Annotated in this window: 55 protein-coding genes and 1 tRNA gene; 17 read left to right on the top strand and 39 right to left on the bottom strand. The window is 50.3% G+C overall.

The window, feature by feature from the left end; translation table 11 throughout:
* Position 1 precedes the first annotated feature (1 nt).
* The 17 genes from HCU74_RS00280 to HCU74_RS00200 all read right to left on the bottom strand — a co-directional run bounded on the left by HCU74_RS00280 (position 2) and on the right by HCU74_RS00200 (position 18070).
* Complete coding sequence (locus HCU74_RS00280) at positions 2–1123, bottom strand: acyl-CoA dehydrogenase family protein (protein ID WP_168448403.1); 1122 nt, start codon at positions 1121–1123, stop codon at positions 2–4.
* Positions 1120–2310 carry an acyl-CoA dehydrogenase family protein gene (locus tag HCU74_RS00275; RefSeq protein ID WP_168448402.1) on the bottom strand — a complete coding sequence of 397 codons (1191 nt, stop codon included), beginning with the start codon at positions 2308–2310 and terminating at the stop codon, positions 1120–1122. Before HCU74_RS00275 ends, HCU74_RS00280 begins: the two co-directional genes overlap by 4 nt.
* A gap of 134 nt (positions 2311–2444) precedes the next feature.
* Positions 2445–3527: a phosphotransferase family protein gene (locus tag HCU74_RS00270; protein WP_168448401.1), complete on the bottom strand. Its 1083-nt coding sequence runs from the start codon at positions 3525–3527 to the stop codon at positions 2445–2447.
* 23 nt (positions 3528–3550) lie between these two features.
* Positions 3551–4294 (bottom strand): SDR family NAD(P)-dependent oxidoreductase, encoded by a 744-nt coding sequence (locus HCU74_RS00265; protein ID WP_168448400.1) that lies wholly within the window; start codon positions 4292–4294, stop codon positions 3551–3553.
* A 13-nt stretch (positions 4295–4307) separates the two neighbouring features.
* Positions 4308–5363: an alcohol dehydrogenase catalytic domain-containing protein gene (locus HCU74_RS00260; RefSeq protein ID WP_168448399.1), complete on the bottom strand. Its 1056-nt coding sequence runs from the start codon at positions 5361–5363 to the stop codon at positions 4308–4310.
* A 16-nt stretch (positions 5364–5379) separates the two neighbouring features.
* Positions 5380–6591: an acyl-CoA dehydrogenase family protein gene (locus tag HCU74_RS00255; protein WP_168448398.1), complete on the bottom strand. Its 1212-nt coding sequence runs from the start codon at positions 6589–6591 to the stop codon at positions 5380–5382.
* Positions 6592–6678: 87 nt separating this feature from the next.
* The gene (locus HCU74_RS00250) at positions 6679–7515 is read right to left on the bottom strand and encodes an enoyl-CoA hydratase/isomerase family protein (RefSeq protein WP_168448397.1); all 837 of its coding nucleotides are present in this window, start codon (positions 7513–7515) and stop codon (positions 6679–6681) included.
* Positions 7516–7530: 15 nt separating this feature from the next.
* Positions 7531–7995: a DUF3237 domain-containing protein gene (locus HCU74_RS00245; RefSeq protein WP_168448396.1), complete on the bottom strand. Its 465-nt coding sequence runs from the start codon at positions 7993–7995 to the stop codon at positions 7531–7533.
* A 5-nt stretch (positions 7996–8000) separates the two neighbouring features.
* Positions 8001–9020, bottom strand: coding sequence for an NADP-dependent oxidoreductase (locus tag HCU74_RS00240; RefSeq protein ID WP_168448395.1), 1020 nt, complete (start codon positions 9018–9020; stop codon positions 8001–8003).
* Positions 9021–9051: 31 nt separating this feature from the next.
* Positions 9052–9444, bottom strand: a complete 393-nt coding sequence (locus HCU74_RS00235; protein ID WP_168448394.1) for an EthD domain-containing protein — start codon at positions 9442–9444, stop codon at positions 9052–9054.
* Between the two features lie 7 nt (positions 9445–9451).
* Entirely contained in the window at positions 9452–10222 is a 771-nt protein-coding gene (locus HCU74_RS00230) for an enoyl-CoA hydratase (protein WP_168448393.1), read from the bottom strand.
* 120 nt (positions 10223–10342) lie between these two features.
* On the bottom strand, positions 10343–12604 hold the full coding sequence (locus HCU74_RS00225; RefSeq protein ID WP_168448392.1) for a TonB-dependent receptor: 2262 nt from the start codon (positions 12602–12604) through the stop codon (positions 10343–10345).
* Positions 12605–12652: 48 nt separating this feature from the next.
* Positions 12653–13699 carry a DUF7064 domain-containing protein gene (locus tag HCU74_RS00220; RefSeq protein ID WP_168448391.1) on the bottom strand — a complete coding sequence of 349 codons (1047 nt, stop codon included), beginning with the start codon at positions 13697–13699 and terminating at the stop codon, positions 12653–12655.
* 111 nt (positions 13700–13810) lie between these two features.
* On the bottom strand, positions 13811–14938 hold the full coding sequence (locus HCU74_RS00215; protein WP_168448390.1) for a phosphotransferase: 1128 nt from the start codon (positions 14936–14938) through the stop codon (positions 13811–13813).
* A gap of 127 nt (positions 14939–15065) precedes the next feature.
* Positions 15066–15872: an SDR family NAD(P)-dependent oxidoreductase gene (locus HCU74_RS00210; protein ID WP_168448389.1), complete on the bottom strand. Its 807-nt coding sequence runs from the start codon at positions 15870–15872 to the stop codon at positions 15066–15068.
* A 90-nt stretch (positions 15873–15962) separates the two neighbouring features.
* Positions 15963–16166 carry a DUF1289 domain-containing protein gene (locus HCU74_RS20375; RefSeq protein WP_168448388.1) on the bottom strand — a complete coding sequence of 68 codons (204 nt, stop codon included), beginning with the start codon at positions 16164–16166 and terminating at the stop codon, positions 15963–15965.
* 158 nt (positions 16167–16324) lie between these two features.
* Complete coding sequence (locus tag HCU74_RS00200; protein ID WP_168448387.1) at positions 16325–18070, bottom strand: N-acyl-D-amino-acid deacylase family protein; 1746 nt, start codon at positions 18068–18070, stop codon at positions 16325–16327.
* A 1038-nt stretch (positions 18071–19108) separates the two neighbouring features.
* Here HCU74_RS00200 and HCU74_RS00195 point away from each other — a divergent pair.
* The gene (locus HCU74_RS00195) at positions 19109–20071 is read left to right on the top strand and encodes an Lrp/AsnC family transcriptional regulator (RefSeq protein WP_168448386.1); all 963 of its coding nucleotides are present in this window, start codon (positions 19109–19111) and stop codon (positions 20069–20071) included.
* 52 nt (positions 20072–20123) lie between these two features.
* Here the strand turns inward: HCU74_RS00195 and HCU74_RS00190 are convergent, their stop codons facing one another.
* The 7 genes from HCU74_RS00190 to HCU74_RS00160 form a co-directional block, all read right to left on the bottom strand.
* The gene (locus HCU74_RS00190) at positions 20124–23195 is read right to left on the bottom strand and encodes an efflux RND transporter permease subunit (protein ID WP_168448385.1); all 3072 of its coding nucleotides are present in this window, start codon (positions 23193–23195) and stop codon (positions 20124–20126) included.
* Complete coding sequence (locus HCU74_RS00185) at positions 23192–24268, bottom strand: efflux RND transporter periplasmic adaptor subunit (RefSeq protein ID WP_168448384.1); 1077 nt, start codon at positions 24266–24268, stop codon at positions 23192–23194. Before HCU74_RS00185 ends, HCU74_RS00190 begins: the two co-directional genes overlap by 4 nt.
* Positions 24269–24404: 136 nt before the next feature.
* Positions 24405–26672 carry a TonB-dependent receptor gene (locus HCU74_RS00180; protein WP_168448383.1) on the bottom strand — a complete coding sequence of 756 codons (2268 nt, stop codon included), beginning with the start codon at positions 26670–26672 and terminating at the stop codon, positions 24405–24407.
* 32 nt (positions 26673–26704) lie between these two features.
* Entirely contained in the window at positions 26705–27454 is a 750-nt protein-coding gene (locus HCU74_RS00175) for a hypothetical protein (protein WP_168448382.1), read from the bottom strand.
* Positions 27455–27533: 79 nt separating this feature from the next.
* The gene (locus HCU74_RS00170) at positions 27534–28295 is read right to left on the bottom strand and encodes a hypothetical protein (RefSeq protein ID WP_168448381.1); all 762 of its coding nucleotides are present in this window, start codon (positions 28293–28295) and stop codon (positions 27534–27536) included.
* A 30-nt stretch (positions 28296–28325) separates the two neighbouring features.
* Positions 28326–28709, bottom strand: a complete 384-nt coding sequence (locus HCU74_RS00165; RefSeq protein ID WP_168448380.1) for a hypothetical protein — start codon at positions 28707–28709, stop codon at positions 28326–28328.
* 45 nt (positions 28710–28754) lie between these two features.
* Positions 28755–30224 (bottom strand): carotenoid oxygenase family protein, encoded by a 1470-nt coding sequence (locus HCU74_RS00160; protein ID WP_168448379.1) that lies wholly within the window; start codon positions 30222–30224, stop codon positions 28755–28757.
* A gap of 297 nt (positions 30225–30521) precedes the next feature.
* On the opposite strand from HCU74_RS00160, the gene HCU74_RS00155 reads away from it, so the two are divergent.
* Complete coding sequence (locus HCU74_RS00155; RefSeq protein WP_168448378.1) at positions 30522–31463, top strand: Lrp/AsnC family transcriptional regulator; 942 nt, start codon at positions 30522–30524, stop codon at positions 31461–31463.
* Between the two features lie 151 nt (positions 31464–31614).
* Here the strand turns inward: HCU74_RS00155 and HCU74_RS00150 are convergent, their stop codons facing one another.
* From HCU74_RS00150 to HCU74_RS00140, 3 genes are all read right to left on the bottom strand, one after another.
* Positions 31615–31812 carry a hypothetical protein gene (locus HCU74_RS00150; protein WP_168448377.1) on the bottom strand — a complete coding sequence of 66 codons (198 nt, stop codon included), beginning with the start codon at positions 31810–31812 and terminating at the stop codon, positions 31615–31617.
* Positions 31813–32360: 548 nt separating this feature from the next.
* Positions 32361–32720 carry an Arm DNA-binding domain-containing protein gene (locus HCU74_RS00145; protein WP_168448376.1) on the bottom strand — a complete coding sequence of 120 codons (360 nt, stop codon included), beginning with the start codon at positions 32718–32720 and terminating at the stop codon, positions 32361–32363.
* Between the two features lie 11 nt (positions 32721–32731).
* Positions 32732–32947 (bottom strand): hypothetical protein, encoded by a 216-nt coding sequence (locus tag HCU74_RS00140; protein ID WP_168448375.1) that lies wholly within the window; start codon positions 32945–32947, stop codon positions 32732–32734.
* Here HCU74_RS00140 and HCU74_RS20370 point away from each other — a divergent pair.
* A complete protein-coding gene (locus tag HCU74_RS20370; RefSeq protein ID WP_428480329.1) occupies positions 32946–33299 on the top strand; it encodes a helix-turn-helix domain-containing protein in 354 nt (117 codons plus the stop codon). The two genes, HCU74_RS00140 and HCU74_RS20370, sit on opposite strands and share 2 nt — an antisense overlap.
* A gap of 249 nt (positions 33300–33548) precedes the next feature.
* On the opposite strand, the gene HCU74_RS00130 is transcribed toward HCU74_RS20370, so the two are convergent.
* A tRNA-Pro gene (locus tag HCU74_RS00130) sits at positions 33549–33625 on the bottom strand.
* 284 nt (positions 33626–33909) lie between these two features.
* Between HCU74_RS00130 and HCU74_RS00125 the strand changes: the two genes are divergently transcribed.
* From HCU74_RS00125 to HCU74_RS00095, 7 genes are all read left to right on the top strand, one after another.
* Positions 33910–34428 (top strand): YHS domain-containing (seleno)protein, encoded by a 519-nt coding sequence (locus tag HCU74_RS00125; protein WP_168448373.1) that lies wholly within the window; start codon positions 33910–33912, stop codon positions 34426–34428.
* Positions 34429–34433: 5 nt separating this feature from the next.
* Positions 34434–35543, top strand: a complete 1110-nt coding sequence (locus HCU74_RS20225; RefSeq protein ID WP_168448372.1) for a diguanylate cyclase domain-containing protein — start codon at positions 34434–34436, stop codon at positions 35541–35543.
* A 229-nt stretch (positions 35544–35772) separates the two neighbouring features.
* A complete protein-coding gene (locus HCU74_RS00115; protein WP_168448371.1) occupies positions 35773–36849 on the top strand; it encodes a PAS domain-containing sensor histidine kinase in 1077 nt (358 codons plus the stop codon).
* Between the two features lie 77 nt (positions 36850–36926).
* On the top strand, positions 36927–38516 hold the full coding sequence (locus tag HCU74_RS20220) for a histidine kinase dimerization/phospho-acceptor domain-containing protein (RefSeq protein ID WP_168448370.1): 1590 nt from the start codon (positions 36927–36929) through the stop codon (positions 38514–38516).
* A complete protein-coding gene (locus tag HCU74_RS00105) occupies positions 38462–38896 on the top strand; it encodes a sensor histidine kinase (RefSeq protein ID WP_246864401.1) in 435 nt (144 codons plus the stop codon). Before HCU74_RS20220 ends, HCU74_RS00105 begins: the two co-directional genes overlap by 55 nt.
* Entirely contained in the window at positions 38883–39305 is a 423-nt protein-coding gene (locus HCU74_RS00100; protein ID WP_168448368.1) for a response regulator, read from the top strand. Before HCU74_RS00105 ends, HCU74_RS00100 begins: the two co-directional genes overlap by 14 nt.
* Positions 39306–39362: 57 nt before the next feature.
* Complete coding sequence (locus HCU74_RS00095; RefSeq protein WP_168448367.1) at positions 39363–40319, top strand: diguanylate cyclase; 957 nt, start codon at positions 39363–39365, stop codon at positions 40317–40319.
* Between the two features lie 32 nt (positions 40320–40351).
* Here HCU74_RS00095 and HCU74_RS00090 read toward each other — a convergent pair whose 3' ends face one another.
* Both HCU74_RS00090 and HCU74_RS00085 read right to left on the bottom strand, forming a co-directional pair.
* On the bottom strand, positions 40352–40963 hold the full coding sequence (locus HCU74_RS00090) for an alpha-ketoglutarate-dependent dioxygenase AlkB family protein (protein WP_168448366.1): 612 nt from the start codon (positions 40961–40963) through the stop codon (positions 40352–40354).
* 24 nt (positions 40964–40987) lie between these two features.
* Positions 40988–41728 carry a 2-oxo acid dehydrogenase subunit E2 gene (locus HCU74_RS00085; RefSeq protein WP_168448365.1) on the bottom strand — a complete coding sequence of 247 codons (741 nt, stop codon included), beginning with the start codon at positions 41726–41728 and terminating at the stop codon, positions 40988–40990.
* A gap of 241 nt (positions 41729–41969) precedes the next feature.
* Here HCU74_RS00085 and HCU74_RS00080 point away from each other — a divergent pair, with 241 nt between their 5' ends.
* From HCU74_RS00080 to HCU74_RS00070, 3 genes are all read left to right on the top strand, one after another.
* Entirely contained in the window at positions 41970–42401 is a 432-nt protein-coding gene (locus HCU74_RS00080) for a hypothetical protein (RefSeq protein WP_168448364.1), read from the top strand.
* A gap of 182 nt (positions 42402–42583) precedes the next feature.
* Positions 42584–43771, top strand: coding sequence for an acetyl-CoA C-acyltransferase (locus HCU74_RS00075; RefSeq protein ID WP_168448363.1), 1188 nt, complete (start codon positions 42584–42586; stop codon positions 43769–43771).
* Between the two features lie 23 nt (positions 43772–43794).
* Entirely contained in the window at positions 43795–44772 is a 978-nt protein-coding gene (locus HCU74_RS00070) for a nitronate monooxygenase (protein ID WP_168448362.1), read from the top strand.
* Positions 44773–44858: 86 nt separating this feature from the next.
* On the opposite strand, the gene HCU74_RS00065 is transcribed toward HCU74_RS00070, so the two are convergent.
* From HCU74_RS00065 to HCU74_RS00030, 8 genes are all read right to left on the bottom strand, one after another.
* Complete coding sequence (locus tag HCU74_RS00065; RefSeq protein ID WP_168448361.1) at positions 44859–45080, bottom strand: hypothetical protein; 222 nt, start codon at positions 45078–45080, stop codon at positions 44859–44861.
* Positions 45081–45192: 112 nt separating this feature from the next.
* The gene (locus HCU74_RS00060; RefSeq protein ID WP_168449119.1) at positions 45193–46050 is read right to left on the bottom strand and encodes a PA4780 family RIO1-like protein kinase; all 858 of its coding nucleotides are present in this window, start codon (positions 46048–46050) and stop codon (positions 45193–45195) included.
* A gap of 99 nt (positions 46051–46149) precedes the next feature.
* Positions 46150–46995, bottom strand: coding sequence for a glutathione-dependent disulfide-bond oxidoreductase (gene yghU, locus HCU74_RS00055; protein ID WP_168448360.1), 846 nt, complete (start codon positions 46993–46995; stop codon positions 46150–46152).
* 139 nt (positions 46996–47134) lie between these two features.
* Complete coding sequence (gene dbpA / locus HCU74_RS00050) at positions 47135–48520, bottom strand: ATP-dependent RNA helicase DbpA (protein WP_168448359.1); 1386 nt, start codon at positions 48518–48520, stop codon at positions 47135–47137.
* Between the two features lie 157 nt (positions 48521–48677).
* Positions 48678–48884 carry a cold-shock protein gene (locus HCU74_RS00045; protein ID WP_168448358.1) on the bottom strand — a complete coding sequence of 69 codons (207 nt, stop codon included), beginning with the start codon at positions 48882–48884 and terminating at the stop codon, positions 48678–48680.
* A 238-nt stretch (positions 48885–49122) separates the two neighbouring features.
* Positions 49123–49410, bottom strand: coding sequence for a hypothetical protein (locus HCU74_RS00040; protein ID WP_168448357.1), 288 nt, complete (start codon positions 49408–49410; stop codon positions 49123–49125).
* The gene (locus HCU74_RS00035; protein ID WP_168448356.1) at positions 49410–50978 is read right to left on the bottom strand and encodes a PepSY-associated TM helix domain-containing protein; all 1569 of its coding nucleotides are present in this window, start codon (positions 50976–50978) and stop codon (positions 49410–49412) included. The genes HCU74_RS00040 and HCU74_RS00035 overlap by 1 nt, the downstream gene beginning before the upstream one ends.
* A gap of 68 nt (positions 50979–51046) precedes the next feature.
* Positions 51047–51346: a hypothetical protein gene (locus HCU74_RS00030; protein WP_210425050.1), complete on the bottom strand. Its 300-nt coding sequence runs from the start codon at positions 51344–51346 to the stop codon at positions 51047–51049.
* Between the two features lie 292 nt (positions 51347–51638).
* Here HCU74_RS00030 and doeB2 point away from each other — a divergent pair, with 292 nt between their 5' ends.
* The 4 genes from doeB2 (at position 51639) to HCU74_RS00010 (ending at position 56771) form a co-directional block, all read left to right on the top strand.
* Positions 51639–52808, top strand: a complete 1170-nt coding sequence (gene doeB2, locus HCU74_RS00025; RefSeq protein ID WP_168448355.1) for a N(2)-acetyl-L-2,4-diaminobutanoate deacetylase DoeB2 — start codon at positions 51639–51641, stop codon at positions 52806–52808.
* A 69-nt stretch (positions 52809–52877) separates the two neighbouring features.
* A complete protein-coding gene (locus HCU74_RS00020; protein WP_168448354.1) occupies positions 52878–54149 on the top strand; it encodes an aspartate aminotransferase family protein in 1272 nt (423 codons plus the stop codon).
* Positions 54146–55402: an ectoine hydrolase gene (doeA, locus tag HCU74_RS00015; protein ID WP_168448353.1), complete on the top strand. Its 1257-nt coding sequence runs from the start codon at positions 54146–54148 to the stop codon at positions 55400–55402. The genes HCU74_RS00020 and doeA overlap by 4 nt, the downstream gene beginning before the upstream one ends.
* Positions 55403–55409: 7 nt before the next feature.
* Positions 55410–56771 (top strand): NAD-dependent succinate-semialdehyde dehydrogenase, encoded by a 1362-nt coding sequence (locus tag HCU74_RS00010; RefSeq protein WP_168448352.1) that lies wholly within the window; start codon positions 55410–55412, stop codon positions 56769–56771.
* A gap of 36 nt (positions 56772–56807) precedes the next feature.
* Here HCU74_RS00010 and HCU74_RS00005 read toward each other — a convergent pair whose 3' ends face one another.
* Positions 56808–57092: a peptidylprolyl isomerase gene (locus HCU74_RS00005; protein ID WP_168448351.1), complete on the bottom strand. Its 285-nt coding sequence runs from the start codon at positions 57090–57092 to the stop codon at positions 56808–56810.
* Between the last annotated feature and the right edge of the window lie 579 nt (positions 57093–57671).

The following is a 57671-nucleotide window of genomic DNA, read 5'->3' as shown; positions in this document are numbered from 1 at the left end:
CCTACGACAGTTTAATAACGCGCTTTAAATGATAATCTGCATTCCCAAATAGGGTATCTATAGCCAGTAAACGTTTATAGAGCCGCCCCACCAAGAGATCTTCTGTAAAACCCATGGCGCCGTGCAATTGCACAGACTGTTCGCCAAGAAACCGCCCGGCTTCCCCCACCTTCACCTTTAGCATCGCCGTAATTAGTTTTGCATCGGGTGCAGATTCGACCTGCTTTATCGCCGCTGCATACAATAGCGAACGCACTTCTTCGCAGGCCATATACATATCAACAAAGCGATGTTGAACAGCTTGAAACTGAGTTATTTTTTTTCCGAATTGCTGCCGTAATTGGCAGTATTCAATACTGCTATACAGCAAGGTCTCCATTGCACCTAAAGCCTGCGCTGAAAGGGCAATAATGACCTTCTCAATAGCAGCTTCCATTATTGGCAAGGCGGTATTGGAAACTAAGCAGGCTTCTTTCCTGAGCACAACATTGCTTAGGCTAAGCGTTGCCATCGGCAAGCCGTCAAAACTGTAATAGGGGTCAAGCGCTAATCCTGGTGTTTTACGATCAAGTAAAAATAAAGAAATTCCACTCGCATCATTAAACTGCCCTTGTGTGCGGGCAGAAATAAGTAGCTGATCAGCCTGAGCGCCATTGAGTACAAATGATTTTGTGCCATTGAGTGTATAGCCCTGCTCACAGACTTGCGCCACGCATGATTGCCGCGCTAATTCAAATCGACTGTCAGCCTCATACAAGGCAGTGGCAATAGAAGTATTACCGCTGACAATATTTGCAAGTAAACTAGAGACGACGCCTCCCTGCGCAGCCTTCGCATCTACCTCACTTGCAAGCAATAACTCCCCCGCCAACAGCACCGACAAATAAGGCTCAAGCAGAAGGCCACGACCCAGTTCTTCGCATAGCACCATGACATCGATAGCTGAGCCACCAACGCCGCCGCATTTTTCTGGTAGCGACAGTCCCAACCACCCCAATTTGGCAAAATCTTGAATAAGCGAGACTTCGGCATCGGTGCTTTTAGGACTTGCGCCACACTCTTTAACATAACGATTTGCCGAGTCACGCAACATGATTTGTTCTGAGCTTAAATCAAAATTCATGAGCGCAGCCCCAATACTTGTTTAGCGATTACATTTTTTTGAATCTCAGTAGTACCGCCGTAGATCGTTTGGGCACGATCAAACAAATATTTTTCGGTACACATTGCGCCACTAAGACCTTGGCGTTCACTTAGTGGCAATGAAACTGCTTTTTCAGTCAGTCCATCAGCCCCGGCTAATTCAAGCATTAAGGTACTCACTGCCTGGGCGCATTCCGTCGCCAATATTTTTAGAATAGAAGATTCATTTCCTGGTGCAGCGCCCACTTGGGTGGCAGACAAAATACGTAATGTCGTGTACTCGAGGGTTTTTACTGCTATTTCAGTGCGCGCTAGTTTACTGGCAAATAAAGGGTCTTTAAGTAGGGAGCTACCGCCAACGCCTGCGGTTCTAGCGGCATTTTTTATAAGCGCAAGCTCTGCTTTTCGCGCCCCGACATGCGCATAAGAAGTGCGCTCATGGCCGAGCAAATATTGAGCGTAATGCCAGCCCTTGCCTTCGTCGCCGATCCGGTTTTCTATCGGCACTCTGACATTATTAAACTCGACACGATTCAGGTGATGTTCGCCATCTATTGAGCGAATTGGTATTACCTCAACACCGGGGCTGCGGATATCAACACAAATAAAGCTAATACCGTCGTGACGAGTAGATGCTGGGTCGGTACGTACTAAACAGAATATCCAATCAGCAAAATGGGCATAACTAGTCCAAATTTTGCTGCCATTAATGCAGTACTCATCCCCCTGGCGATCTGCCCGGCATGTTAATGAAGCCAGATCCGAGCCTGCCCCCGGTTCAGAATAACCCTGCGCCCAAAAAGTAGTGCTGTTTAAAATGCCGGGGAGCCAACGCTCGCGCTGCGCTTCACTCCCAAAGGTGTATAACACCGGGCCAAAATACAACAAGCCCATGGGAATAACATTTAGTGCCCCAGCTATCTCTAACTCTTCATCAAATATATAACGTTGCACTACCGACCAGCCGGGACCGCCGTGCTCCTTAGGCCAGTTAACCGCCAGCCAGCCCTTTTTAGCCAGTGCCTGCTCAGAACGCTGATAATCGGCTTTAACCATTGATTTTCCAGCGCTAACTTTAGCAATAATGTCTTTAGGATAATCATTTTTAAAATAGTCACGAACTTGCAGCCGAAACAATTCATCCTCTGCTGAGAAATTAAGATCCACAGACCACTCCTTTAATACTAAACACTAAAAATTCGACTTAACGTCACGCTATAAACGACCGCGGTTTCGTTGACATCATAGCCTCCTCATTCTCGGTTTAAAAAATAATTTTTATCAAAAAACTAGAATTTTAACTAGCGTGAAAATAGAATCGTATGGTTGTCCACACTAGGGGCTACGAGTTCATTTAGAATAAGACTTACTCGCTCTTTCACCTCCAGTAGATTATTTTTATTCACATGCACCGTTTCCATGGCGTCAGCCTCGTAAATCGCTATTAGCTGGGCGATGATGATTGCAAAGCGAAACAGGGCCAAAGTCCAATAAAAGACCAAGGCCTCGGTGTCTCGTGGGTAATCTGATAAGGCGAGATAATAATCAATTGCCTCACTTCGGCTCATCCATCCATCGGCCTCATAGGGCATTCTGGCTAAATGCTTGAATAATTCGCTATCGTCCGTACTACCCCAGTACAAAATGGTCACCATCAAGTCAAACAGTGGGTCACCGAGGGTACACATATCCCAATCCAGTACCGCATTTAGCGTCAGTCTCTCGGGATCGATCAACATATTGTCTAGCTTGAAATCATTATGTACTAAGCTATTTGGGCGGAACGTAGGCAAACTTGCTCTCAGCATATTGACGACCCGTTCGGCACGTTCTAAATCGTCCGGCGGCAATACCCGTTTAGCGCGCTTCCCCCAGCCCTCGACTTGGCGTTCAAGAAACCCGTCCTTTTTTCCAAGTGCCGATAAGCCCGCCACATCAACATCGACACGATGTAATTCTGCCAAGGCGCTGAGTGATAGCTCGCCTAGCTTACGACCTATATTTGGCTGCTCAGCCAAACTCTCTGGCAATACCGTGGTAATCGGCGTCCCTTCTCTGAATTCACTGATACAGAAAGGAACACCCGTAATGCTGCTGTCTTCGCACAGGTGAATGGCATTTGGTGCATAGGAATACTGGCTAGCCAAACCTGACAAGACCTTGTATTCCCGAGCCACATCATTCGCGCCTGGCGACGAGCCTTTAGGCGGACAACGCATCACCGCCTTTTGGCCGTTAATATGAATGAGATAATTCATATTTGCCGCGCCCGAAGAGAACTGCCGAATACCAGCATCAAGATCCAGTGCCAAATCGTGGCCAGCCAAATACTGCTTAACACGCTCCCAGCTTTGCGGAGCTTGCTGTTCCTCATTGAAAAACATACTAAACACCTTATTCGTTTTCATCATAGGCCCGAGAGCAGTGTTAAGCCGCCATCAACTAACACCGACGTACCCGTTACATAGGCTGCCAAGGGTGAAGCCAAAAATAGCACCGGCCCAGCGATGTCTTCTGGCGTCCCATAACGCCCGACGGGTACTTTTGCGGCAAACACGGCCTCTGCGTCGGTATTCATTTGCTTAGCAGTAAGCTTGGTTGGTACTGCGCCAGGGCCAACGCCATTAACCCGAATGCCTAACTTCCCCCACTTCCAGGCAAGTACTTTATTCAAATGCTTTAAGCCCGCTTTGCTCGCGGAATAAGCGGGGTTATTACGCGCCACCTGATATGCCACAACCGAATCCAGATTTACAATACAGCCCTGGCTTGCCGCCAATAGATCCTTAAAACTATTGCAGACATCCATGACGCCATTCAGGTTAACGGTCATAACGTGATCAAAGCCGTCGCGATCAAATTCCTTGCTGCTGTACAGTACCGTTCCTACGGCATTAACCAATACATCTAGCTGACTAAACTCCCTAACGAGCGCTGCAACACTGGCATGATCGACCACATTTAATTGTAAAAATCGCAAGTCTGAAAAATCTTGTTCGTAGTCATTTGCTGAGCGAGTGCCAGTAATACTGACCTCGGCGCCAGCCGCCCTAAAGACCTTGGCGATGCCGTAGCCAATACCATCAGAGCCACCGGTAACCAAAACCGTTTTCCCGGTAAAATCCAGCGCGTTCGCAAACTTGGTCGTCATAGTAGATTCTCGCTCAAGGGATCATCATCATTTTTAAGGTATCGTCGCCACGGGCATCAAACTTGGCGTAGGCTTGGGCACCATCCGCCAATGAATAACGGTGTGAAAACATATTTCCAGCCTTAATTCGCCCTTGCTGTAAAAGGGGGATGAGTTCTGACCACGTATTAACGACGCTGGCAACGCCGGTAAACAAACTAATGTTTTTCATTTGCACATAAGCCATTGGTAAGACTGCACCCTGCTGGGCAATACCCAATACCGAAACGCGCCCGCCAACACGAACCAACTTAAATGCCTGAGAAATGGTCGCCTCAAGCCCAACGGCCTCAATAACACAATCTGCGCCTAAGCCCTGAGTTTGCTGCTTAATTATGGGCATTGCTTCATCTGGCGATAGGCTAATGGCGCCCAGCGCTTGCGCAAGATCACGACGGTGGGCAACAGGGTCTATACCGTAAACACGCTCAGCACCAAGGGCGTAGCAACACTCCACCGCCAATAGGCCAACGGGGCCTAAACCAATGACCACCGCGATTTCGCCGGGTGCTAATTGCGCGCCTTTAACACCAAAATAGGCGGTGCTAAGCGCATCGGTAAGTAGCAATGCTTGATCATTACTGACCCCGTCGGGAATTGTTCTAGCGATAAGATCCGCGTGGGGCACCCTGAAATAGTCTGCCTGCCCGCCATTTAAACCGAGATGGGTTCCGAATGCCCCGGCCATGCGCGGTTGATGGCAATGCGCTATTTGCCCGCGCAAGCACGGCGGGCAATGACCACAGCCGACCCCAGGTGACACCATTACCCGGTCGCCAACCCGGTGCTGTTTTACAGCAGCACCTACTTCAAGCACTTCGCCTATGGTTTCATGGCCAACGCAAAACGCTGGCATCGCCTTGCTATAATCATGAGGGCCAATACGGTCGCCATGGTAAATATGCAAATCCGAACCGCATATCGAGCACGCTTTTACCGCAATCAGAATATCACTAGCTGCTTCAAGGGTGGGATCGGGGAAACTGTCGTAAACAATGTTTCTCGATCCCTTAAAAACCAACGCTTTCATTATAATTGCCGCTTATTTATTGGTATTGCTTGATCAAACGGCGCCCTAACTGATCCATATGGACCTCGTCAGGGCCATCTGCAATGCGGATATATCTTGCCAAGGTCCAGTAATAGGCAATAGGGGTATCATCACTAACGCCCATTCCCCCGTGAATTTGAATCGCCCTATCCGCCACTTGCTGACACATGCTTGGGCCAACAATGGTAATTGCCGTGATTAAATCCATAGCGGCGCGATTTCCCTCCCGATCCATTTTATCCGCCGCTTGCATAGTGAGGAGGCGTGCCTGTTGAATTTCACAAAAAGATCGTGCGATATCTTGTCGAACAGAGCTTTGCTCACTCAATTTTTTACCGAAGGCAACGCGGCTATCTGCACGCTCTATCATCAATTCCAAGCAGCGCTGAGCGGCGCCGACCATACGCATACTATGGTGGATTCGGCCTGGCCCAAGCCGACCCTGCGCGATTTCAAAACCCCGGCCCTCGCCGAGCAACAAATTATCTCTCGGCACCCGAACATTGCTCAGCGACACTTCGGCCTCACCACCTGGCGAGTTCATACTATGAAATACGGTGAGACAGCGTTCTATTTTCACCCCGGGGGTATTACGAGGAATTAATATCATTGATTGCTGCTGGTGTTTTGGCGCATCAGGATTGGTTTTGCCCATCACAATCAATATTTCACAGCGCGGATCCATAATGCCGGAGATCCACCATTTCCGACCATTAATCACATAATCGTCACCATCTGCGACAATCGACGTTTCAATATTCGTCGCGTCAGAAGAGGCTACCTGAGGCTCGGTCATGAGGAAGGCCGAGCGGATCTTGCCTTCTAGCAGCGGTATCAACCATTGCTCCTGCTGCGCTGGCGTGCCAAACATCTTTAAAACTTCCATATTGCCGGTATCGGGCGCCATGCAATTAAAAATTTCACTGGCAGGTGTACATGCGCCGGTCAGCTCAGCAACTGGTGCATACTCTAAATTGGAGAATCCTTGTGCGTAGTCCCCATACGCATGCGGCAAGAATAAATTCCACAAACCTTCAGCGCGTGCCTTATCTTTAAGGCCCTCCATTTCTGGCCACACTTTCCATAAATTCTCAGGTTTGTGATTCCACTGCCACCAATCGTTCTCTAGGGGCCGTATTTCAGTCTCTATGAAGCGTTTTGCGCGATCGTAGAGATCTTGCATTTTGGGTGTAAATTCAAAGTTCATTGCTATAGTCCCTATATACTTTTTATCTGCTTTTTATCACTACAAACGCGCAATCAATATGAAAAATCTAAGTCGTCGCCGCAGTGATTATTCGCCACTTTTTTGCAACAGTATCGCGTCGAAATTAACCAGTTCAATATCCCGCTGCTGAAGTCCCGCGGCGAGTGCCAGCAGTATTCGCTGCCTCGCTTCGTTGCTACTTGCTGCAGCGGTATAATGCTTCTGTTCTTCAATTAAACGTTTTTCAATTGTCCATTCTGGTTTTATATTAATCGAACGCTTAACGGCAGCAATCGCCTCACTGGGGAAAGACGCAATACGCCGCGCTAATGCGTCAACGGTTTCACTAATGGAATCTGCGGGTAGGGCCTGATTAATATAGCCATAGCGCTCGGCTTTTTCTGCACTATAAGTTTCACAGCCTAATAGAATTTCCAAAGCCCGACCTCGGCCAACCAATTCCGGCAATCGTGTACAGCCGCCACCGCCAGGAATAATACCTAAGGCCACCTCTGGTTGACCCAAACGCGTTTTGCCAATGGCCGCGAAACGCATATCAAGTGCCAATGCAAACTCACTTCCGCCGCCATAAGCCTGGCCTTCTATTTGCGCAATAGACACCTTTGGCATGGTTCGGAACATCTCGAAAGTCTTATTAATTAAATTTAAGCGCTCTGGATCGAGGGGATTATCTTGGGTATGAAGCAATAAATTGAGGTCTGCGTGGGCAATGAAAAAATCTGGATCTGCGCTACGAAAAATAATAACGCGCAGCGCCTCATCCACCGAAAGCAATTTCGCTAGTGCGTATAACGCCTTAATCATCCTTAAATCCATCAGATTAATTGGCGGATAATCAATGGTGACCGTTGCGATATGATCGTTTACCGTTACCTTAAAGCATTCTATCTCGTCATATGTCATTGCGTGGCATCTCGCTCAGGCTAAGGAATGAACGCATTCAAATACGCGATATTCAACAGCAGATGCACCGGCAACCCGGCCTTCTGCCACGGTGACAATATTGTTTAACCACTGATACTTTTCATGACCACATTCAAAGCGCGGTTGCGTCATAAAATAACAATCACCAAAATCGCTATAGCCCTTTCGGTATACTTCTGCTTTAAAGGCCGGAGGCATATCTGCGACCCCGGTATAGTGCATATAAATAGGGATGCCCTCGCTTGATTCGATGACCAAACGAACATTTATACGAAAGTAACCATTGACGTCGGTTAACTGGAATTCACCGCCAGCAGGAAGTAATTTCCCCGACAAGGCATCTCCCCATACCTCACCGCCTTTAATCCGCAAAATATCGCGCACACCAAATGCAGCGCTGCCAATATGAATAGGTTTATCGAGATCGGCTCGATAAGAAAACAGCGGTTTTAATTCCATTGCGGTTAGTCCTGCCAGCTCGGGTCAACTTTCACAATTAACTTGCCTGTATTGCTGCCATTAAACAGTCTAGCTAGCGCCTTTGGCGCAGACTGCAAACCATCAACAACGTCAACTCGATATTGCAATTGGCCTGAGCGCAAGCCCTTTTCAAGGTAGTCAAATGCCTCTTTTTCCCGCTGAAAGTAATCAATAACAATAAAGCCCTTTAATGTTGCCCGCTTCATTAATATATTTGCGAAATTTTTAGGCCCGGTAATAGCCCCTTCATTATTGTATTGCGAAATCATTCCGCACAGCGGGATACGCGCACCAATATTGATTTGTTCCAATACCGTTTCCAAAATTTCACCGGCGACGTTATCAAAGTAAATATCGATACCCTTTGGGCAGGTCGCAAGCAGGCTTTCACGGATATTCGCGGTTTTGTAGTTAATCGCGGCATCAAAACCCAGGGTCTCGGTGAGCCAGCGGCATTTCTCGTCGCTACCGGCCAAACCGACAACCCGGCAGCCTGCCTGTTTACCCATTTGCCCAACAAGTGACCCAACTGCGCCCGCTGCCGCTGAAACCACTAAGGTTTCACCTGCGCGAGGCTTACCAATATCCATAAGACCAAAATAAGCTGTCATCCCAATCGGGCCAAATATCCCATGATAGGCGGTAATGGGAAGATCTTCTGTTACTCGTATTTTTGAAATACCGCTACCATCATCAATAGCGTAGCGCTGCCAGTTCAACATACCCTGTACGAAATCACCTTGCTTGTAACGGGGATTGAGCGATTGCTCCACAACACCAACGCCACCACCGCGCATAACATCGCCGATGACGACGGCGGGAAAATAACTATCCTCTTCATTTACCCATAAGCGATTTGTCGGATCTAAAGACAGGTACAAATGTTTGATCAACACCTCACCAGCTTGTAATGGGGGTATAGCCTGCTCAGACCACTCAAAGTCGTCCTCACTTAAATCAGTGACTGGACGTTTGGCTAAACGCCACTGCTGGTTCATTTCCATAAGAAAACCTTTCTTTTAATTTTTAAACGCATTAATCAAGACGGTATATTTCATGCTCTTCTGTAATAAACAAACTTGAGGAAGAGAAATCGATGAAATTGCGTTCGTCATCGATTAGGCGCTGTTGAATATGGTCAATTTTATCTTGGTCTATTGGTGAAGCATTCTTCGCTGCCTGCTTATCAACGCGAAACCAAAATTCTGTAATACCGTCATAGGATTTACTTTCGATTCCGCGTTGCTTACGCATCGCGTCCGCAGCCCTAGAATTGATGGCATGACTTTGCACATAACGAAATGCACCAAGGAACTCAGCATACTGTTTTACCAATTGAGCATGCTTATCTAGCCAATAGGCGTGAAATTGGTCTCGGGTGAGGCTGGGGTTTCGGTGTATGCAATACACTAATTTAATCAGTTTCATAGGGCGCTCAAGTCTGCGTACGCCCTCTATTGATTACACTCTCTCTGCGTTCACTAATATCACTACTGCCCTGTGTGGCTGAGTGCAGATCCATTGCCAGCTTTTCATACGTCAGCGCATTTTGTAGCGACATGCCGGCGCCTTCGTTAATCACACGCTTGTAGCGAACCAAGGTAGTGCGATGACAACTACTAATATCTTTGGCAATCGACTCACAGGTAGGCAGTAAATCCGCGGCGTCCACAACGCGGTTGACTAAACCCCAGGACTCCGCCTGCTGAGCAGGCAAAAAATTCCCGGTAAACGACAACTCGCGCGCACGATTAATACCGATCATCCGGGACAAACGCTGGGACAAGCCCCAACCTGGGACGAGGCCTACGCGGGCATGGGTGTCGACAAAGCGCGCGGTATTAGTCGCAACTAACATGTCGCACCATAAAGCCAATTCAAAGCCTCCGGTTGCGGCGACGCCGTTAATGGCGCCAATAACCGGGCGGTCAAATTCTAATATCGCCGATTCGATATCGTGATCACCCTCCAGCTTAAATCCCTCTAAGCTTTTCTCGCTCAATTCCTTTAGGTCCAAACCGGCGCAAAATGCCTTACCTGCACCAGTAAGAATTACAGCAGCGATATCTTGGTCTTGCTGTAGCGACCGAAACGCAGCAGTTAATGCCTTCATCATCGCTTGCGATAAGGCATTCATAGAATCTGGGCGGTTTAATGTAACGGTGGCAACCGAAGATCGTTTCTCCACAATAACTAAGTCAGTCATGAATACTCCCTTTTTTCAAGGTAATAAGGTCTAGAAAACACTATAGCTAATGCGCTTAGCTATAGTGTGTTCATACCAAGCGCACTAATGGCGTCGATGTTAAGTCAATGAAACGCCGTACTAGAAATCATACGAAATTTCAAATCCATAGGTTCTTGGCGAAGCGAGTGACACCATACGATAGGTTTGCGCATCAATGATCGCGCCACGCACGACGGTATTGCCAATGTTTTTAGTAAACGCGCGGAAAGTCAGTGCCCCAGATTTGCTTAAGTTTGGCGCCGCAATATTTAAATAAGCATTGTAAAGCCTATATTCGCCTTGCTCATCCACAGGGTCATTGTAAACGCGCATTTGGTAGCCTGCGCTCCATAGGCCTTCAAATCGTGGCGTTATGTAGATTTCGCTGCCTTCCAAAAAGAATTCGTATTGCAGGCCCAAGGTACCCTGCCAATCAGGCGTTCTCATCACTGGATTGCCACTTTGATCGGTATCTTGATTTGGATCATTATTCGCAGAGTCGGCGCTGTTTAATTCTGTATATTCAGCCTTGGCCAGTGATATTTGGGAGTCAATTTGTAAACCACCAAATGGAAGTGCTATAAGCTCAAATTCCACCCCAATGATTTCCGCGTCTGCGTTATGAACATTAACAACCGGAACAACCACTTCTTCATACTGCAGATCTTTATAGTCGTAACTATAAATAGAACTATTCAAGCGCAATTTATCGTCCAATACTGTCGTTTTTATTCCAGCTTCTGCAGAATAAATCTCCTCGGGGAGGTATTTTTGGCCACAGGCATCAATCGCAAAACCGCCGCCCTTATAACCAGATGCCACCTGAACATAACTTGTTGTAGTATCGTTAAAGTCAAGCTGCAAACCTAGGCGTCCTGTATATGCTGTTTCTTCGCTTTCCTGATACAGGTCTCGACAGGAATCGCTCGTTACATCGCCCGGAAGAACAGTCGATACGGTTTGAACAAACTCTTTATTGTCTTCGGTGTAGCGAAGCCCAGTATAAAGCCTAAAGTCACTACTAAAGTCATAGGTAATATCTCCGTATATTGCCTTGCTGACCGTCTTTTCATTAGACGGATAATCTACCCGTGCACTGGAAAGCGCGAGTAAATCCGGAAATTCAACCACGCTAAATTCTGTGGATTGCGCCACATGGACTATATTCGACAAATCATATTTGTCCTGGTAATAGTAAAGACCAATAATCCATTTACTATTCTCAGTGTCTCCACTTAAATTAAGTTCTTCCGTCCACTGCACTTTCTTATTATCTACATCGCCGGTAAATACCGGTGAGCTGGTACCGTCACCGTCCCAGTTCATGCTACTTTCAAACACGTTGTAGCCGGTTAAAGACGTCAGTGTTAAAGTATCAGATATATCGTACATGAACTTCACTAAACCACCTTCCAATGATCGCGTAGACATGTAATCGGCATCTGAGCGGATCCGCCAAGGCTTTGCGTCATCGCTATCTTCTGCTGGCATCATTGTGGTTGAATTATAAATTGGCTCGCTTACAGGGCCTTCAAAATCCTCATCGGATTTAAAGCCCTTTATTTCAACCCTAAGTGCCTCAGACAAATCAATATCAACACCTAGTCGAATACTCTCATTATCAACACCGCCCACATATTCATTGCGAAGCAGGTTTTTGATATGGCCGTCTTTTTGATTTTTAGACACACTGAGCCTCGCCCTTACCGAATCCAATAAAGGCCCAGATACATATGCGGAGTATGATTCATGAGAGAAACTTCCCGTCAAGGCCGACACCCCGGCACCAAATTCTTCCGCGGGTTTTGGCGAGATCATGTTTATAACGCCGCCAGTCGCGTTGCGGCCGTACAGGGTGCCTTGTGGCCCCCGCAATACCTCTATACCTGCCATGTCTTCTTGCAGCATGGTCACTGCGCCAGGCGCAGAAACATATACGCCGTCATAATGCACGGCAATAGAGTTCTCGCCGCCGCCACTCACAAAGCCAAAGCCTACGCCCCGGATACTCAGCACGCCGACCCCTGAGAATTGCGCATACTGCAAGCTGGGGATCTGCATCGCCAAATCCTCCATGCCCTCAACCTGACGATCTTTGATACTCTCTTCGCCTAGGGCACTGATTGAAATAGGAACGTCCTGCAAGTTCTCAGATCGTTTCTGAGCCGTTACCAGCACTTCTTCTATTACATTTCTATTTTTTTTCGATTCTTGAGGACGATTTGCCTCACTATTAAGCTCTTGCGCGGATAAAGCTAAACTCTGCATGCCTACCGCTGCTACGGCCACGGCTTGAATAGAATTCTTTAACAGAGAATTAATTCCGTATTTCTTGGAGTGCATATCGTCCTCAAAACCCATTAGGTTTCGTTTTTATCGTTACATTGAAAATTCAAAATCCTGTGAAAATCAGATCAGGCGCGTAAGGCCAGATTCCTTCATTACCCATTCCATATCCGTAGCGCGCTGTGAAAGGCCGTCTTCAGCATTCGCCCTAAGCAAGTGTGAAACCGGTAGCTGGCCACGATGCGCATTGTCTATCATATTAAAATCACAAATTCCATCCAGGCCATTCCACGTCGGGATAGATAGCGCTTCAATTCCTGCGGATGATGAACCAATACCGCCATTATTGAGGTGAGTGGAGGTTACAACACCATCAACGGTTTCGACGTTAATGCGTATTAACTCATCATTCTCTAGTTTAACGATTGTCATTCCGCCAACCACAGAGAAACCATCGCCCAAAGTGTAGTTTATGGTGTGCAAATCTTTGATTTTTTTACGCACACCATCGCACATTACGTAGCCCATTTTGTGAAAACCACCACGCGCGTCATGCATTGTAATGACAGAGTACGATAGTTCCGGCCCGACTGTGCCGAAATGTGCCCGAGCGCTACGGAATAGCTCTTCAGGTTTTTGTCCGATAACACGTGGACCGAAACCGTGCTCCCGGTAGCCTATTCCGTTTTCAATATCGATGACTCTATCGCCTATGCGAACGCGACCTTCGACTCGGCCAGCACTTTCAGGGTGGCCATGAGCCTCACCGCCACCACCGTCGTGTGACTGACTAGCTCCGATCATTTCCCACTGCTGAGAAGAATAGAAATCATACAATCGTAAATCGGCTTCCGCGTCTTTGTGATGCGCTTCAAAGCGCACATATTCCATATTGGGGATTGAAAACTTCATTGTGCCGGAGCTCGCGGATGTTTCAGTACGATCATTCGGCTCCATCTTACGATCTAGTAAATGGCTCCGGAACCTCGTTCCATCTGGCAGCGCCATACCCCAATGGGTTTGGGTTATGCCCTGATTAGGATAGGCACCAGTGCGTAAAAAACCGACACAACCTGATTTTCTGTCACGAAAAATCAGCACCCACGACTCCTGCCAATCAATATGAGCGCCAACTTTATGGGGAAGATCTATTTCTGAGTATAAAGACATAATAAGACCTATATTCTATTTATTAACATTACTCGGCGGGCGCCTTCAAATTTTTATGTATTTTTAAAATAACAAAACGTCGTGATAAAAAGACGTTTTCTTATTAAGCATTCAGATACCAGCTATTTTTTTGGATCTTGCTATACAGAGTTCAGGCCCGCGCTTTAATATTGGCATAATACTTTCAAGCGCTTCTTCCGGAAAATGCTTCATCGCAAGCACATTAATCACTGCAATCCGGTAGGCTGAGAAAAGATAGAAGTAATCCATATTCCGAAGTTTCCTGCCACTTACACGCTCGTATTCGGCAAACATCTCTTCGAAACTGAGCGCACCTTCAGGCCACGGTAATTCAGCACCCAATACATCATGGCCGGTTACCAAAAAAGATAGGTCGCATTCTGGGGCGCCTAAAAAAGACATCTCCCAATCAATTACCGCCGTTACTTTATTATTACTGAACATGTAATTGCCAAAATTACAATCGCCGTGACACAGAACCAGGTCCATATCTAGTGGCTCATTCGCAATCAGCCATTCTCTAACCGGGCCCAAGCTTTCAATATACTCATTATTGCCTGACCAACTCAGTGCATCCCAATACCAATTTACTTCACGCTCTATGGGATTTTTCCCCGCAGCGCGATCTTCAAGCCACTCTAATCCCGCCTCGCGCCAATTCACCTTATGGATATCGGCAACCGCGCGAATTAATTCAGTGGTCATCGATCGTCGATCTTCAACAGACGCCTCAGCGATAAGTCCCGCCACCTTCCAGACCATAGGCGGACTAACACCTTCTACCTGCTCCATTACATAGCCTGGCCGAACTAGATAGGCTCCTTCAGCATCTAACCACCGCTGCGCTGGCACAGGTACTGATGTCGATTCAAGTGCTTTTTGCAAACCAAACTGGGCTTCTAGCTTGTACTCGTGAAATAAGCCTTCAGTTGGCAAAAATCGCAGTACAAATTTTCCACTCACCAAACCGTCTTTAGTTACAAAAGCGGCGTCGAAAAGCAATGTGCCATTGGAGCCGCCGGCCGCTTCGCCGACTTGTCGAACATTTTCGACACTAACATCGCCCACTACTTCTTCTTGAGCAGCTATAAGTGCCTTAAGGCGAACTTGCCACTCTTCAGGGCTAGTCCCCAAAAATCTAGCTTGCCGAGAATGTGATACAATTTGAGCGCCGAGTTCATTGTCATCAATTCTTGTAACTTTACTTGAATCACCCACCGCCAAATTCCTTCTATAATTGGTAAAACTATCTACAACCGTAGTAGCATGGTGTGATCTTTGTTCACTGTCACTACTGAATGCCTTTGGAAATCGCTTATGTCAACAGAGATTATGTAGGTCGACATCAGACGATCGAGTAACCTCCATCTACTACGAGTTCTGCTCCGGTCACAAAGCTCGAGGCATCGCTGGCCAAGAATGCGATTACGCCAGCAACATCTTCTGCCTCTCCCCAGCGGCCCATCGGAAACAACGCGCCTACGGCTTCGTACGCCTGCTCCTCATCGGCAATTACACCGAGCTTTGCAGCCGCCGATAGTGCTCCTCTTCCTAACTCTGTATTAACTGGCCCAGGATGCACTGAATTGACACGAATCTTCGTACCCATTCGCCCAAATTCTGTTGCTAGTGATTTACTCAGCATTCGCACGGCTCCTTTAGATGCGCAATACGCAGAGTGCATTGGTCCGGCTATTTGGCCATACACGGAGGATAAATTTATGATCGAGCTTCCCGCGCCATCGGCCCCTGACTCTGCTAGCAGCTTGCAAGCCGCTTTACAACCCATAAAAACACTATCAACATTAATAACTTGCTGCTTTTTAAAGTCTTCATATGTGCAAATTGAAAACGGAATATGCATCATAATCCCCGCGTTATTAATTAATACATCAAGCCGGGAGAACTGTTGTTCACACACGTTTACAACAGTGCTCCAATCTTCTTCGCTAGTTACGTCATGCTTAATGGAAATAGCCTTACCATTTTCAGTAACAATTTTTTCGACTGTGGATTTTGCTCCTTCGACATCTATATCCGTGGCTACGATAGTAGCTCCCATTGCCGCCAAATCATAAGCGCAACGTTGTCCAATACCATTCGCCGCACCCGTGATAATAATGACCTTCCCGCTTAAATCGAATTTTTTCATACCAACCTCATTTATTGATAATTAGATTTTTATAGTTAGACTGAGCCTGCCGATCACGTATAAAAGGTTTAGATAACCTTTATTTAGTTATCATTTTTTAAATGAGTCCCAATAATTTTCACGCCGTTTTTTTGTTTCTTTCAAAATGCCGATCTTCTCGTGATCTTTCAGCACCATCCACTTTTCTACTTCACCTAAATGCCGGAAACAACCGAGACAATGTCCGTCCGCATTAAACTTGCATACTCTAACGCATGGCGATTTAACTGTATTTTCCGTGTCAACTTTCTGCATTATGTATGCCTGATCACTTTTTTATTAAGTTTAACGACAAGCATAAGACATCCTTTTACAGGCAATAAGCTGACGTGAATTATCATTACACGCAACCTCGAAACAGTGCAGAAAAATGCTTTAATTCGTTCTTTAATTATCGCCCCGCCTACGAACGCTTATGCAGCTTTATCATCGATTTGCTCGAGCATGGCGCCACTGCAATTCAGCATTCGTCCAGGGTGAGCTCCCGTACACGCCCCATTGGAGGTAAAGATAACCTCTCCATTGACAATCACGTTATCTATCCCTTCGGCGTAAACTACCCAACGCCAGTCGCCGCCCGGCAAGTCCTCAACACGGTCATAGCGCTCCTGGTTGTAATTTATTTTTTCGAAATCGTACACCATTATGTCAGCGGCGTAGCCTTCCAGAAGCGCTCCGCGTTTCTCGAAGCCCAGCAGGCGGGCTGGTAGGTAGCTGGATTTATAATGCATCTGCTCCAGACTCATCATATTTTGCTCTCGGACCAACCAATCTATAAAGTCAGTTTGATAGTGCCCGCTTACTGATATCTTCACGTGAGCGCCCCCATCCGAAGTACCAGGAATAACCTGAGGGTGCGAAAGCAATTCAGTGACTTTTACCGGATCCACACTCAGGGAGGGCGGATTTTTAAATCCTAATTTGGCTTCCGTCGCCACCACCATATCCCAGAAGGTGTCCGTCACACAGGCGCTATGTTGCTCGGCAATTGCCGCAATCGTTTGGCCTTCATATTTCGCGTAACTCGAACCACAGGCATCTGTGATAACCCAATTCTCCAAAGGCCCTCCACCTGCATAAAATTTCTCCGGCTGATACCACTCTCTTACCTTAGAGCGGTAATCAGGGTCTGATGCCATTGCAATTTTCCCTTCGCGGTCTGCTGCGGTAAAAGCGGCAAACAACGGGTGAGCATCCCATACTGTGAAGTCTTCAGCGCTGGACTGCACCCAAATCCTGCAACACAGAGCTTGCGCGTAAATAGGTAACTGCTTTGCTCGCACTTCATCAAGCCATGCGAGCGTATCTCGGTGGAAGTCGGGCATTACATCGAGCGCAACCACAACATTGAATAACACTGGGCGACCTGAAAGCCTCGCCAGCTCCTCGCATTGTGCTCGATTACTTTCAGGCATTCCGGGAATTTCCATCAATGCCTGCACGACGCCCTCCCCGCGCTCTTTTAGCACGCGACATAAATTGTACGCTTCTTCTATCTGCATAGAATCTGTCGGCATAGGTGAGCCATCGAAATCTTTATGGGAGTTATAGTTTTGCAAAAATGAGAATCCAAAACCTACCGCTCCCGCATCCATTGCTTCGTGTAATAGCCTGCGCATCTCGGCGCGTTCCGAGGCAGTTGCGGGACGTGTTTTGGCAGCTTCAACACCCATGACGTACATCATGAGCGAGTTCAGCGGCAAGTACGCCGACACATTAATTCCCTTTGGAATTGCTCGCACTGCGGCCATCCACTCAGGAAAGGATTCCCACGTCCAGGGCAAGGCGCTCTGCATTGCATTCAACGGAACTTGCTCTGTCGCCTCCATCATTTTCATATAGCGCTCGCGATCGCTTTCGCGGCACGGCATGAAGCCAAAGCCACAATTACCGACCGTTACAGACGTAGTGCCGTGCCAGCTGGAGTTGGTTAAATAGGGGTCCCAGAACATTTGAGCGTCGTAGTGTGTATGGGTGTCAATCACCCCAGGCGCGACAATTTTTCCCTCTGCATCTATGGTCCTTAAAGCAGATTCACCCGTTAAACTACCTATTTTTTCAATACACCCATTTTTGATGCCAATGTCAGCCATAAACCTTGGCGCTTGAGTACCATCAATAATCGTACCGTTTTTTATGATTAGGTCATATGAGTTCATAATTACCTCCAACAATGTGATACCTGCCCAGCTTAAGCACGTTGAAACCGCAAATTTCCTACCTAACTAGCGCTATCACGATCTCAAATAGAGCCCTACGCGCAGACGATATAGCGCGAAGCAGGCACTTGGGTTGACGACCAAGCAACCGCTCCACAACAAGGCCCAAACAGACTTAACACTAACACGAAGAACGCATGTCGTCATTATTTATTATTTTTCTATTTATATGCAACCATTTTTTAACATTATAGAATGCACATAAACCGAAATAGGTCCACCCGCCCAGCAACGCCCTTAGATCTTGCTCTTCAGCTTACGGCGTACCGTAGTAGCAGGGTTGATTAGCGAAATATGGCTCGAAAGGCAGCACTGACGACACGCAAAAAAGCCCAAAAAAGCAATGAAAGTTGACCCATACAGGTAATTTCGCGTTAAATGCCCGCAATGCAGTGAGCGTCCTGCGTATTTCAGAAAGGCTATTAATAAAATTTAAGATATTGAAAAATATAGATATTTTTTAGATACTGCGGCAATTGGAGTGCACCTATATAAATAGAAACTTAACATTGATACTAACTTTTATCAGGGCGAAGCTGGATAACACGAGCGGCAAACCAAGACAGGAGCTTCCTCAAGGGAAATAGATGGCCCGAATTTCGAAGCTGAACCGGCAGGGAAGGTCTACAGGTACGACCCCAGAAGTGAATATAGGAATTCCCCGCATACGACCGGGACGGGCAAAACCAAGATATGCAGGAGATGATAGTAAACACCCCTACTGCGCATCTGCTGCGAATGATCAGACAGCATTGTCGTTACGGGAGAGCTTGTCGGCGTTACGTGAGCGAAATGCACTGGCAGTCTGTGTACGCACGGTGCTCATCAGCCATTGAGAGCAGCGAACGGCAGATTGCTACGTCAGTGACTAGGGCCTTGGCTAATAGCGAAGGATGCTGGAGATCTCACAGATCCTCCACAATTTTTTTCAGATAAAGGGCTGAGTTTAGTGTCAACAAATCAAACTGGGTGGCTATTATGAAAGAATTAGACGACATCGACCGCAATTTAACAAAATTGCTCAGGGCCAATCCCAGTATTACAAACAGAACCTTAACTGAGAAATTAGGTATTTCCGAAAAAAATGTTTTAAGCAGGCTTAGCGCACTTTGCGAAGACGATCGATTGAAAGTTACTGCACAGTGGGATATGCACTCTTTAGGGCTCGATATTGCAGGTCACGTCTATATACATCCAGGATCGAACTCCATTCAGAGTGTCTCGGAAAAAATCGCAGAAATCGATGAGGTTCAGTCGGTTGCCGAAGTCACCGGCTGGCCCGCCCTGCACGTTCTTATTGTCGTCACAAATATTCAAGAGTTCTATGCTATAGCAGATAGCTTACCAGCGCGCATACCTGGCATTAGGCTAATTGAAACCGAAGTAGCCTGCGAAACGGTCAAATACCGATCAGACTATGGTAGTGGCATCGCGAGAGACACATGGACGCCGTCAATTAAGAAATTAAACCCCCGCATTAAACTAGACGACTTTGATTTAGACATTGTGTCGCTGTTGCAGAAAAATGCCAGAATTTCTAACAGAGAAATCGCTCGGCAGTTCAATGTCTCTGAAACAATGGTGAGGCAACGACTAAAAAAACTCCAGCAACAGTCCGCGCTGCGAAAAGTGGTCGTAGTAAACCCTTTTGTATTTGATTATGGCGCGGGCGCCATAGTTCGTGCACGAATAGGTATGGGACAAGCGTCTGAATACTGTCTGAAGGTCTCGACGCAAGAGCATTTCGTCGCAGTAATGAAAGTGGTTGGGCACTACAATGTGACAATGCTAGTGCTAGGTGAAAATCTTCAGACCATTACTGACGAAGTCTATGACAGTTTTTCGGGTTTTTCAGAAGTCGGCGAATACACCATTCTTCCGGTAATTAAGACTTACAAACATAGGCATCGTCTAGTTTCTTTATCAAGATCGAGCAAATAGCCATATTAATCTTACCCGCCGCTGCCCCACTAAAAACAGGAATCAAGCAAATTCAACTTTCCTGCCGTAAGTAACATAGCTTCGTAGTCCCTGCTAAATTGTCAAAAAGTGAGTAACAAACCGGGACTACGAGGAGTGTAAGCAGCGTTGAACTGATCGTTCCCCCCAGCACGGCTATCGATAAAGGACCGTACTCTCCTGCGCCATCGCCGACACCGAAAGCAGCTGGTGTCATAGCCAGTATAACCGTCAAGGAAGTCATCAGTATTGGCCGCATACGCTCTGGGCATGCCTTCAAAATAGCCTGGTTAGTACATATACCATCCCGCTTATACCGATTAATAAGATCAACTAATAGAATTGAGTTTTTCGACACTAAGCCGACTAACAAAATCATACCAATCATTGAATATATATTTAACGACGCTTCCGCGATCCATAAACCCGCGACACCACCAACTACAGCCAAGGGTTGCGCTGTCATAATTAATAAGGGCTGAAAAATCGAATTAAACTGACTTGCCAAGACCATATAAACAAGCACCATTGCTATGACGAAAACCACTACGCCAACCCCACTACTTTTTTGCATCTCTTCCGTTTGGCCGCCAAGCACAATATTATAACCGGATGGAAGAACATCGTCGGAGATACTTTTAAACAATGCCACAGCTTGATCCAACGAAATAGACGGATAGGAGAAAAAGCCAACTGAGAAGTTCATATTTAGCCGATTTATGGAAGACGCGCCGAAACCTTCATTAACGCTCATGATAGAATTGAAAGGCACTCTTTCTCCCTTGGCATTAGTAAAATACAACTTTCGAAAATCATCGACGTTCGCATTGCCCTTATCTCCAAGTGAAACGACAATATCGTATCGGTCGCTGGATATATTCGGGTCGTTGAACATAGATATACGATAGCCCTCACCAAATGCAGACAACACACTGGCAATTTCGTTTATGCTAACATCGGCCAGAATAGCCGCCCGTCGATTTATGATAAAATTATAGTTCGGTTGATCCAATGAAAGATCAATTGTCACATCGCCTAGTTCAGGCCGGTATTTAGCTATTCCATATATTTGTTCGGTGTATTCAGCAAGCTTATTTAAATCTTCGCCAGTAATATACACTTCAAATGGTGCATTACTACCTCCGGCCCAAGCAGGAAAGGCACCTATTGTCACCTCGACACCTGTGACATTCCTTAATTTCGACCGCAATTCGCTAGCGATCTCCTTCTGCGACAAATTACGCTTGCTTTTTGGAATCAAATATACGCGTATTTCAGCCTTATTGACGGAAATCGCTTCATCGTACCCTATCGTAGAAAATACACGGCTAATATCGCCGCGCTGCGATATTAGCTGTTCAGCTTCACGGACTCGACTGAGCATATACCCAGTCGACACTCCAGGTGGTGCTTTTAACTCAATTATTAAGCGAGATTCGTCGTCTTTCGGGAAAAATTCTATTGGAAGATCTACTGCAATAAAACCCGAGCCAATCACTAATAGCGCGGTGCAGCCTATAAATGAAATCCTATGTAATAGAACATAATTTAAAATCACGCCATACCAGTTATCTATAATCGCGTGCCCGCTGTTAATTATTTTATATATTTTTCGTGAAGGTTTTTCACTAGCTTTTAACATAAAAATAGATGACAAGGCCGGCGTCAAACTGAGTGATACCATTAGCGAAGTAGCGACGCCTGCTACAATAACAATAGCGAACGCTTTCAAAAACTCACCAATAGCAGCGTCTATAAAAACAACCGCCCCAAAAATACATACTAACGTTAATGACGCAGCAAAAACACTAAACACTACTTCCTTAGTTGCACGCGCGATAACCTCGGCCGTACCAAAAACTTCCTGTCTTAGATGACGATCTATATTTTCAATCACTACAATCGCATCATCAACCACGACACCAATAAGTATCAACAACCCAGACATCGTCATTACATTAAGAGTAAAGTCGAAGTAGTACATCGCGATGACCGCACCTGCAAGAGAAATAGGTATCGAGGCAAGGACAACCAGCGTTGACGTAGTATTTAACAGGAATAGCCAAACAACAAAAGCCGCTAGAATACTGCCCTCAATCAAATGCGACCGAAGGGAATCGATAATTCTCTCAATTACTTCATTTTCACTACTCACTATTTCTATATCAACACCATCGGGTATGCCATTATTATCATTTATTAAACTGGTGATGCGCCTCACCACATCGATCGTATTGGCTCCCTCAACCTTTATTATTGCAATCGCCACGCCTTTCTTGCCATTTAATCGAGACACACCAATATTGTGACTTAATCCAAAATAGACATCAGCGATATCGCCAAGCGTTACTTGATAGGAATCTCCATAATTGGCCACAACAAGAGACTTTAATTCCGCTATGCTATGAAACTCGAAATCTAAATTAAGCGATTTCCTTAAATCACCTGACGTAACATGCCCCCCGGGAAATTGTCTTTGTTGGGCATGAATTGCCGCGTAGACTTGGTTTAACCCCAGCCCATGCTTTAAGAGCTTCGACTCATCAATTTCTACTTGAATTTCATTACCCTTTCCACCATTGACTAAAACTTTTCCAACGCCATCGATATTTTCAATTTTTCGCTTAACTGATCGATTTGCTATGAAGGTCAGCTCATCAATTGACCTGTTTCCACTCATAAATATCCACATTACTGGGAGTGCATTTGGGTCGACTTTCGAAACAACAGGTAACTCAGATTCATCTGGCAGAAGATTAGCAATTTTATTTATTTTACTTTGCACCTCGTTAAATGCCATCTGCATGTCAACCGATCGTGAAAACTGGATAAAGACTCTGGAATTACCTGCTAAGGACGAGGAGTTTATTCTCTCCACACCAGCGATTGAATTAACTGAAGATTCAATAATAGACGTTACATTAGAATCAATGGTTGAAGGCGGAGCACCTGGAAAGGGCGTTTCCACCACCAGGTATGGAGCGTTGACGTCTGGCATTCGGTCAACACCTAATGCTACTAAACCTATAACGCCGAATAACACAACCGCGACATTGAGCATAATCGCGAATATACGATATTTCACAAATACATCGATGAGACTCACTCAAACACACCCAATTCATTAGCTAAAGCGCCATCGCTAATTCCTTGATAAACATCGAGTAAAATAACAGTCTGGCTTGTAATCCCCTTTATGATTTCGACTAAATCAGCATGACGGAGTCCAACCTCAACATACTGTTCATGTGCGCGCCCGTCTTTTAAAACATACAGGTAGTATTTATCTTCGCGACGAAATAGCGCTCGCTCAGGCACCAACAAAGCGTCGTACGCTTCTCTTATATATACACTTGCTTCTATCCTCATCCCTGATATTAGAAGCGGATCCTGAATTGAAGCCAGCACATCTAAAGAGTTACTTTTAGCATCAATCACCGGAACAATCGCTTCGACGGTAGTTTCGAATAGCTTATCGGGCAAGTTAACCGAAGAAATCGCGATACGCTGACCTGGTACCATACGGCTTGCATCACTGGGAGACACTTTCAATCGTACCCTCAATAATTTATCGTCTATAATGGACAGAATTGGCATAGATACGCCAAGATAGTCACCTTTGGAAGCGTGACGCTTGGTAACCACCCCATTAATAGGCGATACAATATTTGCCCTTTTTATGTCTTGTAATGCAATTTCATGATGTCGGCGCATGACCTCGACAGATAGTCTATCAATTGCTATGTCTCTATTCGTAGACGCTAAAGCTTCCTGGCTAATATTGTCCGTCGCTGATAAAGCACTAATTCGCTTGTAATGGTCAACTCGTTTCGCTAATTCTTCCTTTTTTTTAAGCAACTCATACCTTGACAAGCTTTCAGCAATTAAGTAATTGCTCAAATCTAATGTAGCCAGTAACTGTCCTTCAACGACCTCTTGCCCCTCGTCCACATAAACTTCCGCAACGACCCCCGGAACCTCCGCAGTAATAGTCGGCTTTTCAGTCGACTCTATAACACCGAAAACCTGTAATCGGTTGGTGATTTGCTTCGTTATGGCGTGGCCTGTGCTAGTTTTCGTTGCATTATAGACTCCGGCCTGCGTGTCATTAGCTAGACACGCCAAGCCGAAGTACAACAGCATGAAAAGTAGACTGCCCGAGCAGACTCTCTTGGTCAAAATGATTAATCCCTATACGTTGGCAAACTATTTACCAGTAGACATCCATTTAGCGAGCAATACCAATGCGAGAGAAATTTGCGCACGCTTTATCGCAAATTATCTATATCAATACTTTGCAGCGAAGAACGCCGAGTTAGTCAAACTGATAACTCAACTGCAATCCATAGCTCCGCGGATCGGCATGAATTTGCGACGTTAGATGAATAATATCGGCGGTAAAGACGCCGATAATATAATCTTTATTTGTTATATTTTTTACAAAAGCTCGTACATTCAACTTACTATCAAGCATACTCAACCCAAAGTAGGCATTATATAACGAATAACCCTCTTGCCGATCCGAATCCTTGTACGAGAACTGAGTAAACGCTACTGAATCCGTAGTATATGCTTCCAGACGAATCTGTGATTCATTTACAAAACGTGAATCAAAAGGAATAAATAAATTAAGCCCAAGGTTCCCGGTATATTTAGGCGCACGATTCAATGGCATTCCTGACAAGTCCTGAGGCTCGGCGACATCAGTAAAGAAGTTGGGGTTTTCAAAACCATCCTCATCAATAAACTCATCGTATTTCGCGTCGAGGTAGGATAAGGCCAGATCAATATTCAACCAATTTTTTGGCGCATACATGATTTCTGATTCCACACCTACGCCGGATGCCTTTGGTGCGCTGATAACTCGCAACCCAATACCATTGTATTCGAGCACCTGATAATCCGTGTATTCGTAATGAAATATCGCAGAGTTAATCGTTAGCTGATTGTCAAAAAATTGCGCTTTCAGCCCGACCTCAGAAGAATTTACTTTTTCCGGAATATAGCTTTCGCCACATTCAGTGCTGCTTATTCCTCCCGCTTTGAATCCACGCTGGTTTTGAACATAAACTAATATCTCATCATTAGGCTGCCATGACAGTTCTAACTTTGGGTCAAAGGATGTGAATCCGACTTTAGTCGAAAATTCGCTGCAACTGTCACTTATGACCGAACCTGCAACTGGCGAAACTACTGTATTAAGGACTGGCAGTAAGGCAGCTGGTACATTTGATGAGTCTATGATTGCATTAAATGTTTGCAAAGCCTTCTTGGTTTCTTCGCTATACCTCGCACCTACCAGGAATTTCCACTCTTCGTGAAAGTGCCATGAAACTTCAGAAAAAACAGCTTTAGCAATGTTAATCTGATCTTCGAGCAGCGCATCTAATACTAATACACCCCCAGTTGGCGTTGTAGCTGTGCCGCTGAGTTCGTCAGCATTTAAAAGGGGTGTGAAATTTGTATTGCCCTTATCCTGGAAGTAAAACGCACCTAGCAGCCAATCTACACTCGCATCAAATAGTGAACCCGATAGATCAAACTCCTGAGAAAAGGTATCCGAGTCCTCGTCTCTTATCGCATCTATAATGAAGTAATTTGTTGCATCGACGCTGTAGTATTGATCTGTCTTATGATGGATTTTGGCCGAAATTGACTTTAGATCGAAATTTTCTGCCCCCCAACTTAATGTTAAGATCGCTAATTCTGTTTCTTTACCTGTGAAAGGCGTTCTATCGTCATTAATATTATTTGGATCACCGCTAACACCAACACCTGGTTTCAAGAACGGCGTACCCAGCACAGTGGTTAACTCTTCAATATTTACTGGGGATGCGGTTGGGTCAGATCCGGTATCGGTTCGTTTGTACATGTTTAAGTCGATGATTAAACTATCGCTCAAATCTAAAGAGAGGGCCGCGCGAAATCCCTCTGTTGCAGTCCCACCTACCTTGTCTCCGTTAAATTCATTAATCCCAAACCCGTCAAATTCATCTTTCATATAGAAGAAGCGACCGCGAAACCTATCAGTAAGCGGACCGGATAAATACCCTTCTACAGTTTGACGCCCTTCTGAACCAGCACCAATAGTTATTTTAGCGTCAAACTCCTGAGTCGGTGGAGTCGATACAAAATTAGCCGCCCCACCCGTCGCATTTCGCCCATATACCGTGCCTTGTGGTCCACGAAGTACTTCTATTTGGCGCATGTCCATACCTGCCGTACTCATACTACCAAGTCTAGGTAACGCGACATTATCGACATGCACTGCCACCCCTGGTTCACCGATGCCCAAGGGTAAATTAAAGCCGATACCTCGGACGGCTATAAAGGGAACTCCGCCAATTTCACCGTACTGCAAGTTCGGCACCGAGTTCTGCATGTCAGACAAGCTACTTACATCCCTGAATTCCAGTTGCTCTGCTCCCATAGCGGAGATCGCAATTGTCGTATCCTGCAGATTCCCATCGCGCTTTGTCGCTGTAACCACTACCTCTTCTATAGCTGAGCGTCGTCCTTCCGCAGCTATTGCAGAAGTAGACGCTATAAATGTAAGCGACAAGGTAAATAATAACTTATTCATATTTTTATCCTATTTCCTGTCATACGATGCTGCTACTTTGCCTTATGTAAACGTGACGCTATAGACGTCGCACCTAGCACCGTCATAACCGTGAATGTCAGCATCGCTCCGCCCAACACCCATTCCATCACCTTTGGCAACTCGGCGTATAAACCGTAATAAAGAGGCCACGACGCTGAGGCAAACACCATGGGCAATGCGAGCGTACTGACAGCCATTGCGACCAAGGCACGTTTCAGTCCCTTAAGGGGAAAAGCAAAAGCGTATAGTAACAAGCCGCCAACTATCGGAACTGGTGCCATTTGAGGGGCCACAACAAGATATTTCAAAGGCGCTTCGCCGTAGTACAGCCAAGCATTCGACATATTACCCAATGTTTCTATGAGGACAACAGATATACAGGACCCTAATGCAATATAGTGTAGAACCTTGCGCTCTACACCGTTGGCCATCATTCTCGCAATCTGCACGGATAGGGCACCTACCCACGGTATATAGCCTATGACGAGAAACCAGGGAATATCCCGCCCCATATTAGAGAACGCCATCGGGTTATTTTCGGCGTAAACGATTTTTCCAAGGATATCGTAAATTGGCTCGTTTAAAGAGCATATAAAAGCGCCGATACAGACGAAGATCGGCAGTAAGTCCCTTTCTTTAACCGACAAGTAAAGGCACCACAATATCGACCCCAGCACAACAGGCGCAAACAAGTACAGCGGTAAATTACCGCCTACAGTTGACACAATCTGTGGGTGTTGAAATATCTCAGAAATATCCATTTTAAATCCTCTTTCTTATATATCGAAAATTATTATTTGGTAAACGCACTTAAATATATAGCCCTTCCTTAATGGCCAATTAGGCCGCGCGCCTATCTTTTATATCGGAATCTACAAACCACACCGCGGCTACCGCAAGGGACAAGGTAATAGCTACGGCGACGAGGTCTCCAATCAGCGGCATATCGGAATGCAACGTGAAGAATATTGGCCAACTTATGCATGAAAATGCCAAGTTCAACAACACCCCTGGAAGTAAGACATAGTACAACTTTGCTAAACCCCTAACCTTTTTATCCAATACAAATAGCAGCCAGCCAGACAGCACCAAAAACGGCCCCATTGAGAAGGAACCGGCAACGTGTGAGAACGGCCCCTCGCCATAGTATTGCCAGTGACCACTGCTTATACCGACGTAATCAGTTAGCATAACGGAAATAAAAACAGCGATAGACAATGCATAAAGAGGCATTCCAGTCATGCCTTTTTTTAATTGTTCATACATCAACCACGGCATGGTTGCCACCCACAACAAGTAACCGGGGAACAAGTAACCCGGCGTATTTAGGTTAAATGCCTCGAACCCAAAAAAGGTATCGCGGTAAATTATACCCCCCAACACGTCATACATTGGCTCTACAGTTACGGCTAACACTCCCCCAAAACAAAGTAGCAATGGAATCCACTGTTTATGCTTAAACCCGGTATAAAGCGCATGAAGTACAGCAATCAGCCCTAAAAAACCAAATAGCAAATATGCGTACATTCCTCCCTCGGGCGCGGCTTCAAGAACCGGTGCCAGCACAAGTGGCTCCATGGGTATTTCTAAAACATCACTCATTAATTACTGCCCTCTATTTATGCATTTCACTTATCCCATCGACGGGGAAAGTTTTCTAAGTTTTTTGTAAAACTCTTTCTGAGACTCAGTAGGTCGAACCGAAGCGAGCTTAACCAAAGCAGCCTGTTCGCCCTCTACTTTTATCTTTTTAGAGAAATATGCCGGAAGAGCTGATTTAAATTCACCTAGTACGACAGCGGTATATACCAGTGACTCGCTAGCCGTAATCGTTGTTTCAGCAATTTCAGAATGCCCCTTCTGAAGCAACCCATTAACGTAACTCGCTTCCGTTATCTCTCCGTTATTCATCTTTATATTCAAATTAATACCAAGCCCCATGAATGCCGTCGGCACTTCAACATCAACGCCCAAACGACGGTATTCATCGAACCAATGATCACTTAAAAATGTCATAACAATTCCATATATCCGAAATAGCAATACAGATTTCGTATTCAATCAGGCACTGAAATTCATCCAATGCCCATGAGGCGTCCACCCTATTTGGAATGGTAGCTTTATGCGCGCTACTGGGCCGGACTCGAAATTAGCGGTGTCGATGATTACGTACTCAGACAGGTTATCCATGTAAAGGGATATTGGCGCTATGAGATAACCGTCCCCCTCAGGCGCATCAGCTGTCCGGGGTACAAATGTTGGCTCGAATATGGCGAAATCTTGCTCGTAAACTAATTTGCAAACTTCTTCGTCGCCGGTAATAACATTTCTCTTGATTAAAGTATCAAGCATGAATAAATTCGGACCGCTAACCAAAAAACCGCACGTATAGGGCTTGCCGTAGTAACGTTCATCTATCTTGGGAAACTCTACGGGGCGATCATCAAAGCGCTCTGTCTCAATACGCCCTGCCTCTAGGTCGACTATCCAACGACCTATTACACCCGCACCAAAAGGCACAAAATCCTCCCCGATATCAACTTCGTCTTCAAATGGAAAAGGCGCTCGATCAAATATTGGGCCGTCTAAAATAATTTTGCCGTCAATCTCATTTGCAGACATGGTGTGCATAATATATTCGGTTGGAAAGTCAGCTTTAATCCAGCGAATATCGCCCTCAAGACTACGCGGAATAAACGCCAGAATAGTTGGCAATTCCGGGTCCCAACCGAGGAATGAAAGGTCTTGATTCATCACTCGGTCAGTACTGGCGTAAAACGGCTGAAACGGCAGTACCAGATACTTTTCTGTCAACCACGCGTCATGAGCATTTGTCGCGTAGGGTGCGTCGTCGAGCTCACGTGTCTTAACTGTGCCATCAGGCTGAACAAAATGCATAGTCACGTAGGGCGCGGTGTCTCGATAAGTCCACCCGAAAATCTCGCCGGTGTCAGGGTCCCACTTAGGATGCGCAGTGAATGTCGCATTACCATCCATCCCAGGAGAAAGCATCCCGGACCATTCAACCATTCCGTTCGTCTCAAGGGTCTTGGGGTTTAAGGACATCGGCGCAAGCGACTGCTCGGCCAAAGCAAGAACCTCATCCCCTGTATGTGCGTAATAAGGGACTGCGTTTACAATTGGCGACCCACCCGGAATGCCGTAGGTAACAGTTCCATAGTCATTCTTCGGGATTTGCCCGTATCCACGCCAATCGGCCCACGCGTCGTGCCATTCAAAAAGGGCTTTTCCATGCTTCTCTTCAAGCAAGTACTTGGGAGAACGCACCCAGCGATTGAGGTAACGAACCTTGCCTTGCTCAAAAATCAACCCCTGAACCATCCCGTCACGAGAAGAAAACCCGGTCACCCCTTGTATCGTTTCGCGCTTCCACGTAGGTCCGCAGCGGTAAAACCCACCGACAAGATCAGCAGGAACCTCACCTTCGACAATACAATCTTCGACTGTAGCCTCGAATCTCTGGGGCTTCATCGGCCCCATAAACAGGACTTGCTCAGGATACGGCCTCATAAGTTCACCTTTTCCTACTTATCTCTTATTTTCGCTCATATAATTACATTATATTGATAATGTCAACACAATATGTGCGATATAGTGACTATACATGTAATTCATGGAAATCTCAGTACCGGACGGCTGACACCAGGAAGCGCGACTTTCAGTAGTGACTTAACGTGCAGCTACTAAGCACAAACCAGTCAAGAAATAAGATAGAATTACCAGCTATTGTTTATCGGAACTCGCACAGCTCTTGCCTGACCTGGCACTTACCAGCAAGCAATATCGCAATTTACTTGGATCAAATTGATGGCCTTTATTGAACTTGACTCTCTTGATGAATCTATCATTGCAGCGCTTAAAAACGATGGCCGAGCCACAACAAAAAGCCTTGGAAAGCAATTTGGTGTCGCGCATACAACAATCGCTTCTCGAATTCAGCGGATGCGAGACCTTCAAGTCATGCACGTGCGTGCAGTCACTGACGCGAAGGCGTACGGCTTCAACGAACTAGCTATAATCGGCTTCCAAATACGTGGTTCTTCGCAAGAGGTAGCCCAACAGATTCGCAAAACCTGCCCTGACATCGTCGTTTACGTAGCAAGCGGCACACTCGGACGCTTTGACCTCATTGTCGTATTACTTGCAACAAACGTCACTGAGCTACAGAAATATGTCGACGAGGAGATATCTAAACTCGGATCAATCGTCTCCTCTGAAGTCTGGCTGTCTGTGGAGGTGTTGAAGTTTGTCACTGAGTGGGCCTTGCTCAATCAATCCGGTCATTCATTACCTCCAAATCCTGCCATAGAAGATGAGCGGCAAATTATGGAGTTATTTTATGAGGACGGCAGGATGTCTTATAGCCAAGCATCGAGAATACTGGGCTATACAGAAGTACAGATACGAAACAAGGTAAACCGCCTTGTCAAGGAGAAACTATTACATTTTTCAGCGGTAAAAGACCCCCAAACAATAGGCCCTCCACTTATGGCGCTCATCTTTATGAAGGTCGAACTTAAGCACGCCAGAAGTATTTCAGAGCGACTATCATCCAGGGAAGAGTTCGCCTTCGTTGGACGCTTTATCGGTCGGTTCGAAATTATTGGCCTAGTCACCCTTCAGGACGTATCTGCCCTTTTCAAGTTAGTTAATAGCGAGCTACGACAGCTAAAAGGTATGATACGTACCGAGACTATGCAAATAGTCGAAAATTATCATCAGGAACCTCGATGGGTCAGAATTCTCTAGCAAGCTGTTTATTTTGTCGCCCGGAAATACTGTGTCAGATATACTGCGAATAGCGATAAACCCTTTCTGGCTTTGGCTCAGTGCACGGTACAGATGTTTTTCCGGAGTCGTTTTTTACAACGGTACAGCTGGAGTCTTTTGTTCCAGTTGATCATCCTCTGAGGCCAATCACGGTGCTGCTGGGTGCGGCGATGACCGCAACGGTCGCGCAAGCGACCACAAATCGCACCAGCGGCAACAGGCTTTGATAGCTCTCGGGCAGCGGGTCGACATCGCCCACGACCATCCACGCAAAGGTAAACCAGAACGCCGCCTCTTCAAATTTAGGTAATGTAGAAGCGGATACCACACTCGATTGGTGAAATTGCGATTACAGAGGGGCTTTCCCTGGGTATTACAGAAAACATAATCGTAGTGACCGGATACCCCTCGCTGGGCAAGCAAGGCTTCGTAGACGGGTACGGACATTTGCACCTCCCGCTGGGAGCCATCGGTTTTAGTGTACTCCATCCTGTGCCCAGGTCTCCCGGACCCGTATTTCCCGACGCTCGAAATCGACATATTCCCACTAGAGCCCGTCGATTTCCCCGGTTTGCAAGCCAGTAAAAAAGCGGATGACAAGGTAATTGGCGAAATCCGGGCGAATGAATTCGATAAGGCGGGTCACTTCGTCCAGTGAGAAGGGATCAATATGTTGTTTTTTTGAGTTTTAACGGCTTAATCCGAGCGGACGGCGATTGAAAGCCATAGCGACTGCCGCCTTCAGCCAATACCTGTGCTAGAATCATCAGAATCTTTTTGATGCGGGACGGCGACAATCCTACGCTGCCGTTCTTACGAGGCATTTTTACACGCGACGCCAGTATCTCGGCCTTTGAAATCCTATCTAGTGGTTGATCACCAAACATTGAGATCAAGTACTTGTTGAGAGTCAATATCACGGTGACCCTGCCGCCAGACAACTTCATTTTCCGACAGCCACACCTCGGCAAACTCCCGAAAGCAGGGTAAACCGGAGTGCACACTTTCTTTGCGGCGATCGTGCTCAACGAACTGAGTGACTTTCTTCGACTTTGGGAAGTACTTTCCGTATTCGAAGGTGTCGAGAACAATTTCCGCTTCAATCCGCTCCAGAATTTGTTTTGCCCGCTTGCGATTGGCGGGCGTGTCCTCGAGCTTTGTTTGCTCGCGGCAACGGAGGCCGCGGTAGCGAAAATCGATATAAATGTAGCCGTATCTAGTTCCAATCGAGGCCATTGAAAACGCTCCTACTGCAATCCAGCGATTAAGTCACTTGTTGCAACAGGGGATGCCATATCCTTTTCAATACGCTCCCAAATGTAGAGAATTTTGCGCCCACCAAACGGACGGATGTAATGGACACCTTCAAGCAACACAGAGTCCTTGAGGCAGTTGCGGATAGTACGAGCATCGTATTTGATACGTGCAGACAGCTCTTCGGTGGTCAAATATGTATTGTTCATGGTAAATTCCCCTGCTCAAACATGTAGACAGATGCTTAAAAATATAAGCACATGTACACATGTTAACACCCATATGACCCTGCGCAAGCACATATGCGCATTTTTTTGGACATTTGCACATATGATTAGATTTCGATTCAAAGAACTTCTGGCTGAGAAGGAGTTTCAGGAAGGGAGATCAATACCTATAACTGAGGTGGCCAGGGTCACTGGGATCAATCGTGGGACCCTGTCAAAAATTGCAAACGAGAAAGGTTACAGCACGGTAACGTCAAATATTGATCAGCTGTGCGAGTATTTTAAATGTGAAGTGGGTGACCTCATGGTTTATGTGAAGCCTTCTGAAAATTAAGCTAAAGAATGGACTCCCCCGGCCCAGTAAAAACACCCCCATCATAATGATGCAGACTGGCGATATTAGTCTGTCACCCAAGGCAGGAGTCAAAATGGCACAAATTTCAGCTCCGCCAAACCGGCCGTGGTCACCATTTGGTCACGAAATGGTCACGAATCGAAAAATCGCTGGGTTATGGCGGTGGAATGCAGGAAGGTAAAATCGTCTGAGAATCTTATAAATCATGGCTTTCAGCGACTTTAGCAATGGTCGGAATGAGAGGATTTGAACCTCCGACCCCTGCCTCCCGAAGGCAGTGCTCTACCAAGCTGAGCTACATTCCGCTAAATTTTGTGGGCACAAAGCATACCAAGGCTTGTTACGCGACTCAATACACTCCACATGCCCTTTCTCCTGAGCCATTGTGGGATGTCACGCGTTTTCCCACCGCAATGTCTTCACCCTCTGCCAATTGCCAGAACCGCAAGATTACGACCACTCGGTATAAGTGTTAGCACTTACAGCAGCGTGACCCGCTTACCGCTACACTAACTTTGGAAAACCAGCCAATGGCGACAGGCTACTGCGAGTATACGACGGCACTACAGACTACAAAGGATGGATGGTCATGCCCCAGAGACACCGCGCACCGCATTCCCACTTTCCTTTCTTTGTGGCCTGCCTGTTTGGCTGGGCAGCACTGTCGTTTGCCTCCCCTGAAACCTCCCCCACCCACCCTGAGGACGACGCCAAGCCAGGCGACTACGCCAGCACATCCCGTGGCCTGCTCGACGGCTATGACCCGGTGTCCTACTTTGACGGCCACCCCCGGCGTGGAAAATCAACATTAACGCTGGAATATCAGGATGTGACAATCCGCTTTACCAACGCCGAAAACCGTGAGCGCTTCTCAGAGTCACCCGAACGTTACCTGCCGCAGTTCGGTGGCTACTGCGCGTACGGTATCCGCATGGGCAAGCGATTCAATATCGACCCTCAGGCCTTCGACATTATTAACGGCCGCCTCTACCTGATGCTGGATGACTCAACCCGCTTACTTTGGCGGCAGAATCTGGCGGAAAACATTGCCATCGCCGAGCAAAATTGGTCAAAGATGGCCGTCGCTGCCAGCGCAGATAGCGATTAAAAACAGTGACAGGGCTTGGCTGCAAAGTTCAACGACGCGCCTCTCTGCGGTTTTTCTCTATCGTATTGGCGATTTGTCTGCTCTCTTTTTTCGCAACACTTTTTACCGGCGAACAGGCGCGCTACAACAGTGACCTGCGGGAAATCCAGTCGAAACTCAATACTCTCGGGGCGACCTACTCCTTGCTCTACGCCGAACCCATCGCCAAAGGCCGGGACGATGTGCGGGATTTATATACTGTCGCCTTGCTCACCGATCTCGACGTATCGTCGTTAGTCATTCTGACTCCCAATGGCGAAACGGCCTTCGAGAATATCAACCATATAGACGCCAAACACGAAACCTACACCCAGTCCTGGCCCATCAATTTTGCCGATAACGACGGCATTGAGCGCGTTGGCACTCTGGCCCTGACGATGAGCAGTCGTCGTATAGATTCGGCGCTGGAACAACGGCTGGTCAGTTTGGTCACCGAGTTTACTGCCTTGCTTATCGCTGCCCTGTTTGCTGTAGCTGTGGCCTTCCGCTATTCACTGCGAGAAGCCTTTTCACAATTGTCCCATCAGGCCAACCACGACGCCCTGACCGGCCTGATGAACCGAAGGGCAATGTACAACTTGCTTACACGCGTGCTCGAACAAAAACCAGAGTCAGGAATTCAGCCCGTTTTAATGTTTATCGACTTAAACAAATTCAAGCAAATTAACGACGCTGGCGGCCATCAGGCAGGGGACGCCGCCTTGCGATTTGTCGCCGGAATACTACGACGGCAGGTACGCCGCGACGACGCGGTTGCCCGCATGGGCGGCGATGAATTCTGCATACTGCTTCGAGGGTGCGAGCGAGTTAATGCAGACCAGATTGCAACCAATATTTGCCGTGCGCTCGAGCGCGAACCCTTTGAGTGGCAAGGCAGTCACTTTCGACTCGGCGCGAGTATCGGTATTGTGGATATTGTCAACGGACAGTATGGCGTTGACGATTATCTGCGCCTTGCCGACAACGGCTGCTACCAAGCCAAACGACAGGAATACGGCAATATTCAGCATGTTGAACTGGCCGTCCAGCCGCCACCAGCCCAGTCCCGCGCACAGCAATGCTCCTTGGGAACATAGCACTGGGATCAAATAAGTAAAAACACCTACAGCCACAACCTGTACCTCCTTACGCGCTAGCGTTACAGTGACTAATACACAGTTACGGCCTTAGCGTGTCCCTCGTATTCCAATCACCACAGGGGCTGCAAATTTCTGTCCCGGCAGAACTTCGACGATTGAGTTTCAACCCACCAGCACTAAGAGGAGCATCATAACAAGTCCATTGAAGCCAGCGCCCCAGGAGATTTTGAAGCGCCAGGGAGCACTCGACTTCATTCTGGCGGAGGCCCTCGATGGCCTGATAATTTACAGTACTCACCACTCGAGTGAGACTTGGTGCTCGCCGCGATTTTTGGAGACTCTCGGTTACGCCAGCTCTGACCTCCAGACGCCAATTGAAGAGGTACTGTGCAAGCTGGATGGCTGGACGACGGCACTGGACGATTGGTTAACAGGTCAGGCAGGAACCAGTTCGGCACACAACCTGTGCCACCGCCACCCCAGCGGCACCACCACGTGGTTTCGATGCTGCGGCAATCTCATACGCGGCGACAATGGCAATGCCGATCACATTATTATTAGTTGCACCGATATCACCACGGAAATCAACCGATCACAGCAATTGGAAGAGAAGACCAAGGAGCTATTAAAATACAGCTACGCGGTTTCCCACGACATCAAGGCACCGGTTGGCAACGCCGCACTGGCCCTGAAAATCATTCACAACAAACTCAAGGATGTCATCGACGCCGGCACCAGCACCCTTCTCGCGGAGTTATCCACGTCCATGCAACGGCTGGTTGGTATTGTTGAGCAGCTCCATGAGATAGCGGCTCTGGATGCGCCTCTGTCGCCGCCCGAGCCAACAATGCTCTCGGATCAGATCCGGCTTGCCCGGAGCCAACTTGCAGCAAAAATTACCGACAGCAAGGCACAGATTGTGTTGGAGCAGGATGGGGAGCTGACAGCCCATATTGGTCTGCTAGCAAACGTGCTACTCAAACTGATCGACAACAGTATTATTTTTTGCGAGGACGGGCGCGCTCCCACCATTTCTATCAGCATTAGCGATGCACAGGAGGCGTGGTATATTAGCGTGGCGGACAACGGCATCGGTATCGCCGAGGAAAACCAAGGAAAGATCTTCGAACTACTAAAAAAATGCTATGCAGATCGACAGTTAACCACCTTCGGGTTGGGGCTGAGCTACTGCAAGAAAGCCGTAGCGCGAATGGGCGGTAATCTGACCGTTGAGTCCAGGCTTGGCGAAGGCAGCACCTTTACTTTTTCGATCCCTAAAACATCCATAAACGGCGGGAATTAAACAATGTTATGTCCGGCTCTTGGCTCAACATCACGCCTTGCCCACCTTTTTAGCGCAACATTGGCTTAGGAAACCCCGTGACCAACCCACAAACCAAATCTGGCCCGAGGTCACGCAATATTTTTCCGCAGCTGCTGTTGCCGATTCTGGTACTGATCCTGCTCAGCAATATGCTTACCCTCGGCACCACCTATCTCGCCCTCGATCGCGAACTGCGTATCAAAGACGACAGCCTTCTGGTGACCGACACGGAGAAAGCAACTGAATACCTGAGTTCAGTCTTTGAGCAATTACAGATCGACGCACGCCAAGCCCACAACTTTCCAGCTCTAGAAGGGGTCATCCGCTCCCAAACCGATACTCGCTACCACCACGAACTGGAAGAGTGGAAAGCCCGTCTCGCGCAATTGTTCTCCGGTATGATGCGCGCCAATCCAGCCCTGTCGCAAATGCGCTATATCCAGTCAGATGGGGTGGAAATCGTTCGGGTAGATCGCTACGGCCAGGACAACTCACTACAGGTGGTACTGGAGCAGGACCTGCAGGACAAAAGCGATCGCCCCTATTTCATAGCCAGCATGGGCTTGCCAGAGGGACAGGTATACCTGTCAAAGGTGGATTTGAATCAGGAAAACGGACAGATCATCAAGCCTCTGGAACTAGTGCTTCGTGCAGGCACCACAGTCTATTCACGCGGAGCCGAGTCGCCACAGGGCGTGTTGATCCTGAACCTTAACCTGGACTCGATTCTGGCCCGCATCCCCAATCTGGTGGGCAGTAACCGCTCGGTGATGGTCGCCAACGCCGGGGGCGACTACCTCTACCATTCCAGTAAACCGTTCGCCATAACCGACGACCCCGTCGGCAGCCATAACCTGTTCAGCGATTTCGCCCTGCAGCCCCGAGAGCTGGTCGCCGGGGAGCTGTATGTCCAGGAGCAGGCAGACAACCACCTCGCGCTGACCCCCTTCGAGTACGGCGACGGCAACATCAACAACACGGTATATGTTGCCGTCAGCAGCGAACACGAGGATATTGTCAGTGTTCGGGACACGGTAGCCAAACGCACAACACTAACCCTCTCGGCGGTATTACTGGTGACGGTTCTGCTGTGTGTTGCCATCGCACGGCGTATAGCCACACCACTAACGGGGCTTTCCCAGCGCATACGCCGCGGCGACCAGACAGATTTCAAATACCGCTTGGCCGCCAACGCACCCAATGAACTGCATCATCTTGCTGAGTCATTCGACGCTGCCTACGCCCGACTCGCTGAAAAGCAACATCAACTTGAAGCAGAGATTAGCGCCAAGAAACAAGCCCAGCGCACCCTTGAACGCAAGGTCGAGCAACTTAACAAAGCCAACCAGGAGCTGCGTCAGTTTACTTACATCGCCTCCCACGACTTACAGGAGCCCCTGCGCACTATACGGAGTTTTATTGGCGTTATTAGCAAACAATACGAAGACCAGCTCGACAACAAGGGCCGCACGATGCTCGGCTTTGTCGAAGACGCCAGCGCGCGTATGCAGGTTTTGGTCAAAGACTTGCTGGACTACGGCAGAATTGGCGAGAAGAGTTCACCCGCCCCCTGGATCTCAACCAGTTGGTCATGCACGTTCAACAAGACCTGGCCTCCGCTATTAGCAGCAAGAGTGCGAAGCTGACCATTGAAAACTTGCCCAACCTGCGCGGTTACGAAACAGAACTGCGTCTGCTGTTCCAGAATTTACTGTCCAATGCGTTAAAATTCTCCCGACCCGACACGCCCCCGGAGATTCATGTCTCAGCAACCCCTGTGGCCGGCGGTTGGAAGTTTTCGGTCCGCGACAATGGCATCGGCATCGCCAAGGAACATCGGGAGAAAATATTCGGTGTTTTCAAACGACTGCATACCAAGCAGGAGTACCCAGGCACAGGTATAGGCCTGGCCCATTGCAAAAAAGTCGTCGAACTCCACAATGGTCATATCTGGGCTGAAGAAAGCAGCAGTGGCGGCACCCAGATCGGCTTCATACTTAAGGAACCTGAAGATGAAAAAACTTAGCACAGTACTATTGGTCGACGACGACGCTGCGACCAATTTTCTTCATCGAATGGTAATTGACGACTACGGCTTTGCCGAGCGTATCGACGAAGCCTATGACGGTCAGGAGGCTATCGATTATCTGACCACTCAGGTCGACGGCGCTTACCCCCGCCCGGAGATGATTTTTCTGGATATTAATATGCCGCGCATGGATGGTTGGGAGTTTCTCGAGGCTTACAATCAGCTCCCAAGCGCTTGCAAGGGTGGGGCCGTTATCGCCATGTTGACGACCTCGCTCAACCCCGACGACCGGGACAAGGCACGGGAATTTAACTGTGTGCAACACTATGAAAACAAACCCCTGGATGAAGAAAAACTGGATGCTCTGCTAGCCGCGACTTTTCCCGACTGCGTCAGGGACAAATGAACCAGAGCCCGCAATACATCCGTACACATCAGCCCCACGAGTAGACGAGAAAGCAGCATGACCAGTGCCACAGACCGACAAAGCATTCTTATCGTAGAAGACGACCAGCTCAGCGCGGTGTTGATGGCAACATTGCTGGCTGATCTCTATACAACCCATCATGCCAATAGCGGAGAACAGGCAATGGCGATGCTGGGCGAAGTACAGCCTGATCTGGTCTTACTCGACGCGATGATGCCGGGTCTTGACGGCTATCAAGTGCTGAAGGAAATCAAGCGGCATGAGAACCTGGCCGACATTCCGATTATATTTATTACCGGCGACAACAGCCTGGACGCAGAGATTCGTGCGCTGGAGGGCGGAGCGGTTGATTTTGTGCCAAAACCCTACGACCCCAAAGTGGTCAGGGCCCGTGTGCACCTGCACCTTGAGCTGCTGTCGAAAACCCGCGCCTTGCAAGCCGCAAATGCCACATTACTGCACCTTTCGCGAAGTGACCCCCTTACCGAGTTAGCCAATCGCAGGCATTTCTATGAAGTGGCGATTGCCGCCCACGCCGATGCCAGGGAAAAGGCCCAGCCACTCAGCCTGATGGTGATCGACATCGATCATTTCAAGTCTATCAACGACCACTATGGCCACGCTGCAGGTGACGCGGTACTGACCGAATTTTCAGCTTTTGCGCGTAAATTCATGCGCAGCAAGGACTGTCTTGCCCGTATTGGTGGTGAGGAATTTGCCTGCCTGTTGCCCGACAGTAGCGCAGAGCAGTCTGCAGCGATTGCCGAACGTTTTCGACAAAGTGCGTCTGAATTACAGCTGACCCCTGCAACCGGCCTGAATATCAAGCTGACCGTATCCTGCGGCGTCACCGAATTTCAACACGGCGACAACGGCGTAGACCGAGCGCTCATGCGCGCCGATCAGGCCCTGTATCGTGCAAAGCGAGAAGGACGCAACTGTGTTCGCATCGCTCACCAGAGTGATAGCGAGGCCGCTGAGTTTTTATCCTAGCGCGACCTGAGACGACACAAGTCAGTTCCGCCCTACGCCCGGTCAATCGTCCTGAAAGTCAGGTTGATACGCGGCTCGCTTACCGTCTTTGTGGGAGGCAAGCGATGCAGCCAGTGGGATTGGGTCTCCCCTTTCATCAATAACAGGCTGCCGTGGGCAAGGTTTAAAGACAGCCGTTCAGGACCGCGTTTGTGCTTGAAGGCAAAACGGCGCTCAGCACCCAGACTCACCGACGCGATCGTACCGTGGCGCTTTAAATCCCTCTCGCCGTCGCTGTGCCAGGCCATACCCTCAGAGCCATCGTGGTACAGGTTTAGCAGACAGGAATTGAAGTGCTCCCCTGAGCATTCCTCTACCACTGCCTTCAACGCCAACAGGTCCTCCGTCCACCCCAGCGCCGTTTTGGTCACCCTGGAATAGGTATACGCGTAAGGGCGATCGCCATACCAGGCGACATGTCGTCGAGTGGCAATATGCCGCCCCATTATCACTGCCTCGTCGGGCTGCCAATCTATCCCCGTCCGCAAACGCTGAAAAAAGTGGTCTGCCGCGGCTCGCTCAATCACTGGCCCAAGGTAATTCACCACTCCGTCTTTAGGCAGCAAATTCTCATCAAGACTCAGCAAGTGGGGAAAGAGATCCATGCGTAGTACTCATAGAAGGACAACTTAGCTAAAACTATAGCTCGCCAGCCAATCGGCCACATAGCGAACAAAACGCGCGGCATCGGCGCCGTTGATAAGCCGATGATCGTAGCTTAAAGAAAGCGGCAACAAATGGCGCAGTTCGGGCTGCCCATTGTCACCCGGTAAAAACTGAGCACGGGTGCGGGTGATACCCAAAATGGCCACTTCCGGGGCGTTAATAATCGGCGTGAATGACGTGCCGCCAATATGCCCCAGCGACGAAAGGCTGAAACACCCGCCGGACATTTCCGCCATCGCCAAGCCTTTGGTGCGGGCTTTTTCTGAAAGCGTGGCGATTTCTGCCGCTATTTCATCGATACTTTTCCTGTCGCAGTCGCGAATAACAGGCACCAATAGCCCCGCGGGCACATCCACGGCAAATCCGATATGAAAGTATTTTTTCTGTATAACCCGAGAGCCATCGGCAATTAGCGAACAATTGAACTGCGGGTACTCCTGCAACGCCGCCACTGTCGCTTTCATCAATACGGGCAGCAAGGTGCGCTTGTTTGCCGGGTAATCACTATTCCATGCCCTGCGACGCCGCTCAAACTCGGTAACGTCGGCATCGTCGTTGTGGGTAACGTGAGGAATCGTTGACCAATTGCGCTGCATCACCCGGCCGACGTAGTGCTGGATATTGGCCATAGGCCGCTCATCGACCGGCCCATATGCGCTAAAGTCATCTTCAGGCCAGGGAAGCATTACCGAGTTATCTCGCATTATTTTATTCTCCATTGGTTAATTTCAGTGCCGCGCAGACTCTCAGTTGACTGCAAGACAGCGCCAGCCAGCCGATGCCGGTCATTTTTCGCCGTCGTTATTCCGTTATCGCCGAAATTGCTGTAATTTTTACTATTGGCGCCCACTCAGAAATGGCCTTTCACGATCGCACAGTTTTTGCCACGAACATCTCGGCGGATATCGAAACATTGCCGCCGAGCACAATAAAGGGTACACCCCAATGAACCAACGACTGCTTGTCTTTTTCGTCGCATCAATACTGATCTTGCTGGGCTTGTGGGTCGCACTCAACCCCAGGCATTCAACGCCCGGCACCATCGCGCCCGACAATACACCTGCCGTGTCCGCAGACAGTGGATACGCAGCGTCGTACAGCGCCACGAAAGTCGCCATATTTGAATTGGATATTGTGGGCGGCAAACTGGCCAGCGGCCCAAGCCAAATGATCGTGAACAAAGGCGACGATGTCATTATCCGTGTACGCAGCAATTTTGGCGACGAACTCCACTTGCACGGCTACGACATCAAGCAAGCACTCGTGGCGGGCCAGCAACACCAGCTACAGTTCGAAGCACGCTACGCCGGGCACTTTGAACTGGAACTTCACAGCAACCACTCTCCCGTTTCCATCCTTGCCGTTATGCCCGATTAAGGGCGAACAGGACAAGGGAACACCGGTAGCAGTCAACACAACGGCGTCTCTCGTGTACAATTACTGACTACTTGTTCGTTTTTTACACCAACCATAGCGGACCTGCAATACCGCGCAGGTGCTTCCAGCGGTTGGCCAGTAGTGGCGCACCGCACAACCATAAATATGACAGAGGGATAATCATGTCTGCAGACCCGATCGTTATCGCGTCCTATGCCCGTACCCCCATGGGCGGCTTATTGGGAGACTTCGCGTCGGTAAAATCCACTGACCTCGGCGCCGCTGCGGTGAAAGCCGCCGTAGAGCGTGCCGGACTGTCCAGCGACCAGGTCGATCGCATCTATATGGGCTGCGTGCTGGCCGCCGGATTGGGGCAGGCCCCGGCACGTCAGGCCGCACTGGCGGCCGGCCTGGCTCGTTCTACCCAGGCCACGACCGTCAATAAAATGTGCGGATCAGGCATGCAGGCCATTATCATGGGCTGCGAAAGCCTCGCGGCAGGCGCGGCAGACGTCGTCGTAGCCGGCGGCATGGAGTCAATGACCAACGCCCCCTACCTCCTGCCGAAACACCGCAGTGGCGCCCGCGCAGGTCACGACACCATCAAGGATTCCATGTTCCTCGACGGCCTTGAGGACGCCTATGAGCAGGGCACCGCAATGGGTATTTTTGCGGAAAACAGCGTACGCAAATTCGGCTTTACCCGCGAAGAACAGGACGCCTATGCCATCGAGAGTCTCAAGCGGGCCAACAATGCCATTGCCAGCGGCGCCTTCGACAGCGAAATCGTGCCGGTGGAGGTCAGCACCCGCAAAGGTACGGTAACTGTCAGCATTGACGAGCAACCCGGCAAAGCCAAGCCGGAAAAGATCCCCAGCCTGAAGCCCGCCTTTGTCAAAGACGGCACGGTGACACCGGCGAACTCGTCGTCCATCTCCGATGGTGCCGCCGCAGTGGTTATCACCCGTGCCAGCGTGGCTGAAAAGCTCGGCATGACAGTTGTCGCCAAGGTCGTCGCCAGTGACTGCCACGCCCACGAACCCGGCGATTTTCCCAGCGCCCCCGTACCCGCCATGGAAAAAGTCATGAAGACCGCCGGCTGGAGCGTGGCTGATGTCGATCTGTTCGAGGTCAACGAGGCCTTCGCTGTTGTGGCGATGATTGCCATGCGCGAACTGAACATTCCCCACGACAAAATCAATGTTAACGGTGGTGCCTGCGCCCTCGGCCATCCCATTGGGGCCTCCGGCGCGCGCATTATCGCTACCCTGCTCGGCGCGCTGCAAAACCGCGGCCTGCGTCGCGGTGTCGCGGGTATTTGCCTTGGCGGCGGCGAAGCCACCGCAATGGCTATTGAGCTTGTAAACTAAACGCTGTACAGGATTCCTCACTAATGAAATTGAAAACCCGTATTACCGAACTGCTTGGCATCGACTACCCCATTGTCCAGGGTGGCATGATGTGGGTAGGCCGCGCGGAGCTAGCCGCTGCCGTGTCCAACGCCGGCGGCCTCGGCATACTCACCGCACTGACTCAGCCCACCCCCGACGCACTGCGGGAAGAAATTGCGCGCTGCCGCAGCATGACCGACAAGCCCTTTGGGGTGAACCTGACCATTCTGCCGTCGGTAAACCCTCCTCCGTATGCAGAATACCGCCGAGCGATTATTGAAAGCGGCGTTAAAATTGTGGAAACCGCGGGTCACAATCCCCAGGAGCACGTCGCCGACTTCAAGGCCAACGGCATCATCGTGGTACACAAGTGTACCGCGGTGCGCCACGCGCTTTCTGCCGAGCGCATGGGTGTCGATGCGATCTCCATCGACGGCTTTGAGTGTGCCGGTCACCCCGGTGAAGACGATATTCCCGGCCTGGTATTGATCCCCGCCGCAGCCGACAAGGTGACGATTCCCATGCTCGCCTCAGGTGGCTTCGGCGATGGCCGCGGACTCGTTGCAGCCCTGGCACTGGGTGCAGAGGGAATCAATATGGGTACCCGCTTCTGCGCCACTCAGGAAGCCCCGATTCACGACCGCATCAAGCAATTGCTGGTCGATCAGGATGAACGTGCTACCAACCTGATCTTCCGTTCATTGCGCAACACCGGCCGTGTGGCCAAAAACAGCGTGTCGGACAAGGTTGTCGAGATTCTGCGCAACCCGGAGGCCACCTTTGCGGATGTTGCTCATCTGGTCAAAGGCGCCGATGGCCGCACGGCACTTGAAACCGGCGATGTCGATGCCGGGCTGGTTTGGGCAGGACAGATTCAGGGACTGATTCACGATGTTCCCAGCTGTGCGGAACTGCTGGAGCGCATCGTCAGTGAAGCGCGGTCGATTATCGACCAGCGTTTGCCACAGTTCACCGCCTGAATGACGCAAAAAAGCCCCGGTGTTTAGACCGGGGCTTTTGTTCTGCGCAGTCGCCAACCGCGCTTGTTAGCTCTGGCTACAGCAGATTACTTCTTGTCGTTGTCATCGGTATCAATATTAACCGACGTACTCCCATCGCCACTGCTCTCCTCATAGCTAAACGCACCGTCCTCAGTATCGATACTCATCGAGGTGGATTGCGGCTTTTGCTGCGGCGTTGGCGCTGAACTGCCATCATCGCTGCAGCCAACGAGAAACGCGAAAGACAGGGCCGCGAACGGCAGTAAAAACAGGTTTAATTTTTTCATAGTTTCCCCCTGATAATGTCATTAACGACAACTACTCCGACTGGGGCCTGGCAACGCAGTTCCGCGATTACCCTGAAACGTAATTATGCACACTCCCGTTGCGCAATTGCTCTCACTGCTCATCTTCAGCTTCGCGAATACGACGCTGCCGGTCTTCCTCCTCTGCCATGACCGCCTTGATTTCCTCAAGCACCGCATCGACATTGGCAGCCTCTTCAGGGTCGACAAATTCACCGGTCAAGCTGCTCTCCGAGTGCAGGTCGCCACTCTCGAAGAGCTCCCACATTTCATCGGCATAGCGGGTATGAATTAACTCCGGCGCAAATTGCCCGTAGTAGTTATTCATATTCTCAACATCGCGTTTAAGCATGGCGAAGGCATTGTTATTTGCTGCGGCATCGACCGCCTGGGGCAGGTCAATGATGACCGGCCCATAGTCATCCACCAGAACGTTAAACTCCGACAGATCCCCGTGAACCAGGCCCGCGCAGAGCATACGCATAATATGGTGCATCACATCGTAGTGATCCTCCCGCGCCTGCTCCGCCGACATCGCCACATCGTTCAAGCGCGGCGCGACATTGCCCTCCTCGTCCGACACCAGCTCCATCAGCAGCACACCGTCGAAACAGCCATACGGCTGGGGCACTCTGACCCCTGCGCGAGCGAGCCGGTAGAGGGCATCGACTTCAGCATTTTGCCAGACTTCCTCCGCCTGCTTGCGGCCGTAGCTGGAGCCCTTTTCCATCGCCCGTGCGCGGCGTGTGCTCCGCTCCTTGCGCCCCTCGCGGTATTGCACAGCTTTTTTGAAACTGCGTTTTGCCGCTTCCTTGTATACCTTCGCGCAGCGCAGATCGTCGCCGCAGCGCACCACGTAGACGGTAGCCTCCTTGCCACTCATCAACTGACTCACCACTTCATCAACAATGCCGTCTTCAATCAACGGCAGCAAAGCTTTCGGGGTTTTCATATTGCCCTCGGTAAAGGGGAGCCAGCGCCACCCGGAAACATCACCAACTGTTTCGCCAGTTGAGTCGAAGCCGCGCTCTGAGCCGCGCGGCATTGCTTGTCACTTCTCGAAATCCGCCGCACTGTGGCGTTCGGCCAACTGCTTGTCTTCGTCGCCCCACACCCGATTGACCCGGCGACCGCGCCGCACCGCCGGTCGCTCAGCTATCTGGTCTGCCCAGCGCCGTACATGGGTGTAGGATGCGACGTCGAGAAATTCCGCCGCATCGTAGAGGTAACCCTGAACCAGCGCGCCATACCAGGGGTAGGTTCCGATATCTGCAATGGTGTATTCATCGCCACAGAGGTAGGTATTGTCGGCGAGGTGCTTATCGAGCACATCCAGCTGACGCTTGACCTCCATAGTGTAGCGATCGATGGGATAGCGGTATTTTTCCGGCGCATAGGCATAAAAATGCCCAAACCCACCTCCGAGGAAGGGTGCGCTCCCCATATGCCACATCAGCCAGCTTTGGCACGCCGCACGGTCAGCGGGGGTCTTGGGGTAAAAGGCATCAAATTTTTCCGCGAGATAGAGCAGAATCGCCCCGGATTCGAACACACGAATAGGCGGATTGGCACTGCGGTCCAGCAAGGCGGGAATTTTTGAGTTGGGGTTTATCTCAACAAAACCGCTGCCAAACTGCTCACCTTCGCTGATATTAACCGGATAAGCGTCATACTCAGCGTCACTGATACCCAGCTCAAGCAACTCCTCCAGCATGACCGTCACTTTCACCCCGTTGGGGGTTGCCAGTGAGTGCAATTGCAAGGGGTGCTCGCCTACTGGCAGCTCCTTCTCGTGAGTGGCACCGGATATCGGCCGATTGATATTGCTGAAGCGACCGCCGTTCTGGCTATCCCATTGCCAAACTGTGGGTGGTTCGTAAACATCTGATTTCGACATGGATTGTGTGTCCTCACATTTAATCGGGGCTACACCAGCCCTGCTCGCTATTAAGGGTTAAAGGCCCTGGCATCGACACTACATCAACGTGGTCGTGACCACCACCGGCCACCCGGCAGGCCGCTGATTTTTCACTCGCTCAGCGGATTTTCCGCACCCGCACACTGCGCCCTTTTAGCTTGCCCTGGGACAGGGTACGCAGGGCCTCTGCCGACACCTTGCGCTTTACCGCGACATAGGCGCAGTTATCGAAGATGTGGATTTTGCCCACCTCATCACCGGAAACACCCTCTTCCCGCGTGAGCGCACCGAGGATATCGCCAGGACGGATTTTCTGCTTTTTGCCTGAATCGAGCTGCAAGCAGGACATGGGCGACTTGTAGGCGGGAGAAGTCAATACCGCACTATGAGGCAACTCGCCACTTTGAATATCGATATTTCCGTATTCCTGCAGACGCTCGATTTTACGGGCTTCGCGATCAGTATAGAGGCTGCACGCCATACCGCTGCTACCGGCGCGCCCCGTGCGGCCAATGCGGTGGGTGTGTACCTCGGCATCCCGGGCAATATGGTAGTTAATGACCATATCCAGATCTTCGATATCCAGTCCACGTGCCGCGACATCGGTGGCCACCAGCACCGAGATACTTTTGTTGGCAAAGCACACCAACGCCTGATCCCGGGCACGCTGATCCAGCTCGCCGTGCAGGGCGATCACCTGCAAATTATAGTCCCGCAGGGCCGAAGCCACCTCCTCGGTGTCGCGGCGGGTATTACAGAACACCACGGCGGAATCTGGCCGGTGTTCCAGCAACAGCCGCGCGACCGCCTCAATACGCTCGCTGTTATCCCGCAGTTTGTAAAAGTGTTGTTGAATCGACGCACTGCTGTGTTGTTCGCGCAGCTGTAATACCTCTGGCTCTACCATCACCCGCTTGGCAATCGCGCGAATTTCATCCGGGTAGGTAGCACTGAACAGCAGTGTTTGCCGCTGCTTCGGCATTTTATCGACAATGGCATCAAGGGTCGCTTGAAAGCCCATTTCCAGCATGCGATCCGCTTCGTCCAGTACCAGCAGCGACAACGCGTCGAGCTTTAGATAGCCCTTGCGCAAATGCTCTTCAACTCGGCCAGGGGTGCCGACAATAATATGAGCGCCGTGCTCAAGAGAGCCGATCTGGGGGCCAAAGGGCATGCCGCCACACAGGGTCAGCACTTTGACATTGTGTACTCCCCGCGCCAGTTTGCGTAGTTCCCGGGCAACCTGGTCGGCGAGTTCGCGGGTGGGGCACAGCACCAGCGACTGGACGGCAAATCGTTTGACGTCGAGCTTTTCCAGCAAGCCAAGACCAAAGGCGACGGTTTTCCCCGAGCCGGTTTTCGCCTGGCAGATGAGGTCTACACCGCTGAGAATTCTCGGCAGGCTTTGGGCCTGCACCGGTGTCATCTGCGCATAGCCCAGCGAGGCGAGGTTATCGCGCAGGCCGTCCTTTAGCGACAGGCTGTTGAAATCTGATTCGTTCAAGGGTTTTCCCCGATAGTGTCACGGTTTGAGCTTAGCGCCAGTGGCACAGGGTGCAAGGGGCGCACAAACAAAAAAGGCAGAACCTTTCGGTTCTGCCCTTTCTCGTTATCCGGCCCGGGGGCCGGGTAATCAGTGGCTCGACTGGCGAGCCAGCAAATTACAGTACAACGATGTTGTCAGCCTGAGGACCTTTTTGGCCTTGGCTTACAGAGAATTCAACGCGCTGGCCTTCAACCAGAGTTTTGAAGCCTGAACCAGAGATGGCGCTGAAGTGTGCGAACACGTCGGGGCCATTTTCTTGCTCGATGAAACCAAAACCTTTAGTTTCGTTGAACCATTTAACTGTGCCAGTAACTGTAGACATATTTCTATCCTGAGAATTCAAAAATAACTGTTGCCCCATATGGAGCGTTTGGAGCTGGAAGTGTTTCTATTACTTATGAAATCAGGACGAGAACTAAAGGTAGAACATCGAAATGGTGTGCATAAATATTAGGAGCTACGTTCTAGCTGCGAGCTAGTCTATAGGGCCTCTGGTGTGAGGTAAAGGGCTTTTTTAAGGCCGCGAAGCAAAATCCCGGTGAATAATGCCTGTTATCGACCTATTCGACGGGCGCTCGCCAGTTAAAACCCTGGGCAATAAGCCAGCCTCCCACCGTGACCGATGACAGCCACAGCAGCAGGGCAACGAATTTCCCAAAAAACAATAGAAGCATCATGGGCACCAGCACCAGAGCCCACAGTGCGCCCTGCCGCCACGCCCGCACCTGGGAGGAACTCCACTGCCGCATTCCACGACTGCGCCGACGCTTGGGGTCAGAATAGGCCAAAACCAACAGTGACAACAGACTACATAGTGCGGCGAACACACCGAGCCACAAACTGTTCATCACTTGACTCCCACCATCATCGGCACCGTGGCGCGCAGGTGACTACACCGCTGCTGCCATAGCCAGGCACAGCCTGCCAAAGCAAAAATGGCGTCAACACAAACCACCACGGTGTGACCGCCGGCCAATGCCTCAAACCAGTCGGGGCCGCCGGTCGCCATTCGCACCAACGGCAGGGCCACCAGCCCGGCAGCTGACAGGCACTGCAAAACTTGTGCAACGCGACTCCCGGCGAAACATAGCGCAGCCACGGTGCTCGCCAACAACACCAGTATGAATGTACCCAACAGCAGCTCATACATGGGTAGACCACGCCCCATGGCCAAAAAATAAACCAGGGCGTCGGCAATCATCGCCAGTACGACGCCCTGGGTCACGGCAATATTTAACCGCGCCAATAATCGCCAGCGCGGCGCATCTTCGCGGCGTTTCAACCACAGCTTCAAGCCACTGGCACAAACATAGGCGCTGCTCGCGCCCAGAGCAAACCACAGTATCTTCGACCACAGACCGGCGAAATCACCGAAATGCAGCGGCGACATCAGTGCCACCAGATCGCCGCCGAGTGAGGGTGCCTTACCCAGGGGTGGCTGAACGCCCAAAAACTCGCCGCTTCCCGCGGCATAGAGCAATTTATCGCCCCACAGTTCGCCATCACGCGGCGCCACGAGCACCTCCAACGCGGCGTCGGCACGCCCCCAATGATTGATGGCAAAACCCACTGGAGCGACACCGCTGCGCAGGCCGGCATCAGCCAGCATGTGTTCGAGGTCTGCCAGCGGCTGGTGCCGAGCATTTTCTGCGATAGGCGGGGACAATAGCTGCTCCGATAATGTCTCCACATCGCCGCCAAAGGCCACATAGGCGATAGCGGGCAAGCCAAGCGCCGAACCGACGCTGAAAAATGCGCCGGTAAACGACAGTATCAGGGCAAAAATCAGGTTCCAGCTACCCGCCAGTGCGTGGGCATCTCTGGCTGTCAGCAATGCGCCTTTGCGGTGGCGCAGGGTAAATAGCTCGCGAATAAGGTGGCGATGAATAAACAGACCGCTGATGCTCGCCACCAGCAGGGCAAAACCCAATGTACCGGTGATAATCAATCCCCAGCTTCCCGGCATCAACAGGCGCACGTGCAAACGCACCAAAAACTCGACCAGCATGCCCCGCTCCAGTTGCCGAAACACTTCGGCGGTCTCACCCTCGTACTGGGCAATCACCGTGCCCTGTGCCGGGTCGAGCAACGCCAGCACACCCACCTCTTCCCCGCTATCGGTGTGGTTGTGAAAGAACATGCGCAGGTGATCCCCCGCCGCAGGAAACACGAAAACTTCATCCAGATAGTCAGGGTTCAGCCCCCCTGCGAAGTCAGTAATCACTTTCCCCGTACCTGCTGGTAAAGGACTATTGAGCGCTGTACTGGTCGGGCTCGCCCACTGCCCCAACTCCCGGTCAAAGACCACCAGAGTGCCGGTCACAATCACCACGTAGAGAAATAACCCCAAGGCGACCGCCGACCAGCCGTGGATCGCCAACAGCGTGCTCATTTTCTGCGTGGGCAGTTTAATCATGGTACTTTTTCATCGTCATTGGGCCATCCTTCTGCCGAATTGCTGTTGCTGAACATCCTGCCGGGGAATTAGCCCTGCCCTACATTGAGCGGCCATATCACCAGCCCTCCATTAAGCAGCGTCAACACCATTATCACGCCGCAGGCGCGACCGAGCCGGGAAGTCAGGCAGGCATAAAAGAACAGCGCGCCCCATATCAGTGGAAGCAACAACAGCGGAATCGCCACATTATTCAATTGCGCCGCGCCCGCTGGCATCCACACCGATGCCCCAACCATTGTCAGCAAAGCGCAGAGCACAACCAACGGCCCCGCCAGCAGGACTCGCAACCATCGGCAGCCACCAATCGAGCTTTCACCTTTCATCATTTCCCCGCTATGCGCCGCACCCAACCGGATGAAGAGAATACAAAAGCCCGCCGCCAAACGCAATTAAGATTCATTATCAATTACAAGTGGGCACGCATATTGCTGGCATATCGCTATAGCCACCATTAAGACCAGCAGGAACACAACACTCATAAACGGGTCGAACGGCAATACAACGTTTTATAAACACTGCGGTGGCAGAGCAGGAAAACTGGGTCTAGTATGAAAAGGCTGCGCGGAGCACCGAACCAGTCCTCAGCGCTACATAGACCAAAACACCTCCAGGAGGATCATGCCGGATCAATGGCAAAACATCATGGTCGAGGCCCAGCGCCTGCGCCATGAGCTCCACCAATACCCCGAGCTCGGCTGGAAGGAAGACCGCACCGCCGAACGTATTCGTCGTGAACTTGACCAACTGACTATTCCGTGGCGGCCCTGCGCTGGCACAGGCACCGTCGCCTACCTGGCAGCCGGCGCCAAGGGCAAACACATTGCCCTGCGCGGTGATATCGACGCACTACCAATACACGAACAGTCCGGCCGCGACTGGGCCTCTCGTCACGAGGGTTGTATGCACGCCTGTGGCCACGACGGCCATACCGCCAGCCTGCTAGCCACCGCAGCCTGGCTAAAACAGCATGAAGCGCAATTAGCCGGCCCGGTCACACTGATTTTTCAGCCCGCAGAAGAAGGCGGTCACGGTGCTCGTGAAATGATTGCCGATGGCGCTCTGGACAAGGTCGACGAGATTTTCGGCTGGCACAACTGGCCCGCCCTGCCCTTTGGCCAACTGTTGTGCCCGGATGGACTGGCGATGTGCGGCAACGGTTGCTTTACCATTGAACTCACCGGCGTCGGCGGTCACGCCAGCCAACCAGAGCTGTGTCGCGACCCGGTACTTGCTGCCAGCGCGATCAATATTGCCCTGCAACAGATCCTCAGCCGTCGGCTCGCCCCGCAACGCCCCGCCGTGGTGAGCGTGACCTCTATTGAAGCGCCCAGCGCACCAACAGTGATCCCACAGTCAGCCCGTATGGGCGGCAGTATCCGTGTCTCCGACGACGACAGCCGCCGGGAAATCAATCAACTCATCACCGACATTGCGACCCACACGGCAGCCAGCTATGGCGTGGCGTGCACCGTCGACATTCAGCCTCGCTACCACGCGACCATCAATCACCCGGCACCGGCACAGCAGGTTCGCCGCAGCTGGCAGCACTTACACGGCGAGGGCGGTCTGCGCAGCGACCAGACTACCCCGATTATGGCCTCTGAGGATTTCAGCTATTACCTGCGGGAAATCCCCGGCGCCTTCGCGTTGATCGGCGCCGATGATGGCAACGATCACCACCGTCCTTGCCACAGTCCTTTTTACGACTTCAACGATCGACTTATACCTCTGGTCACCGCGTTATACGCCACTTTGGTGGGTATCGACGCACCCAGCACCACTGCCTGACACCAGGCAGCTGCGACCTGGATTTTTGCAGGTCGTTCGAGTACATCAAGCCCGAAGCAAGGAGTAAGCATGAGTATTTTTGAGCAACGAGAATCAGAGATCCGCGGCTACTGCCGCACCTATCCTGCGGTTTTCGACAAGGCCTCCAATGCGCGACAGACAGATGAAAACGGCAAGGAGTACATCGACTTTTTCGCCGGTGCCGGCGTACTGAATTTTGGCCATAACAACGAGCGCATGAAACAGGCGATGATCGACTACCTGCAAAGTGATGGCGTGACTCACAGCCTGGATATGCACACCACCGCCAAACGGGACTTTATGGAAAAGTTCACTCGGTTAATTCTCGAACCGCGCAATATGCCCCACAAAATGCAATTTATGGGGCCCACTGGCACCAACGCGGTTGAGGCCGCACTTAAAATCGCCCGGCGCGCCACTGGCCGCAGCGAAATCGTAGCCTTTGCCCGAGGCTTTCACGGCATGACCCTGGGTTCATTGGCATGCACGGCAAACCAGTATTTTCGCGGGGCCGCCGGTGTGCCACTGGAATTTGTGTCCCACCAGCCCTTTGGCTGCGACTCTTCCACCGATGCCGACGGCATGGGCGGCGGCGTGGAGAACATCGATCGCCTGCGCGCCCTTTACGCCGACGGTTCAAGTGGGGTCAAACCGCCGGCAGGCTTTATCGTGGAAGTCATCCAGGCTGAAGGCGGTGTTAATGTCGCCGACAAAGCCTGGCTCCACGCCCTGCAAGCTCTCGCCCGTGATGTCGGCGCACTGTTGATCTTCGATGAGATTCAGGTGGGCTGCGGCCGCACCGGCAGCTATTTCAGCTTCGACGATATGGGTCTCGATCCTGACGTCGTTTGTCTTGCCAAAGGCATCGGCGGCATGGGTACGCCGATGGCCATGAACCTGATTAAACCGGAGATTGACCAACACTGGTCACCCGGCGAGCACACCGGCACCTTCCGCGGCCAAGGATTGTCCTTTGTCGCTGGCAAGGAGGCACTGAGCTATTTTGAAGACGGTGCCTTTATGGAAGAGGTCCATAGCAAGGCAAAGTACATGCAGGGTGCTCTCAAACCGCTGGCCGACATGTTCGATAGCGTCAGCGTGCGCGGCAAAGGCATGATTATCGGCCTTGATGTCGGCACTGGCGAGGCAGCAAAAGCCATTGTTGAACAATGCTTCCATGCAGGCTTGCTGGTTTCCGCCTGTGGTAGTGGCGGCCGCGTAGTCAAACTGATCCCCCCGCTGACCATACCTGATGAAGATCTCAAACAGGGCATGGCCACACTTATTCAAACCACTAAAGCGGTGATGGAGGCGGCATGAAGCAACGCGACGATATGACATTTCCCATTGAGGAATACCAGCAGCGCCTCAGTGCGCTGCGCAGCCGCATCGCCGAGCGACGGCTGGACGCGGTGGTGATCTCTGACCCCGAGAACATTATGTATCTCACCGATTACCAGACCACGGGATACTCCTTCTTCCAGGCGCTGGTGGTGCCCCTGGACGACGAGCCCTTCATGATTACTCGAGCGATGGAGGAGTCCAATATCCACGCCCGCACCTGGATTGAGCGCACCCGGCCCTACCCGGACACCGGCGACGCCATCCAAATGCTGGTGGATGCCCTGCGGGAATTCGGTCTGGCAGACAAGCGTATCGGCTATGAACGCAATAGCTATTTTTTCCCTGCTTATCAACAGGATCGCATCCACACCACACTCACCGGAGCCAAACTCCTCGACTGTTTCGGTATCGTCGAAGAGGGACGTATCTGTAAATCCCCAGCGGAAATTGAATTAATGCACCGGGCCGCGGTGGCCACCGAAGCAGGGATGCAGGCGGGCATCGACGCCTGTGAGGCGGGTGTGGACGAAAACGAAATCGGCGCAGCGATCAGTGCCGCAATGTTTCGCGCGGGGGGTGAAGCCCCTGCAGTCATGCCCTATGTGACCTCTGGCCCACGGACAATGATTGGTCACGCTACCTGGGAGGGGCGTACCATCCAGCCAGGGGACCATGTCTTTCTGGAGGTTGGCGGATGTTACCGCCGCTACCACACCGCGATGATGCGCACCGTTCTCACCGGCCCTCAATCAGATTCCATGCTGCATGCCCAGGAAAGAATGAAATACGCGCTGAAGATGGTGCATGAGTATTTCCAGCCGGGAATGACCGTGTCGGATGCCGACAATATGATTCGCAACATTATTTCCGACAACAATGTCGGCGCCCGCCTTATCACTCGCTCTGGCTACTCTATTGGCATTGCCTTCCCGCCCAGCTGGGACGAAGGCTATATCGTGAGCTTGAAGCAGGGTGAGTCTACGGTGCTGAAAGAGGGAATGACTTTCCACATCATTCCCTGGATGTGGGGTGTCGATGGCGACAAAACCGTAGGTATTTCAGACACCGTCTATATCACCGACAACGGCTGCGCATCGTTCTTCACCATGGATCAGGACATGACCACCAAACTACCCAAGGAGCGAAACGCCCCCATTAAACTGGACGAAGTCAAAGGCAAGAAAGAAGCCGCCAAAGCCCAATCGAGCTCAGACCCAACTCAAGCGTGAGGTACTTATGTTAATAGCACGCAATCCCCTGAACGGAAACATCATCGGCGAATACCCCCCGCTGAACAACGAACAACTGCATGAGCGTATCGGCGACGCTTACCGCGCTTTCGACGGCTGGCAGAGCACCGCCATCGGCGAGCGCAGCAAAGTGTTGCACCTTATTGCAGCGGGGCTTCGTCAAAACAAACAAAAACTCGCCGAGCTGATGGCTCTGGAGATGGGCAAACCCATCAAGGAAGGCGGCCCCGAAGTAGAAAAGGCCGCCACATGCTGCGAGTTTTACGCGGACAACGCCGAGCGTTTTTTGGCGAGAGAGGAACTGCCCTCCGATGCCTCGCTGAGTTATGTTTGCTACCAACCACTGGGCACACTGCTTGGCATACTGCCGTGGAATGCCCCGGCGTGGCTCGCCTTTCGTTATCTCGCGCCGGCGCTGATGGCAGGCAATACCTGTGTGATGAAACACGACCCCAATGTGCCCGCAACCGCAAAGGCTATCGCCGATATTTTTACCGAGGTTGGCGCACCGGAAAACATTATGGTCAATCTCCCCATAGAGACTGCCGATGTTGAGCAGGCCATCCGAGATCCGCGTATTCGTGGTGTGTCCTTCACCGGCTCTGACGTTGCGGGCCGTAAAGTAGCGGCCATGGCCGCCTCGGAACTTAAACCAGCGGTGCTGGAGCTCGGCGGTTCCGACCCGTTCATCGTGTTGGCAGATGCTGACCTCGACACCGCCGCTGACGTGGCCACCCTGTCGCGAACCATTAATGCCGGTCAGAGCTGCATCGCCGCCAAACGCATTATCGTCGAAGAAAGTGTATACGGTAGCTTTGTGGAAAAACTCCAACAGCGCCTGGCTAAACTGAAGCTCGGTGACCCACTGGAGCAAAGCACAGACATCGGCCCTATCGCCCGCCAGGATTTGCGCACAAACCTGCACCGTCAGGTTTCAGAAACCATCGCCGCAGGGGCTCAATGCCTGCTCGGAGGGGAGCTTCCCGAAGGCGACGGCTACTTCTACCCGGTAACCCTACTCAGTGATGTTAAGGAATCCATGTGCACCTTTCACGAGGAAACCTTCGGCCCGGTAATGAGTGTCACCGCGGCGGTAGATGTTGAAGAAGCCCTGCAACTGGCCAACGAAACCGAGTACGGCCTCGGCGCCGGGGTATGGACCAGCAATGCTCAACTGGCGGAAGAATTGGCAATGCGCATTGAAAGCGGCCAGGTCGCTATCAATGGCATAGTCAAAACCGACCCTCGGCTCCCCAGCGGCGGTATCAAACGCTCAGGCTACGGCCGGGAGCTCGGCCCCCACGGCATCAAGGAGTTTGTTAACGCCAAACAGGTCTGGATCAAGTAGCGCGATTTCGCCGGGCGGCATCAGCGTCGCTCGGCCTCATTCACCACTGCGAAAATACACCTGCACCAGATGATAACCAAACTTCGATTTGATCGGCCCGTGGGTTTTACGCAGCGCCCCTTTAAAAATCAATTTATCAATCACCGGCACCATTTGTCCCGGCCTGACCTCCCCCAGGTCGCCACCCCGCTTCCCCGACGGACAGGTAGAGTATTTTTTGGCCAGAGCTTCAAATGACTCCCCCTTGCGCAGACGCTCCAACAGCTTGTTTGCCTGTTCGAAATTTTTTACGAGGATGTGTTTCGCCATTGCGGTGTGCATAGCTGCTACCTTGATCGTATTTTTTGGAAGGCAGTATATAAGATCAGGACCAAACGTTGTCACTTAACCGAGGCGGGAGTAATCCTTGAGTATCCATTTTAGGTGTCCACTTAAAGATAGGTGGACACCATCATGTTGGCTCTGGCTCTGGCTCGGCAGTGGAAGGTGTGTTCACCGGACGAATACGCCCAAGGCATTTTGGCACACAGTAAAACGCCCAGAGAGCCTGCCCCACGACCGAAGGGAGTGCATTGGGTACCGTTTCCGATCTGGGCGTTTTAGTTTAGAAGCCTGGCGACAGCGTGGCCCGCGAGCGTTAGCGAGTGCTTTGGCCATGACCGTTGGGCATAGCCAGTTGCCCAACTATTTAGATTCCACAAAGTAAAATGCCCCAACCGAACTCGGCTGGGGCATTCAGTGTGGCCCGCACACGCAGTGTGTGCTTTGGCCATTGGCTTAGAAGCCTGGCGACAGTGTGGCCCGCGAGCGCAGCGAGTGCTTTGGCCATGACCGTAGGTCAGAGCCTAGTGGATACCACTTCCAGAGACCCATAAAAAAACCCGAGACTCAAACGAATCT

The organism is Spongiibacter thalassae, assembly GCF_012272835.1.
In the GTDB taxonomy this organism is placed as follows: domain Bacteria; phylum Pseudomonadota; class Gammaproteobacteria; order Pseudomonadales; family Spongiibacteraceae; genus Spongiibacter; species Spongiibacter thalassae.
This window is presented reverse-complemented; position numbering and strand designations above follow the sequence as displayed.

Coding starts and splice junctions, on each gene's coding strand:
- HCU74_RS00065 (WP_168448361.1), bottom strand. CDS start 45,080: ATGAAAAAATTAAACCTGTTTTTACTGCCGTTCGCGGCCCTGTCTTTC.
- HCU74_RS00165 (WP_168448380.1), bottom strand. CDS start 28,709: ATGACATTTTTAAGTGATCATTGGTTCGATGAATACCGTCGTTTGGGC.
- HCU74_RS00100 (WP_168448368.1), top strand. CDS start 38,883: ATGAAAAAACTTAGCACAGTACTATTGGTCGACGACGACGCTGCGACC.
- HCU74_RS00005 (WP_168448351.1), bottom strand. CDS start 57,092: ATGCACACCGCAATGGCGAAACACATCCTCGTAAAAAATTTCGAACAG.
- HCU74_RS00270 (WP_168448401.1), bottom strand. CDS start 3,527: ATGTTTTTCAATGAGGAACAGCAAGCTCCGCAAAGCTGGGAGCGTGTT.
- HCU74_RS00240 (WP_168448395.1), bottom strand. CDS start 9,020: ATGGAAATGAACCAGCAGTGGCGTTTAGCCAAACGTCCAGTCACTGAT.
- HCU74_RS00260 (WP_168448399.1), bottom strand. CDS start 5,363: ATGAAAGCGTTGGTTTTTAAGGGATCGAGAAACATTGTTTACGACAGT.
- HCU74_RS20370 (WP_428480329.1), top strand. CDS start 32,946: ATGGTAAATTCCCCTGCTCAAACATGTAGACAGATGCTTAAAAATATA.
- HCU74_RS00080 (WP_168448364.1), top strand. CDS start 41,970: ATGAACCAACGACTGCTTGTCTTTTTCGTCGCATCAATACTGATCTTG.
- HCU74_RS00105 (WP_246864401.1), top strand. CDS start 38,462: ATGCACGTTCAACAAGACCTGGCCTCCGCTATTAGCAGCAAGAGTGCG.
- HCU74_RS00045 (WP_168448358.1), bottom strand. CDS start 48,884: ATGTCTACAGTTACTGGCACAGTTAAATGGTTCAACGAAACTAAAGGT.
- HCU74_RS00155 (WP_168448378.1), top strand. CDS start 30,522: ATGGCCTTTATTGAACTTGACTCTCTTGATGAATCTATCATTGCAGCG.
- HCU74_RS00210 (WP_168448389.1), bottom strand. CDS start 15,872: ATGAAAAAATTCGATTTAAGCGGGAAGGTCATTATTATCACGGGTGCG.
- HCU74_RS00235 (WP_168448394.1), bottom strand. CDS start 9,444: ATGAAACTGATTAAATTAGTGTATTGCATACACCGAAACCCCAGCCTC.
- HCU74_RS00085 (WP_168448365.1), bottom strand. CDS start 41,728: ATGCGAGATAACTCGGTAATGCTTCCCTGGCCTGAAGATGACTTTAGC.
- HCU74_RS00175 (WP_168448382.1), bottom strand. CDS start 27,454: ATGGATATTTCTGAGATATTTCAACACCCACAGATTGTGTCAACTGTA.
- HCU74_RS00020 (WP_168448354.1), top strand. CDS start 52,878: ATGAGTATTTTTGAGCAACGAGAATCAGAGATCCGCGGCTACTGCCGC.
- HCU74_RS00070 (WP_168448362.1), top strand. CDS start 43,795: ATGAAATTGAAAACCCGTATTACCGAACTGCTTGGCATCGACTACCCC.
- doeA (WP_168448353.1), top strand. CDS start 54,146: ATGAAGCAACGCGACGATATGACATTTCCCATTGAGGAATACCAGCAG.
- HCU74_RS00195 (WP_168448386.1), top strand. CDS start 19,109: ATGAAAGAATTAGACGACATCGACCGCAATTTAACAAAATTGCTCAGG.
- HCU74_RS20375 (WP_168448388.1), bottom strand. CDS start 16,166: ATGCAGAAAGTTGACACGGAAAATACAGTTAAATCGCCATGCGTTAGA.
- HCU74_RS00160 (WP_168448379.1), bottom strand. CDS start 30,224: ATGAGGCCGTATCCTGAGCAAGTCCTGTTTATGGGGCCGATGAAGCCC.
- HCU74_RS00030 (WP_210425050.1), bottom strand. CDS start 51,346: ATGATGAAAGGTGAAAGCTCGATTGGTGGCTGCCGATGGTTGCGAGTC.
- HCU74_RS00040 (WP_168448357.1), bottom strand. CDS start 49,410: ATGAACAGTTTGTGGCTCGGTGTGTTCGCCGCACTATGTAGTCTGTTG.
- HCU74_RS00245 (WP_168448396.1), bottom strand. CDS start 7,995: ATGGAATTAAAACCGCTGTTTTCTTATCGAGCCGATCTCGATAAACCT.
- HCU74_RS00095 (WP_168448367.1), top strand. CDS start 39,363: ATGACCAGTGCCACAGACCGACAAAGCATTCTTATCGTAGAAGACGAC.
- HCU74_RS00200 (WP_168448387.1), bottom strand. CDS start 18,070: ATGAACTCATATGACCTAATCATAAAAAACGGTACGATTATTGATGGT.
- HCU74_RS00180 (WP_168448383.1), bottom strand. CDS start 26,672: ATGAATAAGTTATTATTTACCTTGTCGCTTACATTTATAGCGTCTACT.
- HCU74_RS00060 (WP_168449119.1), bottom strand. CDS start 46,050: ATGAAAACCCCGAAAGCTTTGCTGCCGTTGATTGAAGACGGCATTGTT.
- HCU74_RS00010 (WP_168448352.1), top strand. CDS start 55,410: ATGTTAATAGCACGCAATCCCCTGAACGGAAACATCATCGGCGAATAC.
- HCU74_RS00140 (WP_168448375.1), bottom strand. CDS start 32,947: ATGAACAATACATATTTGACCACCGAAGAGCTGTCTGCACGTATCAAA.
- HCU74_RS00255 (WP_168448398.1), bottom strand. CDS start 6,591: ATGAACTTTGAATTTACACCCAAAATGCAAGATCTCTACGATCGCGCA.
- HCU74_RS00225 (WP_168448392.1), bottom strand. CDS start 12,604: ATGGGTTTTGAGGACGATATGCACTCCAAGAAATACGGAATTAATTCT.
- HCU74_RS00075 (WP_168448363.1), top strand. CDS start 42,584: ATGTCTGCAGACCCGATCGTTATCGCGTCCTATGCCCGTACCCCCATG.
- HCU74_RS00250 (WP_168448397.1), bottom strand. CDS start 7,515: ATGACATATGACGAGATAGAATGCTTTAAGGTAACGGTAAACGATCAT.
- HCU74_RS00170 (WP_168448381.1), bottom strand. CDS start 28,295: ATGAGTGATGTTTTAGAAATACCCATGGAGCCACTTGTGCTGGCACCG.
- HCU74_RS00090 (WP_168448366.1), bottom strand. CDS start 40,963: ATGGATCTCTTTCCCCACTTGCTGAGTCTTGATGAGAATTTGCTGCCT.
- HCU74_RS00035 (WP_168448356.1), bottom strand. CDS start 50,978: ATGATTAAACTGCCCACGCAGAAAATGAGCACGCTGTTGGCGATCCAC.
- HCU74_RS00125 (WP_168448373.1), top strand. CDS start 33,910: ATGCCCCAGAGACACCGCGCACCGCATTCCCACTTTCCTTTCTTTGTG.
- HCU74_RS00145 (WP_168448376.1), bottom strand. CDS start 32,720: ATGGCCTCGATTGGAACTAGATACGGCTACATTTATATCGATTTTCGC.
- HCU74_RS00230 (WP_168448393.1), bottom strand. CDS start 10,222: ATGACTGACTTAGTTATTGTGGAGAAACGATCTTCGGTTGCCACCGTT.
- doeB2 (WP_168448355.1), top strand. CDS start 51,639: ATGCCGGATCAATGGCAAAACATCATGGTCGAGGCCCAGCGCCTGCGC.
- HCU74_RS00280 (WP_168448403.1), bottom strand. CDS start 1,123: ATGAATTTTGATTTAAGCTCAGAACAAATCATGTTGCGTGACTCGGCA.
- HCU74_RS00220 (WP_168448391.1), bottom strand. CDS start 13,699: ATGTCTTTATACTCAGAAATAGATCTTCCCCATAAAGTTGGCGCTCAT.
- HCU74_RS00265 (WP_168448400.1), bottom strand. CDS start 4,294: ATGACGACCAAGTTTGCGAACGCGCTGGATTTTACCGGGAAAACGGTT.
- yghU (WP_168448360.1), bottom strand. CDS start 46,995: ATGTCGAAATCAGATGTTTACGAACCACCCACAGTTTGGCAATGGGAT.